We start from the raw sequence: 57,671 nt of genomic DNA, 5'->3' as shown, positions 1-57,671 counted from the left end.
GATATTCTGGACGTGCAGGACAATATGATTAAGCAGGTGAAGGTGATCCCGGTGAAACCGCTGCGGGAAAGCGTCGGGAAGTAGAACGTGTGGTCAGATGAATCAGAGAATCAGGCCGGGTCAGGCGTAAACCGTCACCCGGCACTGTCGCTATAGAGCTATAGATTAGCCTTTCGCTTTCGCCACAGTCACCATGGCAGCACGCAGGGTACGGCCATTCAGGGTGTAGCCTTTTTGCATCACGCCCAGCACATTACCCGCCGCAACCTCTTCGGACTCGACCATTGCAATCGCCTGATGCACGTTTGGATCCATCGGCACATCAGTATCGGCGACGACTTCCACACCATACTTACGCACTACATCCAGCATCGACTTCATGGTCAGCTCAATGCCTTCGACCATCGGAGCCAGATCCGGGTTGGATTTGTCGGCCACTTCCAGCGCGCGATCCAGGCTATCCACCACCGGCAGCAGATCGTTGATAAACTTCTCCAGCGCGAATTTATGCGCCTTCTCAACGTCGAGTTCAGTACGGCGACGCAGGTTTTCCATTTCCGCTTTGATGCGCAGAACACCATCACGCTCACGATTTTGCGCTTCGACTAACTGCGCTTCGAGGTTCGCAATCTGCTCATCGCGCGGATCCACCTGCTCAGCAGAAGCGTCAGACTCTACCGCCTCAACTTCTTCGTGCTGTTCCGTGATAATTTCTTCCGGGGCTTGCCCCTCAGGCGTTTTCTGTTCTTTACTACTCATGAATTTCTCCGCGTTTTTTTGCAATCATCTCGCTAACTTCGCTTATTATGGGGATCTGTTTCCGGGTTTCAAGGGAAGCGAAGAGATTGTCATCATCATTCGGCGCAAGGATCACCAGAAAATGAATAATCATTTCAAGTGTATTGGTATTGTTGGCCACCCGCGTCATCCTACCGCACTGACCACACATGAAATGCTCTATCGCTGGCTGTGCGACAACGGTTACAACGTCATCGTTGAACAACAAATTGCCCAGGAATTACGGCTAAATGATGTCAAAACCGGCACGCTGGCGGAAATTGGTCAGCAGGCCGATTTAGCGGTCGTCGTCGGCGGTGACGGCAATATGCTCGGCGCGGCGCGCACGCTGGCGCGTTACGACATCAGCGTGATTGGCATCAACCGCGGTAATCTCGGCTTTTTAACCGATCTCGATCCTGATAACGCGCAACAGCAACTGGCCGATGTGCTGGAAGGTCACTACATCGCGGAAAAACGCTTTTTGCTGGAAGCGCAGGTATGCCAGCAGGATTGCCAGAAGCGCATCAGCACCGCCATCAACGAGGTGGTACTGCACCCCGGCAAAGTGGCGCACATGATCGAATTTGAAGTCTATATTGATGAAGTCTTCGCCTTTTCCCAGCGTTCGGATGGCCTGATTATTTCGACGCCGACGGGTTCCACCGCCTATTCGCTTTCTGCGGGTGGCCCGATCCTGACGCCGCAACTGGATGCCATCACCCTGGTCCCCATGTTCCCGCACACCCTCTCCGCCCGCCCGCTGGTGATCAACAGCAGCAGCACGATCCGGCTGCGCTTTTCTCACCGCCGCAACGACCTGGAAATTAGCTGCGACAGCCAAATCGCGCTGCCGATCCAGGAGGGAGAAGATGTCCTGATCCGTCGTTGCGATTATCACCTGAATCTTATTCACCCTAAAGACTACAGCTATTTCAATACGTTAAGCTCGAAACTCGGCTGGTCAAAAAAATTATTTTAAAAGCGCCAACAGGGCTTTACTGTATATAAAACCAGTTTATACTGTATTAAAACACAGTTATGGTTTTTCATACAGGAAAGCGGCTATGCTGGCACAACTGACCATCAGCAATTTTGCAATCGTTCGTGAGCTTGAAATTGATTTTCACAATGGAATGACCGCCATCACCGGGGAAACCGGCGCGGGTAAATCCATTGCTATTGATGCGCTCGGGCTGTGCCTTGGCGGTCGTGCTGATGCTGATATGGTGCGCACCGACGCGTCACGCGCCGATCTCTGCGCCCGCTTTTCTCTGAAGGATACTCCTGCCGCACAGCGCTGGCTGGAAGCCAACCAGCTTGAAGACGGGCGTGAGTGTTTACTTCGCCGCGTCATCAGCAGCGACGGGCGCTCCCGTGGCTTTATCAACGGCACCGCCGTCCCGCTCTCTCAGCTACGTGAACTGGGGCAGTTGCTTATCCAGATCCATGGTCAACACGCCCATCAGCTTTTAACCAAATCTGAACATCAGAAGACCCTGCTCGACGGTTATGCCGGTGAGTTCGCGCTAAAGCAACTGATGGTTGAGCACTATCGCCTGTGGAACCAAAGCTGCCGCGAACTGGCACATCATCAACAACTGGCTCACGATCGCAGCGCTCGCGCAGAACTGCTCCATTACCAGCTTAAAGAGCTGAACGAGTTCAACCCGCAGCCGGGTGAATATGAGCAAATCGACGAAGAGTACAAACGCCTGGCGAACAGTGGTCAGTTGCTGAGTACCAGCCAGACGGCGTTAAACGTTCTGGCGGATGATGAAGACAGCAATCTGCAAAGCCAGCTTTATACCGCTCGTCAGATGGTGACCGAGCTTGCCGGAATGGACGCAAAACTGGGAAGCGTGCTGGATATGCTCGAAGAGGCCGCCATTCAAATTAGCGAAGCCAGTGATGAACTGCGCCACTACTGCGAGCGGCTTGATCTCGACCCAAACCGGTTATACGAACTGGAACAACGCCTCTCAAAACAGATTTCGCTGGCGCGTAAGCACCACGTCAGCCCGGAAGAGCTGCCGCAGTTTTATCAGGGTTTGCTGGATGAACAGCAACTGCTCGACGATCAGGCCGATTCGCAGGAAACCCTGTCGCTGGCGGTGAAAAAGCATCATCAACAGGCGCTGGAAACTGCACAGCAACTGCACGCAGGGCGCATGAAATATGCTGAAGAGCTCAGCGGGTTAATTACTGAAAGTATGCACACCCTCTCTATGCCGCACGGTGTGTTCACTATTGACGTGAGCTTTGATGAGCGCCATCTGACCGAAGAGGGTGCCGACCGCATTGAATTTCGTGTGACCACCAACCCTGGCCAGCCTTTGCAGGCGATCTCGAAAGTGGCCTCCGGCGGTGAACTCTCACGTATTGCGCTGGCGATTCAGGTGATCACCGCGCGTAAAATGGAAACCCCGGCGTTGATTTTCGATGAAGTGGATGTGGGTATCAGCGGTCCAACGGCGGCGGTAGTGGGTAAACTGCTGCGTCAGTTAGGCGAATCCACTCAGGTCATGTGCGTAACGCACCTTCCGCAGGTGGCAGGCTGTGGACATCATCACTTCTACGTCAGCAAAGAAACAGACGGCGCAATGACCGAAACGCACATGCAGCCGCTGGATAAACGCGCCCGTCTGCAGGAGCTGGCGCGCCTGCTCGGTGGCAGCGAAGTCACCCGAAATACGCTGGCAAACGCCAAAGAGCTACTGGCGGCCTAAACTTTTCGGAAAATTCAGAGTCATAGTGAAACATAAAATCGCCGTAAGACCGGAAACTTATACACAATAGCCTTCTGGTTGCATCGAGGCGGCAAGCGAGCGAATCCCCGGGAGCATAGATAACTCTGTGACTGGGGTGAATGAGCGTAGCCAACGACGAGGCAACCTGAAGGATGAAGTGTATAAGGGTTTCAAAGTGGGTAAAGGTCTATTATCATCGGCAAATTACATATTGAGCCGCGTACTGCTCGGGCCCGAAAAGGAATCAAATCACTATGCGCTGTAAAACGCTGACTGCTGCCGCAGCGGTTCTTCTGATGTTGACCGCAGGTTGTTCCACTCTGGAGCGAGTGGTATACCGTCCTGATATCAATCAGGGTAACTATCTGGCACCTAACGACGTATCTAAAATCCGTATCGGTATGACGCAACAGCAGGTTGCTTACGCGCTGGGTACGCCAATGATGAGCGACCCGTTCGGCACCAATACCTGGTTCTATATTTTCCGTCAGCAGCCTGGGCATGAAGGCGTGACGCAGCAGACCCTGACGCTGACGTTTAACAGCAGCGGTGTATTGACCAACATTGATAACAAACCTGCGCTCACCAAAGAGTAAGGTGTTCAGAAATGCAAAAAGGTGCCAGTGGCACCTTTTTTTATGGCTCTTTTCAGAAATCGCGCCGCAGATTACTTCTCTTTATCGGCGCTTTTTTCTGCACGCAGACGACGCAGTTCTTTTGGATCGGCAATCAGCGGACGGTAAATTTCCACCCGATCCCCATCCTGCAATGCATCGCCTAACTTCACCGGGCGGCTGAAAATGCCGACTTTGTTTTGCGCAAGCGAGATATCCGTACGCAGTTCCAGCAGACCGGAAGCGCGAATCGCCTCTTCTACCGTCGCACCTTCCGTCAGCGTCACCCGCTGCAAATACTGTTTCTCCGGCAGGGCATACGCCACTTCGACCACGATGTTACCCGGCACTGTAAACCTCTTTCGCACGGTGGGTAAACGCCTGCACCATGTTTACCGCCAGCTCTTTGAATATCCGGCCAAACGCCAGTTCAATCAGCTTATTGGTGAATTCAAAATCGAGCTGGAATTCGATGCGACAGGCGTCAGGGCTTAGCGGCGTAAACTTCCAGCCACCCATGAGGCGCTTAAAGGGGCCATCAACCAGGTGCATCAGGATGCTTTGATTGCTGGTCAATGTATTGCGCGTTGTAAACGTTTTGCTGATCCCGGCTTTGGAAACATCCACCGCCGCCGTCATCTGCGTCGGGCCGGATTCCAGCACCCGGCTCCCGGTACAGCCGGGAATAAACTCGGGATAGGACTTCACATCGTTCACTAACTGATACATCTGCTCGGCGCTGTAAGGTACCAGCGCGGTTCGGCTAATCTGAGGCATAGCGTTTTCCTGGGATCTACACCCTATAAATAATAACATTTCCCCTCCAGGAAAGGAAAACGGCTTGCCAAACTCATGCTAATATAACGCGTTACACCTCGCAGGACGGAATGGGGTGTTTTTATAACATCAGATTACCTATACTGAGCGGCATTATGACGAAGAAAAAAGCACACAAACCTGGCTCAGCCACCATTGCGCTGAACAAGCGCGCCCGCCATGAATATTTTATCGAAGAAGAATTTGAAGCGGGTCTTGCCCTTCAGGGATGGGAAGTCAAATCCCTGCGCGCAGGTAAAGCCAACATCAGCGACAGCTACGTTATCCTGATTGAAGGCGAAGCCTTCCTGTTTGGCGCAAACTTTACGCCGATGGCGGTGGCATCCACCCACGTCGTTTGCGACCCCACCCGCAGCCGTAAGCTGCTGCTTAACCAGCGCGAACTCGATTCCCTGTATGGCCGCGTGAACCGCGAAGGTTACACCGTCGTGGCGCTGTCACTGTACTGGAAGAACGCCTGGTGCAAAGTGAAGATCGGCGTGGCGAAAGGTAAGAAACAGCACGACAAGCGTAACGACCTGAAAGATAAAGAGTGGGCGGTTGATAAAGCGCGCATTATGAAACACGCCGGTCGGTAGACCGCAATCCCCGCACCCCTGCCCTCTCCCCATGGGAGAGGGAGAAAGACAAGTCCGCACTCAAGCTGTTCCTCTCCCGAAAAGAGAGGGAGAAAAGCAAGTCCGCGCGCGGCTTGCCCTCTCCCTGACAAGCCCGCAGATAATATCCCGTCCGCACTCGGGCGGTTCCCTCTCCCGTGGGGAGAGGGTTAGGGTGAGGGGTCTCATCACCGTTCCCTCAGCGCCTCATTCACCTTATTCAGCGGCTTAATCAAATAATCCATTACCGATTTCTGCCCGGTCTTGATCTCCACGTTCGCCACCATCCCCGGCAGTATCGGGAAACTTTTCCCGCTCTTGTTATGCAACTCCGCACTTTTCGTGCGCACATACACCCGGTAATAGAACTGGTCGCGCTTGACCTCATCCTGCAAGGTATCCAGCGACACCACTTCCACCTGCCCGGTCAAATCGCCATAAATCGACGAGTCATAGGCCGTCACTTTCACCGTCGCAGGCAGGCCTGGGCGGATATAGGCGATATCGCGCGGGTTAATCCGTGTCTCCACCAGCAATTGATCTTCCAGCGGTACGATCTCCATCAGTTTGCCGCCCGGCTGCAACACGCCGCCAACGGTTGTCACCTGGATATCTTTCACGATCCCGCGCACCGGGGAGAACATCGAGGCGCGATCCACCTGATCCGCCTTACCGGACATCACCTGGATCTGCGCATCCAGATCGGCGTTGTTTTTTACCTGCTCCTCGCGGGCGCGCACCGCAAACTGATTTCGCGCCTCGTCGATTTTCCCCTGCAACTCGGCGGCCTGGCGTTGCAGGCGGATCACCTCCACCTGGCTTGCCGCGCCTTTTGCCACCAGCGGCTGCGTCAGCCGCAGTTCCGACATCACCAGTTGATAGGTTTTTTGCAGATTCGCCACCGTCTCATTCAGATTGCGTCGGCGCGACTCATAAAGCTGCCGCTCGCGCGCCACCAGATCCGGTTCGCGCATCGACTCTGCGCTAAAGCGCAGCGGCTCGCCGGTGAGTTCTGAACGCAAACGCTCGCTGGAGGCCCGCAACGTGCGTACCCGTGATGCGGCCTCGCCGTAATTAGACTGAAAGCGCGTGGGATCGAGACGCGCCAGCAGTTGTCCGCGCTCGACAATATCGCCCTCTTTCACCAGCATCGCATTGACGATCCCCCCATCGAGGCTTTCGATCACCTGCGCATGGGTTGACGGCGTGATTTTGCCGGTGCCCACCGTCACTTCGTCGAGGATCGCCCACCAGGCCCAGGCGACGAAAAGCACCAGCCCAAGCAACGTCAGCCAGATCACCGAAGAGTAAAACCGCCCCTGGCGCGCCAGATCGTCCTGCATACTTAATTGACTCATGGCTTACTCCTCAGGCCACCGACGCCACATTACTGTTACGCGCCGCCTGCTTTAACAGCGTATCGCGCGGCCCGTCAGCAACAATCTTGCCGTTCTCCATCACCACAATCCTGTCCACCAGATTGAGCAGCGCCGGACGATGGGTCACCAGCACCAGCGTGCGCCCGGTTAACCATTGCTGAAGCTGGCGGATCACCCAGGCTTCGAGCTGTTCATCCATGGAGGCCGTCGGCTCATCCATCAGCACAATCTGCGGGTTACGCACGATCAGGCGACTGAGCAGCACCATCTGCTTCTGCCCGCCAGAGAGCCCGCGCCCGCCTTCGTTAATCAGCCGATCGAGACTTGCCGCATCCTGTTGCACCATGCCAATCGCCCCGCTGATGCGCAGCGCCTGGATCAGTTCCGCTTCCGTAGCGTGAGGATGACCGAGCATCAGGTTCTGGCGCAGCGTGCCGAAAAACAGGCGCGAATCCTGCGACAAATACCCCACCTGGCGGCGCACATCATTGGGATCGATATGCGCCATATCCACGCCGTCGATAATCACTTTGCCCTTGCTGGCCTGCGCCTGGCCGGAGAGCAGTTTCAGCAGCGTCGATTTACCAGCCCCGGTTTTACCGAGGATCGCCACCCGCTCGCCGGGTTTGATCTCCAGTTCCGGGATCTGTACCGCCTGATCGCCTTTCTCCACGTCATAGCTGTACTGAACCTGTGAAAGCTGAAAATGCCCCGCCAGCACCGGACAGTGGGCCATCTTCTCACCGGCAGTTTTATCCAGCGGTTTTTTCAGCAGATCGTTAAGCCCGCTCATCGCGGTTTTGGCGTGCTGCCAGCGTGAAAACACCATGGTGAGCTGCATCAGCGGCGCGATAGTGCGCGACGACAGCAGGCTACAGGCGACCAGCGTACCGGTGGTGATCGCCCCTTCCAGCACCAGATAGCAGCCGAACACCAGCATTCCGGCGTAGGTGATTTGCTGCACGGTCGAGGCCCAGCCGCTTAAACGTGCGCCCCAGACGCGCTGCTTCATACCCACACCCGCGCCGACCGCGTGGGTGTGCTCCCACTGGCGCTGAAAATAGGGTTCCGCCTGCAATGCTTTAATGTCCTCAATGCCTTCGATGGATTCCACCAGCACCGCGTTGCGGATCGCGCTCTCACGCATCCCCTCTTTCGCCAGCTTCGCCATCGGCCACTGCACAAGAATGCCGGGAATGACGATCAGCGGAATGGCGATTAGCGGGATGATCACCAGCGGGCCGCCGACCAGCGCCATGATGCCGAGGAACAGCAGCACAAAGGGGATATCCATCGCCGCGCCCACCGTGGTGGAAGTCAGCAGTTCGCGGACCTGGTCAATCTCACGCAGTTGCGAAATAAACGAGCCGGTGGATTTGGGCCGGGCATCGTTTTTGATCGCCAGCGCGCGGGCAAAAAACAGCGACGACACATTGAGATCGATGTGTTTACCCATAATGTCAGAGACGTGCGTTCGCGCGAGGCGAATGAAAAACTCCAGCATCGCCGCCATTAACACACCGATAAACAGCACCCACAGGGTCGGCATCGACTGGGCGGGGATCACCCGGTCATAGACCTGCATGGAAAATAAAATCCCGGCCAGCGCCAGTACGTTACCGAGCATCGACGCCAGTGCAATCTCAGACAGCTTGCGCCCGCTGTGGCGAAAATGCCGCCAGAACCAGTGCGCTTCCCAGGGGCGGGTGAAATCATCAATACGCGCGTCACGGCCGCGGGCGGCGATGCCGAGCATCACCACTTCCGGTTTAATGCGGGTAAGCAGGGTTTCCAGCGGCTCCTCGCGCACCAGATCGCCGCCCTCAGAGAGCCAGTAGGTCACCAGCCCGTCGCCGTCGATGGACTCCAGCAGCATCAGTTCGCCGGACTCCAGTTGCACAATCACCGGCAGGTTCTGCGCATTCCAGCGCATTTTATCCAGCATCACGGTGCGCACCTGTAATCCCATCAGGCCGCTTAATCTCTCCAGCCGCGCGTTCAGCGGCATACTCTCAAACCAGCGCATTTGCTGGCGAACCGCAGGCGCATCCGCAGGCAGGCCAAACCGCCCTGCCGCGCGCACCATCACGTTGATCCAGCTTTCGGTATCCGGCTCTTGCATGACGACTCCTTTGCCGTTAGCGCTTAAAGAGAAGGCAGGGTGTCGCCGATGGTGCGACTACGTTCTATGCCTAACATATCCAGCAGGTTGTCCGCTGCGGCGGCATAACGCACGGCGGCATCCCATGCGTCATAGCGGGCGGTAATAGAAGCCGTATCCGCCTGAAAAACATCCTGTTCAATACTGAGCAGATCGTTGAGGCTGCGCTTGCTCAGACGATACTCATCCCGGTAGACCTCGCGTGCGCGATCGGCGCTGAGATACTGCGCATCCCCCGCCTTCTGACGCAGTTGCGCACCCGTCAGATCGGCCCACGCGGTGGCCGCCCGCTGATTGATCTCCAGTTTGCTGGCTTCCACCTGCGCACGGGCGTTCGCGCGATCACCTTCGGCGGCGTCCACGCGGGCGCTGACCGCCCCACCCTGATAGAGCGGCGCATCCACCACCAGTTGCACCTGATCGTCCCAGTAGCTGTTTTGCTCATTCTGATAGCGGGTGCGGCCCGCCTGAACGGAGATGGTCGGCCAGTGCTGCGCCTGCACCTGGCGAATGCGCTGCTCGGCGGCAAGCTGCTTCGACTGCGCGCTGCGCACCGTATTGCTGCGCTCATAAGGGAGGGAGTTAAGGGTGATTTTTTGCTTCATCAGATCTTCAGGCAGATCCGGCAGCGAATCCGCTCTCACTCCGGTCAGCACGCTGAGTGCGGCCTGGGCGGAGCGGGTTTGCGCTTCATACTGGGCAAGCGTCGCATTCAGTCCGGCAATACGCGTCTGCGCCTGCAACACGTCCGACTGCGAACTTAAGCCCGCCCCTGCACGCAAATCCGCCATCTCCTGCACCGCCTGAAGCGAGGTGATATTTTTGCGGGCCGCATCCGTAAGCGCCTGGTAGCGCTTCACCTGCAAATAGGTTTGCAGCGTTTCCATGCCCACTTCATTGAGCGAATTGTAAAGATCAAAACGATAAGCATCCGACAGCTCATGCTGTTCATCGATGCTGCCGCCGGTTTTACCAAAATCGTAAATAAGCTGTTTTAAGCTGACTCCACCCGCCCCGTTGCTGTTCAGCGATCCCGCCGAATCGGTACGGTGGGAACGCCCCACATTTCCCTGCAGGGACACCTGCGGAAACCACGCGCTTTCCGCTTCCGACAGATTGGCCTTACCGACCTGGATTTGCGCCGCCGCCTGCGCGATTTTCGGATTACGGGCGAAGGCGCGTAAAATTGCTTCTTTGATCGTCAACTGCGCCTGAAGCTGCTCTCCGGGCGCGGCCTGCCAGCGATACGGATCGTCACCTCGTGCGGGCGACATTCCTGCCCCGAGCGTTGCCAGCAGTAACAGACTTAACGTCGTTAATTTCATCAATCCACCTCTGGCCCTGCCCCATAGTGCTGATATCTTCTCCCTCGCCTCATCCCTGAGGCCTCTGTCCTGAAAACGTCAGACCATATTGACGTGCAGCCCATGCTGGACCAGCACATCGCCTAACGTATTGACCTGCGAACTGTTGTGATACACATCGAACTGGAGGCCATCCACTTCCCGCTGACCGCTGACCGCCCAGATGTCGTTGCTGCCCTGCACCAGATTGACGCTGTCGCCGGTGCTCCCCTTGATGATCAAATCGTCTTCCGGTCTGTCGGTAATACTCAGCGCTTCGTGGGTATCCAGCGTCACGCTGTTGGTTCCCGATTTACCGAGGTCGATGATTTCAACGTTATGCACCCGGGTGGCGGCATCGATCAGGTTGAGCACCATCTCCACGCCATCCAGCACCAGCGTATCGGTCCCGGCTCCCCCGTCGATCTGCATAAAGCCCAGCGTGGAGAGATGGATAGTGTCGTTTCCGCTACTACCCTCAACGCTTTCACCGCTGGCCTGCGTGCCGTCTGCCAGCGTGATGCTGACGCCTCCAATAGTGTAGGCGTCATCGGCAGAATGTGCGGTTTCGCTGGTACTTTCTGTGGTCTGGGTACTGCGCGCCGCAGTGGTGGCCGGCGCGGTGTTCGACACCGTGGTATCGGTGCTGTCCGACAGCAGCGAGAAGCTCGACTCATCCACTGCCAGCGACATCGCCATTGCGGTCGCAGGCGGCGTGGTGGAGATGATGTTGCCGCCCAGCCCGACGTTAAGGTACCCGGTGTTACCCGCCGTATCGGTGGCGTACAGGTTCACCACGCTGCTCAGGGAGAGCAGTTCAAGCAGGTTCAGCCCCAGATTGAGCGTCGTCGACCAGTTACCGTTGGCATCGGTAATGGCGGTGGTGTTGACCGTGCCGTTAAGCAGCGAGAGATGCACCACCGAGTTCGCACCCAGATTGCGCGAACCACCGCTGAGCGTCAGCCCGCGCGTCAGCAACGTCACCAGGTTGAGGCTCGCCAGCGCATTCAGCGACAGCTCCGGCGTGGTGAGTTTGACCGTCACATCGGCGCTGGTGCTGTTGGTGTTACCGACTTTATCCGTGACGGCCACGCCCACTTTCAGCGCCCCGCTGGTCAGGCCCTTCAGCGTGGTGCTGCTGACCGGCAGCGACCAGGTGCCGTCGGCGTTCACCGTGGCGTTGTAGTTAGTGCCGCCCAGGGTCACCACGACGCGTGAACCGTCGGTAATACCGCCCGCGATACGCCCGGTAATTGTCTGGGTGCCCGCCGCTTCCGCCACGTTCAGGAAGCCGTCGTTACCAAACAGTGAGGTCAGCGAAACGCTCGGCAGACTGTGGGTGATGACGTTCAGAAGCCCGCTGGTGCTGGCGGAATTGCCCGCCGGGTTCACCACGCTGGCGTTGACCGTCAGGGTGCCGTCAAGCAGCGCGCTGAGATCGACCTTCGGCACCGAGACAGACCAGGTGCCGTCGCTGCCCACCAGCGTCTGATAGACTTTCCCGCCCAGCGTTACGTTCACCAGCGAACCGGTGGCGTTGGTGCTGGTCCCGGTGATCACCTGCGCGCTGAGGATATCCGCCGCGCTGAGGCCCCCGTCGCCGAACAGCGAATTGATAAGGATTGACGGGGCCTGCTGGATCGCCACCACCAGATTTTGCGTGGTGCTGGCGACGTTACCGGCCACGTCCCGTGCCGTCACGCCCACCGCCAGCGTACCGTCCAGCAACCCTTGCAGCGATACCGAAGGCACCGGTAAGCGCCAGCTTCCGTCGGCGTTCACCGTGGTGTTAAAGGTCAGCGCGCCCAGCGTTACTGTCAGCGCTGTGCCCGCCGCCAGATTGGTGGTGGTGCCGTTCAGCGCCAGCGTACCGAGCAGATCGGACAGGCTGAGGTTGCCGTCACCAAACGGTGTGTTCAGCGTCACCGTTGGCAGCGCGTTCACAATGGCGTTAACCAGTTGCGATCCGCTGCCCTGGTTGCCGACGTCATCGCGCACGCTGGCGCTGACCGTCACACCGCCATCCGTCAGGCCGCGCAGAACGGCAGGCGGAACGCTGACCGACCACTCCCCGTTCAGGATGGTGCCCGTCAGGGTGGCGGTGCCTACCCGTACCGTCACCGTTCCGCTGGCGAGACTGGTCACGCCGCTGATGGTTTGCGCGACATCCGCTTTCGCACGGCTCAGGTAGCCGTCACCGCCAAACAGCGAGTTAAGGTTAACCGCCACCGTCGGCAGGTTGGTGATGCCGACTTTAATGGCTGGCCCGGTGGTGGTGGAGGTGTTGCCGTCCGGCGTCACGATGGTGACACTGGTATTCAGCGTCCCGTCCGCCAGCCCCACCAGATCCGCCGGGTTAACGTTAATGGTAAAGGTGCCGTTGTTCGCCACCAGCCCGACAAAGTTTTTGCCGCCCACGGCGACGTTAACAGTAGAGCCGGTCGGCGCGGCCGCCACGCTGCCGGTAATGGTCTGGGTTAACAGCGCATCTGCGGCATTGAGCAGGCCATCGCCAAACAGGGTGACGGCATTCAGCACCGGACGCAGCAGATTCAGGGTGACATTCGTGCCCACCTGCGCCACGTTGCCATACACATCTGAGGCTTCAATGCTCACCGCCACATTGCCGGTACCGAGGTTCTGCAACGCCGTTTTCACTGCATCAGGCAGCGCAATCGACCACTTCCCGGTGTTATCCACGTTGGTGGTAAAGGCGGTGGTATCCCCGACTTTAATGCTCAGGGTGCGCCCTGCAAGCCCGGTCGCCGTGCCGCTGATCGCCCCGTTTAACAGTTCAGGAATGCTCAGAATACCGTCGCCAAACAGCGGATCGAGCACCACCGACGGCTGTGTTTGTACCGCCACGGTCAGGTTGGTGCTGTCCGAGATCACGTTACCGAATTTGTCAGTCACACGCACGCCGAGGGCGACTGTACCATCCGGCAGCGCGCCGAGCAGCGACGGTGGCAGCGTGGCGATCCAGTTACCTAGCGCATCCTGGGTCCCCTGGATCGTGCGCCCGGCGATGGTCACCGCCACGGCCGCCACGTTCTCGACATTACTCAGGCCGAGGGAAACGACCTGGCTGGTGGTACTGTCGAGCAGGTTAATGACTTTATCGGCACCCACCAGAATATCGCCGATCACCGGCAGATCGGTCAGCGCCAGGCCGACATCTACAATCTTATTGGTGGTGTTGCCGTTCACATCGGTCACATCCACGTTCAGGCGCAGCGTGTCCTGGATCAGCCCGGTCCACAGGTTTGGCGGCAGTTCAATGCTGAAGCGGCCGTCAGGGCCGACGACGGAGGCAGGGATATTGACGTTCACCCCCGCGATGGTCACTTTCACCGTCGCGCCGCGATAGTCCCCGCTGACCTGGCCGGTGAGCAGTTGAGTGACCAGCGATTCGGCGACGTTCAGCACCCCGTCGGTGCCAAACACATCGTTAACCAGCACGCCCAGGCCCTGGTTCAGCGCCACGTTCAGCGCCACGTTATTCGACGAGACGTTGCCCGCCGAATCGGTGGAGGTGATATTCACCACCTGCGCGCCGTCAGTGAGTGTGAGCAGATCCACTTCCGGGAAGGTGTGGCTCCATTTGCCGTTGTCATCCACGGTGGTGGTCCAGCTCAACGGACCAACCGTGATGCGCACGGTATTGCCCGGATCGCCCTGCCCCTGCACCAGCATCCCGGTGGTGGCTTCCACGGTGTTCAGTACCGCAGGCAGACTCAGCGCATTCACCTGCAACAGCGGTGCATCGCGATCGACACTGACCGGGCGCGTCGCCAGGCCTGCGTTCCCCGCCGCATCCGTCAGGGTCGCGTCGACCGGGACGCTGGTATTAGGCAGTGCCGCCACATCCGTTTGCGGTACCACGGTGGACCAGGTGCCGTCGGGGTTAACCGTGGCAAAGTAGACTTTGCCGTTCATGGTCACCGTCACACTGCGCCCGGCTTCCGAGGTGCTCGCCGTCCCGGAAAGCGTGAGCGGCCCATTGCTCTCGCTGGCGTTGATCACATCATCCCCGGCGATGGCATTGATTCGTACCGTCGGCGCGGTGGTATCAACCAGCAGCGAAACAGACGCTGCCGATCCCGGCGCGGTCTGGCTGGTGGCCGACACGGTGTACGTGGCGTCCGTCGGGAAGGTGCTGGACGGCACATTCAGTGTCCAGTTGCCTGCGCCATCCACCGTCGCATTACCCACTGCGGTGCCGTTGACGGTCACCGCCACCAGTGTCCCGCTGGCGTAGCCGGTCGAGGTGCCGTTGAGGGTAATGGTGCCCGCGTTCTTCTCGGTGCCGTTCAGCACGTTATCCCCGGCAATCGGGTAAATCGTCATGCTGTACGTTGGCGGCGTGGTATCAACGCTGATCGCCAGTGGTCCGGTGGTGGCGTTGTTGCCCGCGCGGTCGCTGACTTCCACAAGCAGCGTGCCGCTGCCGTTGGCGAGCGTTGCCATTTGCTGCGGCGTCAGTTGCAGCGCCCAGGTACCGTCCGGGTTAACGCTGGTGGTAAAGACCTGCCCCGCCAGCGTAACCCGGATAGCCTGACCCGCTTCGACGTTGCTGGTGCTGCCGGAAAGGGTCTGAAGCTGCTGGCTTTCGCTAAAATCAAGCACGCTGTTACCAAACGGCGCGTTGACGCTCACCGTTGGCTGGTTCAGCGCGATCACCACAGGCGCGGTGGTGCTGCCGGTGTTGGCGGCATCATCGGTGACCGAGACGATCACGTTCTGCGGTCCGCGCGCCACGCCTGTCCAGCTTGCGGCATCCAGATCCAGCGTCCATGTCCCGGCAGGATCGACGGTGGCAACAAAGGTTTTACCGCCAATGGTGACATTTACGGTGGTATCCGCCGGATCCCGCGAGGTGAAGGTGCCCGACAGGCTGGTCGCCCCGGTTGATTCCGTGATGTTGAGATAGCCGTCTGCAAACAGCGGCTGGGTGAGCGTCACGGTCGGTGCGGTGAACGCCACCTCAAACGGCACGGTAATGTCATTGGTGTTGCCGTACTGATCTTCCGCCACGACCACGATCGCATGGGGATCGTTCGGATTTAAGCCCTGCAACGAGCCCGCCGGTAGCGCGACTGACCACTGCCCGCCTGCGGTGACGTCGGCAATGTAAGTGACGCCGCCCACATCAATGGTCACGGTGACGTACTGATTATTGCCCGTCATCCCGGTAGATCCGGTGAGCGTCAGCGGCCCGGCGGCTTCGCTGATATTCAGGATCTCATCGCCGCCAAACAGATTGACCACGCTCGGCGTCGGCAGCGTCGTCTGCGGCACGAAGGTCTGAGTGGCCGAATCACTGTTGCCGAAGCTGTCAGTGACCGTCACCACCACGGTTTGCTGCTGGCCATTAGTCAGCCCGGCAAAGGCCGCAGGTGGCAGGGTTACGCTCCAGTCGCCGTTAGCACCGACCGTCGCCCCGGTATTGTAAGGCACGCCGTTGACGGTCACGGTGACAGTCTGCCCGGCTCCGGTCGCTCCGGAATTGCCGCTCAGCACCTGACCGGCGGCGGCTTCTGCGCTGTTGAGAACGCCGTCGCCAAACAGTTGCCCGAGGGTGAAGTCCGGCACGTTGTTGATGGCGGAGACAAAGCTGCCGTCGCCCGGCACGGTGTTGCCTGCGATATCGGTGACGATGATTTTCACCGGGATAGTGCCGTCCGGCAGCGTGCCGAGGGTGGTGCCCGTCACCGGCAGCGTCCACTCCCCGGTGGCGCTGATGTTCGCCGCCGGAATGGTGATTAACGGGCCGTTGTTAATGCTGACCTGAATGCTCTGAATATCGCCGCGATCGAGGCCGGTCGTACCGCTGATGGTCGTGTCAGCGACTTCGCTGGCAATCAGCACGCCATTGCCGAACGGCGGCGTGAGTACCGGAATCGGCAGATCGTCGGCGCGCACGCTGAAGTCTACCGGCGGGCTGGTGGTGCTGTTACTGGCTTTATCGGTGACCGTCACCGCGAGGGTGTAATCGCCGTCGTCGAGGCCTTGCAGCACGCCAGACGGCAGTTGCACCGTCCAGTTACCGTTGTTATCCACCGTACCGTTCACGGCGATCGGCGTACCCAGCCCCCCTCCGGCAATGGTGAGCGACACTGTCTGACCGCCGCCGGTGACCCCGGTGCTGCCGGTGAGCGTCTGCCCGGTACTGGCTTCAGCCTGGTTAACAATGCCATCAGTGAACGGCGTGGCAGGCAGCGCCGCGGTGGGCAGCGTGCGCAGCACTTCCACGTTTACGCTGCCGCTGGCCGGGTTCGCGTAGGCATCGCTGGCCTGCGCCGTGATGATGTACTGCCCGTCGGCAAACTGGGTGAAGATTTGACTGTCAATATTTGACGTCCAGTTTCCGTCCGGGCCGACCAGGGCCGTGCCAATACTCCGGTTGCCGATGTAGAGCGTAATGGTCTGGTTTTCAAGACCGGTGGCAGTACCGGTGATTTGCCCCGGGGCCTGCGCTTCGGCGTAATTGATGGTCCCGTCGGCCAGCAGCAGCGTCTGGCTGATAGTGATGGTCGGTAGCGTCTGGTTGCCCACGTTAATGGCGACCGGCGCGCTGGTGGTGTTGCCGTCCGGATCGGTGGCGGTCACATCGAGCGTTGATGTCCCCTGCGGCAGCGCCTTGAGTTCCGTCGCCGGAATGCTCAGGCTCCACTCCCCCAGCTGGTTGGCAATCGCCGTAATGGTGGTGTTGTTGATGGTCAGCACCACGGTAGACCCCGCGTCGGCGGTGCCGCTCAGGGTCTGGGCGACGCTGGATTCCCCGACGTTAATCAGGCCATCCGCCAGGAAGCCGGTCGTGGTGTCCACAGCAAGAAGCGGCCCGCTGGTGTCCACTTCGATCACCTGCGTATCGGTGGCGGGGTTATTCGCCACATCGCGGGCGGTGACTTCTACCGTCCAGTTCTGATCAGCAAGCTGCCCGACGTCTGCCGCCGGAACCAGCACGCTCCATTTGCCGTCGGCCCCGATGCGCCCGGTATAAGTGCCCGTACCGAGCGTCACCGTCACCAGCGTGCCCTGCACCAGATTGGTGGAGATACCGGTGATGGTCAGATCCTGGCCGCTTTCCGTGTCGTTGATCAGGTTATCCCCGGCCACGCTGTCAATGCTCAGCGTCGGCTGACTGCCCGGACGGGCGATAAAGGTGACGTTTTGCGTGGCGTCGTCCACGTTACCGGAACTGTCGGTGACGGTGACGACAATGGCCTGCGCACCGTCCGGCACATTCGCCAGCGCGGTGGCCGGGATCGGCACGCTCCAGGTCCCGTCCGGCAGAACGTTCCCGGTGTAATTAATGCCGTTCAGCGTCACCGTGACCGTATTGCCCGGCTCCACGTTAGTGGTCGAGCCGGACACCACCAGCGGCACGCCGGTTTCGCCTGCGCCGACATAGTTATCGCCGGAGATGGAATTGACCGTCACCTGCGGCGCATTCATCGGGGAGGCATCGAGAATAAAGGTGGATTTGAACGGCGTGGCGTTGCCCGCGTTATCGGTGGCGATCACCGTCATGCTGACCGGGCCATCCGGCAAACCACTCAGCGCCCCGGCAGGCAGCGTCACACTCCAGTTGCCGCCGTCCTGGATCAGCGCGTTATAGGTCTGACCGTTGATTTGCACTACCACGGTCTGTGGAAGCGCCGGATCGTAAGGCGTGGCGGTGCCGGTAAGCACAATGGCGTTCGCCGCTTCAGCGCTGTTAACGATATTGTTGCCTGCCATCTGATCGACGGTCAGCACCGGCGGCGTGACATCCACCAGCAGCGAACTGTTGAGTACGGTCTGGTTCCCGGCGATGTCCGTTGCGGTCACCACGACCGGCACGGTTGTCTCCGGCAAACCTGTGAGCAGCGTCGGCGGCACGGTGACCGTCCAGATCCCACTGGCATCCACCGTTGCGGTCAGCGTCTGGGTGCCGATTTGCACCGTTACCACCTGCCCTGCTCCGTTAATGCCGGTGGTGCCGCTAAGCGTACCGCCCGTCTGCACTTCGCTGGCGTTGACGATGCCGTCGGTGAACGGCGTGTTCATCACCACCGCAGGCAGAGCGTGGGTGATGATGGTGAACTGATGATGAGAAACGACGTTATCGCCGCCGCTGTCCTGCGCGGAGGCGGTCAGGGTGACGTTACCGTCGGCAATCGCGCGGGCATCTTCCTGCGGAACGAGGACGCTCCAGCCGCCGCCCGCCACGACCTGTGCCGGATAGAGTTTGCCGTTGAGGGTGACGAGAATGGTTGCGCCCGCATCCAGCCCTACGGACGTCCCGCTGATGGTCAGTCCGCCGGTCACGTCGTTAACGCCGATGGTGTCGTCCCCGCCGAGCGGCGCAATGGAAATCGCGCTGACGGTGGTGTCCACGGTAAACGGACGACTGATCGTACCGGGGTTACCCGCCGCATCGGAGACATTCACCGTCACGGTGTAGTTCCCGTCAACCAGGGCCGAGAGATCGCCCTGCGGAATGGTCACCTGCCATTTGCCGTCGGCTCCCACGGTGCCGGTCCAGGTATCGCTGCCCACGGCGACCGTCACCGTCTGGCCCGGTTCGACGTTGAGCGCGGTCCCGGTCAGGGTTAACGGTTCGCCGCGCTCGGCGGCGTCAATAACGTTATCTCCGGCGACAGGATTGACGGTCAGCAGCGGCTGTTTAAGCGGATCGATATGAACGTCGATGGTGTGCGTGGTGGTGGTGCTGTTCTGCGCCGGGTCGGTCACGGTGACCGTAAAGGTCGCCTGTCCGTCCGGCAGCGCCTGAAGTGCGGCCGCCGGGATCGACACCGACCACGCGCCGCCTGCGATGGTGGTCGTGTTATAGGTGGTGCCGTTCAGCACGACGGTGACCGGCTGGTTTGCCCCGGCACCGCTGGCGATACCGGAGAAGGTTTGATCGCTGGCGGCTTCCAGCAGATTCAGGCTGTCGTTGGTGGCAAACGGGTTGAAGGTCAGCACCGGCGCATCGGTATCGATAGTCACGTTGGTGACCGGGCTGGTGGACTGGTTCCCCGCGATATCGCTCACCGTAACGGTCACCGGCAGCGGCGAATCCGCGCTGGTGAAGTCATCGAGTGCGCCGGAAGGAATGGTCACGCTCCAGTTACCGTTCTGATCCACCACCCCGGTGTAGGTGTTGCCACCCAGATTGACGCTCACCGTCTGGCCCGGTCCGGTCACCCCGGTTCCGCCGGTAATCACCTGATCCTGTAACTGTTCGGTGTTGTTCAGCACGCCGTCGCCAAAGATCGGATTGATGGCGACCTGTGGCAGATCGTTGATGATCAGATTCAGCGTGTGGGTGTCGGTGACCGTGCCGCCGTTGGCAGGCGCGGTGGCGGTAATGGCTAACGGGCCATCCGGCAGGCCTGTCAGCGCCCCCGCCGGGATCACGATGCTCCAGCTACCGTCGGCCGCCACCGGACTGGTGTAAATGACATTGTTGACGTCAACGCTAACGGTCGTCCCCACCGGCAGCCCGGCGCTGGTGCCGTTGATCGTCACATCCGCGTCGGCTTCCAGATCGTTAAGGTAGTCGTTCCCGGAGACGATGCTGATCGCCACCGCCGACGTGCTGTTATCGACGTTAACGGGATAAGTGCTGTTGGTGGTTTGCCCGTAGATATCGGTGACGCTGATCTGCACGGTATTTGCGCCCGTGGCAAGCTGATGCAGCGTACCGGACGGGATCAGCACCGACCAGGTGCCGTCGCTGCCGACCATCGCCTGTAAGGTATTGCCGCCAATCGACACCACGACGCGGCTGCCCGGTTCGGCATTGGTGGTTGTTCCATGGAGGATTTGATCGGTCTGGATTTCTGCTGCGTCCAGCCCGTTATTGCCCGCGAAGGCGGTGACGGTGGCGGCTGGCGACGTGGTTTTAACATCGACCGTCTGCTGCACCACGCGTTCGTTTCCGGCAGCGTCCACCAGCGTGACGGTCGCCACGCTGACGCCAGCCGGCAGCCCCTGCAAATCGGCAGGCGGCAGCGAGATCTGCCAGTTGCCGTCGCTGCCAACGGTGGTGGTGTAGGTTTTGTTATTCAGCACCACGGTCACCGGCTGGCCCGCTTCATTCACCGACGAGATGCCACTGAGCACCTGCGCGGTGTTGAGATCGGCGGCGCTCAGGCGACCATCGCCGGAGACCGGCAGCACCGCCAGATCCGGCGGCAGGGTATCCACCAGAGTAGTGCCTGGCAGCGTGGCGCTGTTCCCGGCGGCATCGACGACGTTGACCACCAGCGGCACCGTGCCCTGCGGCAGCAGTTGCAGATCGGCGGCGGGCACCGTAATCGCCCAGTTCCCGTCGTTATCCACCAGCCCGGTATAGGTTTTACTGCCCAACTGGACGGAGACTTTTTGCCCGCCGCCGCTGACACCGGTGTTGCCGCTCACCACCTGCTCCTGCGTGCGCTCCTGCGCGTTCAGTACGCCATCGACAAACGGAGTGGTAATGACCGGCAGCGGGACGTGGTTGAAGGCGACGTTCAGAATGTGCTCATCGGAGGCAGTTTGCGTGCCGAGGGTCACCGTCGCGGTGATTGCCCGTGGGCCATCGCGCAGCTCCGCCAGATCGGAAGGAGGAATGATCGCACTCCAGTTCCCGGTGCTGTCGATCACCGCCGTGTAGGTTTTACCGTTCAGTTCCACGATGACCGAGACGCCCGGGCCAAAAACGGTGGTCACACCGCGCACTTCCAGCGGCTGCGTGACCTCTGCGGCGTTGAGATAGTCATCCGACGAGACGATAGCGATGGCGATGCCCGTCTGGGTGTTATCAACCGCGATAGGCAGCGTACTGCTGACCGGATTGCCGTTGCGATCAATTCCGCTGACCGTGACCGTCTGGCTGCCGTTGGTCAGGGCCAGCAGATCGCCGCTCGGCAGGATCACGCTCCAGCTCCCGTCACCCTGCACGATCGCATACCAGGTCTGATTGCCTAACGTGATGGTGAGCGTCTGACCGGGGGCGATGTTTTCGGTATCGCCGGAAAGGGTCTGGTCGAGCTGCAATTCCGCGCCGTTAAGCACGCTGTCGCTGGTCAGCGGGTTAATGGTGATCAGCGGTGCGACCAGGTTAACGCTAAAGGATGTGCTGGCGGAGTTGGTGTTCCCCGCCAGATCGGTGATGGTGTAGTTGATGGTGTAGGTTTCGCCGTTGGCGAGCGCCTGCAAATCGGCCTGCGGGATCGTGGTTTGCCAGCGTCCGTTTTCATCAACGAAAGCCGTGTAGGTTTTGCCATTCAGGACGATTTCACAGTGCTGCCCTGGTCTGCCGAACTGGAATAGCCACGCACCAGTTTATCGCCGCTCAGTTGCGAACTGTCGAAGACCTGGTTCGGCACAAATTCGGTGGTTTCGATATCAGGCGGAACGGTATCCACCATCACCCGCAGCGAAGTGGTAACGAAACGTCCTCTGAAGTCCACCATGCGCAGAGAGAAAGTGTTTATCCCCTCCGGCAGCGCCTGCAGTTCAGACGGCGAGAAATTTAATGACCATGAACCGTCACTGTTCACCACCGTCGTCCAGACCCGGTCGCCCATAGTAATGGTGATAACGCTGCCTGCGTTTGAGGCCTGGGTTCTGCCGCTCAACACCTGGGCTAAGGAGACGGCCTCCAGGTTGAGCATGTTATCGTCGCCGATGGGGGCGACCGTCAGCGTCGAGACGCCGGGGACACCGGGGTTGCCGGGTTCACCAGGATTGCCAGGCTCGCCGGGATTTCCGGGCTCACTGGGGTTACCGGGTTCGCCGGGATTTCCAGGTTCGCTGGGGTTGCCGGGTTCACCGGGGTTTCCAGGATTGCCGGGATTTTCACCACCAGGCGGGTTTGTGCCACCGCCGTTATTGTCATCATTATTACCGCCGCCACCTCCGCCACCACCGGACGCCGCTGCCACACCGACAATCCCACCGACTGCCGCCAGGCCGCCCAGAACCGCCAGCCCGGAGATGCCGCCCGCGCCAATGAGCGAGTCCACCGCCACTTCCGATATGGCAGGCACAATAGGTTCTGCCGCCAGCGGCCCGGCTTCAGCCGCAAAGGGGAACACAGCGTGGTGCGCACCCAGATTGTCTTCAAAAATCAGTTCGCTGTGCAGGCCATTTTCATCAAGCACAAAGAAACTCTGATAGCGTACTGTCGTCCCGTCTTTCATATGGACGATCAGGTCATTTCCTTCACGTTCATAGAAATTAACGGATTCGGGAGAAGCATTTACCCGAACGATGCTTGTCTGCGAGAGATTAACGACCCGGTCCGCACTTTGTCTATATTGCGTCACTACATCGCCAGTTTTCTGATTTATAATATCCACGGATCCCGGAAGGCCATTTAACGGAGCCATATAATATTCCTCTTGCAGTTTGGGCATATTCCCACGTGCCTGACAGATATATCGCAGATAAAACAATAGCGACCAAAATTAACTGGCAGGATTGATATTTGATGCTATAAGCTATCGGAGATTAAAATTAATATATTGATTTTAAAGGATTTTATTTTCCATCCGTTGCAGGCAGGCAAATTTATCTTGTTAAAATATATAATCAAAAATTACAAATTAGGCAAATTCTTACTTCACAAAAAAACATAATTTTTGGTGATACAGAATATATTCTGAATATTTACAAAGAAAATTAAGCACTGCTTAAATGTATTTACGGGGAATTACATGTAATTTTAATAGTCCGGGTAAAGTCGTAATTATTTGCTTTCGATATATTGTATATCCTCTTATTTTGGCAATTGTTTAATTATGTCTTTCTTTATTAATTCAGGCGCGAAATTAGTTAAGCTCCGCTTAAATACTCATAGCAGCGGATTGCTCATACTTTAAGCAGTGGATTCGTATGCAAAAGTTGTAACCTTATGGACTGGTGTGCCGCGTCATAAATCTGTTATACTGTCTCTAACACATTGGGGCTGATTCTGGATTCGACGGGATTTGCGAAACCCAAGGTGCATGCCGAGGGGAGGTTTGCCTCGTTAAAAGCCTCAAAAAAATAGTCGCAAACGACGAAAACTACGCTTTAGCAGCTTAATAACCTGCTGAGAGCCCTCTCTCCCTAGCCTCCGCTCTTAGGACGGGGATCAAGAGAGGTCAAACCAAAAAGAGATCGCGTGGATGCCCTGCCTGGGGTTGAAGCGTTAAAACTAATCAGGCTAGTTTGTTAGTGGCGTGTCTGTCCGCAGCTGGCAAGCGAATGTAAAGACTGACTAAGCATGTAGTGCCGAGGATGTAGGAATTTCGGACGCGGGTTCAACTCCCGCCAGCTCCACCAAATAAAACAAGGGGTTACGTGAAAACGTAGCTCCTTTTTTTATGCCAGTGGCGGCAAAATGGCGACAGCGTTTTGGTTGTGGCGACGGCAGGCATAAAAAAACCCGCCTTAGCGGGTTAGTATGCAAATTGTTCCTGCATGCCTTTTGGGTGAGGTGGGGCTGCGCTGATTTTTTGAGGGCGGCACACTGAGCGAACAAATGTTTCATGCGTTACGAATGTATGGCCGCACTCGATATTAGTGCACTGGTTATAGCGTTCCTTAGTTTCGCTGGACACCTGAAAACTGCTGCGGGTATGTGCTGCTAGTCCGCATAATGGGCAGTTCATCATTATAGTTTCCCCCTCACCTTTGCTGATATCGCAATAATGATACACCATTATTCAATAATGAGAACCAATCATTCCATTTCGAGATCATCTATTTTCACTTCAAGCTCAAGGCTGGTAACAAAGCCGTTATCCGGGCCGATAGTGTGGGTCAGCGTGGTTATGGTCCATTCCGCATCATCTATTAGCTGTTTAAAGCCGCTGACCTTTACCGGCATTTCCGTATAGAGATCGGCCCGGCCCTCTGCGAGCTGCAGCGAGAATGACGCCACCCCGCGCTGCAGTCGTTCCCACTGCATCTTTGCCGCCCGTTCAGCATTAGCCCTGTTTGCGTAGGTCCGGTTAAGTACCAGCACGTTTTCATCCGTCCCCACCAGGTAGTCCCCCTGTTTTGCCTCCGGCTCCTTTGGTTTTGTGGTTTTCTTCCGGCGCCGGCGCTTAACTTTCGTCACTTCTTTTTTCTTTGGCTCCCGGGTGTGCAGCCAGCTGGCAATAACCCCGGTATAAGCGCCACGGTCTGCCAGAGTAAAGCGGTGCCCGTCACCGTCCTTTCGGGTGATGGTCACTACCGGCAACGGCTTGCCGCTTGCCGTTCGCCCCTGGCCCTGCCGGATAAACAGCAGGTTGCCATCTTTGACAGATGCTATGGCCCCGTACTGCCGCGCCAGTTTCATCAGAAAACTCGCGTCACTTTCATTTGTCTGGTCCAGGTGATCCAGCGGCCGGTCAGCCAGGTCCTGCCCGATAGCCATTTTCAGGTTATGGCGGGCCGCGATTTCCCTGACAACCTCCCCCACGGTTGTCTGATGCCAGGACTTCTCACGGCGGATATTCAGGGTTGCCCGGAAATCAGCACTGCGGGCACGGATGGTGAGGCGATCAGGTGCGCCGCTGTGTTCAATTTCATCCACTGTAAACGAGCCTTTAGGGAAAAGCGGCTGCCCTTCCCACCCCAGCGCAAACTGAATGACCGCACCGCGACGCGGCAGGACAATCTGCCCGTCCGCGTCGTCCAGTTCCAGATCAAGCTGGTCCGCTTCAAAGCCCCGGTTGTCAGTGAGCGTGACACCCATCAGGCGGTTATCCAGCACGGTTGTAACGTCCTTGCCTTCGATCACAATACTGAAGCCCGGACTTCTGCCGTACAGGCTCAGGAGTTCAGAACTAAAATTCACTGCAGTAGCCCTCCAACCGTATTCTGAATATCCCCTATCGCAGACGTTGCGGTGTCTTTCAGGTTGCTGAGCTGGTCACTCAGGCTGCCAAACATATCAGACAGCGATTCATCCACCCGCTTGAGCGTCAGCGTGAACTCAATCCGCCGCGGCATCCCGCTTTCGAAAAACTCCGTCTTTGTCTGGCCCAGGCTCTCGATCACAAACATGCCGTAAATCGTCCCGCTGCCCTCAATCAGGGGCCAAGCCTTGCCCTGCTCTGCCATCTGCTCCAGCGCCAGCAGGGACAGCCTGCCGCCGGTGATTTCCGGCAGCAGCACGCCGGAAAGCGTCAGCGAGTCGTTGTCCGGGCCAAGAAACTGCGTTGACGGGCGGCGATTAACGCGGCTGTTAACCGCGTGCCGCCAGCTGCGCTGATACTGCAGCTCCTGATACGGTACCGTGCGCAGCATGAAAACGTATAACCCCAGCACCATCATCATGCGTCATATCCCCCCTGGTCACTGTAGTTGCTGCGCGCCTTCGCGCGGGTGCGGCGTTCGCGCTCGTCGAGCTGGCGGGCAACTTCACGCGCAATATCCTGCGGGTTCTGCCCTGGCTGCGCATAAATCGTGATCGGCGCGTGCGTCTCAAAGCGCATCACTGCAGGTGCGCGGTCCGCCTTCGCGGGCTGGCTCTGTTGATACGCCATGGCGGGAAGGCTGAACGGATGCAGGGGTGCAGCTTCTGCAGGTGCCGCCGCCATGCCCAGGGTTCCGGCCACAACCGAAGCCAGCGCCGCCGTGCGCCGTCTGCTGGTCACGTTTGCCGGGCCGTTCACGATTTCGGGGCCATTCTCTCCGACTATGCCAAACTGGCCGCGCGGGATGGCGCCGCCGTCGTCATACATGCCAGCAAACCCCATCATGGGGAAGCCGCCGGGCGGCAGCACCACTTTCCCGTCGCTGTTCACCGTGGGAGGCTGCTGCTTCACCACCTGCTCCGGCAGCTTCGCCTTTGCCGCTTCTTTGCTGACGATGCCGAGTTTTTCAAGCAGCCACGACACGCCAGATTTAAGCGACTCCAGCGGGTGCATGACCATGTTCAGGCCTTCGGCCAGTGCCTCACCGAACCGCCGCCCCATTGAGGCCGCGTTGTTCAGTTCGGCGGTCGTGGATTTGACCGGCGTCAGCAGGTCGCCGAACCATCCCCAGAGTGCCCTGACCTTATCGCCAATCCACTCGAACACCGGGCGCAGGGGCTCAAACGCTTCACTGATTGGTCCTGCGGCGGCCTTAAACCCCTCCACCACGCCACCCAGAAATGCGCTGATAGGCTGCCAGTATTTCCAGACAACCAGCGCCACACCAGCCAGCGCAGCCACAACCAGCCCTATCGGGCTTAGCAGCGCGCCCAGCAAGCCAGAAATTCCATAAAGCGCAACGCGAAGTAATGCCAGCGGGCCGGACACCAGGAAGCGCAGCACGCCACCGGCGGCGGATAATCCGCCCCGTAATGCTGCCAGGGGGTTCATTACCATACCGACAACATTACGAATACCCGCCATTCCGGCGCGTAACAGGTTAAGCGGGGCACCGGCTAAGGTCTTCAGCGCATTGCCCGCCACCCCGGCCGAGCGCCGCAGCTCATTCAGCGGAGCAGTCAGCAGACTTGCGCCACCGCCAGCTGAAGCCATCCCGCGACGTAGCACGGAAAGCGGTGCATTTGCCAGCCAGGACAGCGCGCTGCCGGTGCGCGTAACTGCGGTGAACACGGACGGAAGCGTTTTTACGCCCAGCATGGAAAAACCAAACCGGATCACGGCAATCGGCCCCAGCACCGCTGCCACCGCAACAGCCAGCGTGCCCAGCGCCAGCGTGATTGCGGCGGTGGCGGCGGCAACTTTCATCAGCGTGCCTGCCAGCTCCGGGTTGGTTTCTATCCAGCGCCGCAGCCCACCCGTTACGCTTTTGAGGTAATCCATGATATCCATCAGCGGCTGGCGCAGCGTTTCGCCCAGGCTGCTGAAGGCGTTCTGCGCACCCGCTTTTACCAGCATCCACTGCGCAGAAAGCGAATCCTTGTTAATGTCGGACTCTTTCTGCATCGAGCCGTTTGCACTATTTCCGGCTGTGAGCTGCAGCTGGCGGCGCAGTTCCGGCAGGTTGTTAGCCAACTTTGCGGCATCGTCGCCAAACTCCTTGCCGAAAAGCATCGTCATGGCGGACAGGCGCTTGTCCTGCGGCAGCTTCTGCACCTTCTCCATTACCCGCAGAATGGTGCCCATGGCATCCTTCGCCATCTGCTTTTCAAGCTCTCTGGGCTTGAGCTTCAGCATATCCATGCCATCCATAAAGCGGTCACTTTGCATGGTGGCAATGGACAGCTCGCGCACCATGGCGTTTGATGCACTGGCGGCAATTTCCGGCGCCGCACCTAATGACAGGAATGTGGAGCCAAGCGCCGCCGCCTTACGAAAGTCCAGGCGGTCAGCCACGCCACCCATACGCTGCAGCACGTCAATAATGTCCGCGCCCTTAGACATAGCGTTATCGTCCAGGTAGTTCAGCGCATCGCCCAGCTGCTCGATATTGCGGGTCGGCACCTTGTAAAGGCTGGCGATTTTACCCAGCCCTTCAGCCAGTTCATCGGCGGGCAGTTCAAACGCCGTGGCCGCTTTGGCCGCCGTACTGGCAAAGGCCAGCAGGTCACGTTTCTGGTCTTCGTAGGGATCGTCCTGATTGGTCACGCCCATGCGCGCGCCGCCTTCTACCAGTGCGGCATAGTCGATAGCGCCATTCTCCATGGGGAGCTGTTCGCTGGCAGCCTTGATAGCGGCCTGCATGTCATAAAACTGCTTAGTACGGTTGCCGCTATCATCCCGCAGACCGTTAACCTGCTTTGCCACGCCTTTCATGGCGTCTTCCATACTGGCATAGCTTTTCACTGCTGCCGCGACCGGCGCCCCCATTGCCAGCCCTGCCGCTGAGGTTGTGGCCCCAGCCCCGGCGATGCGATCCCGCACTTCAAGGCTCCGGGAATACCGCTCCCTGACAGCATTTACCCTGGCCTGCTGCTCACCGAGCCGTTTAAGGGATTTCTGCTGACGGTCCAGCGCCTGCCGGGTTTCGTCGGCGTTCTGGCGCAGCTCGCGCTGGGCGCTGCTGAGCTTACGGGTATCAAGTCCGGCCTCATTCAGCGCAAGGCGTTGCTTCTGGACCGACTGCCGCAGGCCGTTGTATTTGGACTGAAGTTCCGAAACGCGGTTTTTCGCCTGCTCAAGCAGACGGGCCTGCGCCGCCGTCGGGCGGTTTGTACTGGTAAACTGCGTGGCGAGCCTGGCCGCTTCTTCGCGCGCGGCTTTGAGGTTATTACCGGTGATTGCCAGCTGCGCGCTGGATTTACGAAAGCCATCAATTTTGCCCGCCTGAGCGTCTAACTCTTTCAGCCTGGCGCGGCTCTGTTGAATGGCGGTAGCCAGCTCCTTTGAGCTGGCCTGCGCAGAACGGAATGGGCGGGTGAGCTTATCAACCGCATTTAGAATCACCTGCAGGCGCAGGTTAGTGTCACTCATCGCTGGCCCCGCTTCTCTGAATCGCTTTATGCCGCCACTCCAGCACTTCGGTCAGCGGCATAACGTCAGTGACGGACGGCGGCCAGTGAAAAATGGTGGCGATATCTGCCACCAGATCGTCAACCGTCAGGCTGTCGGTAAACCGGCAAGCACCGACTTCTTCAACAAAAAAGTTACCACCTCAACGGACAGCGCGGTGAGATCGGCAGGGTCCAGCTCTGCCATTTCCTGCGCCGTCAGGGTCGGCGTGGAGATACGCGGAATGACGGTCATCATTGCGCCCACGTCCATATCCATAATGGCCTGCAGGCGGGTGCCACGCAGCGCGCCGGACTGCGGTTTGCGCAGTACAATCTCTGTGATTTCGGTTTTACCGCGCTTGATAGGGGTGTCCAGCTGTACGGTCTTTTCAGTCAGGTTATCGCTCATGTTCTTTTCCTGTTAAGAGGTTACTGGCGCGGAAGCCCGCGCCGTTAAGGTTAATCAGAGGCCCAGGGCGTTACGGTGCGCTTCCATCAGGTCCGTACCGTCAACGATTTCAATCATGTTGACCAGATCGACCTCATAGAGCACTTCGCCGTTAATGGTCAGCTTCGCGTAGCTGTTGGTGCTGCTGACTTTAGTGGTGTTGCTTTCGCCGGTCTTCCACTCGCCGGAATCCACTTCCTTATGGCGTCCGCGCACAACCAACTCCACCGCCTGCACTTCCCCGGTGTCATCCCGCTGAATGGAGCCGGTGAAACGCAGCTGGATGCCGTCAACCGTGGTTTTACCCATCTGCTTAAAGAGCAGCAGTTCAGTACCGCCAATGGAAAATTCGGTGTCCAGCGCGCCGTCATCCAGCCCCATGTCCACATCAACCGCGCCGGGCATACCACCACCGCGATATTTCTCATATTTGCGCGTAAATTTCGGCAGGGTCATGGACTCGATGATCCCCTGCCAGTTGTTCCCGTCGTTGAACAGGTTCAGGTGTTTTAACTTGCGTGGTAAAGCCATGCTGCCTCCTTATGCGCTGACCTGGCTGGCAAAGTTCATCAGGTACTGATCGGTGATGCGCTGGCGCAGCATCAGGTTTTCCAGCGGTGGCACCGGCGTGTAGTCGTAGTCGATAGTGAGCTTCCCGGCCTTCAGGGAGTCTTTATCGTTCACGGATTCATCCAGCCAGCAGTCCGCACCAATGAGATAGCCCTGGCTCACCAGACTGCGCATTTTGGCGCGGATACCTTCGATAATGTCGCGGGCCAGCGAGGGGTTAAGCGGCTTATCCACCGCCCACATATGCGCCTCAGCGATGGTGTCAGCCAGCACCTGCGCCGTGCGGGTGTAGTTTTCAAAGGCAAACAGAGGATCGTCACTGAGGCAGCGGGAGCCCCAGTAGCGAAAGCCGTCTTTGCGGATCAGGGTGGTCACGTCGTTCTGGTTCAGCAGGCCCGCATCAGTGGCCGGGTCCTGCAGGTCCCAGAACACATCTGCAGAAATGCCGGTGACGCCATTCACGCCCACGTTGGACAGGGTTTTGTGCCAGCCTGTCTGCTCGTCAATTTTGGCGCGCAGGCCGAGCGCACGGGCGGTAGCGTAAGCCGTTGCGTCCGCATTCAGCACGGTGTCAAAGTTGATGAAGTCAGGCCAGATCAGCATCCCTTCGCGCTGGCTGAAGTTGTCGCGGTAGGCAATAGTCTCCTCCACCGTTTTACAGCCGTAGGCGGACACGTAGGCAAACCCGCGCAGGCTCTGCGCCACGCTGAGCAGTTCAGTGGCAACCGCCTGCGTATCATGCCCGGGCACACCGAGAATGCGCGGCTTAACGCCGAGCTGCGACTGAGCAGAAAGCAGAGCCTTAATGCCCGTCTTTTTCCCTTCAGCCGTTACGCCGCCGATAATGTTGGAGGTGGTTTCTTCTTCGGTTTCGCCCTGTGCCACGCGCACGACAACGGTCACAGGTTTTGCCTGGTCGGCAATCGCATCCAGCGAGCGGGCCAGCGTGCCGGACTCCCCAGCTTTGCCGCTGGCGGTCAGTACGTCAGTCAGCAGGACAGGCTTATTGAGGGGAAACATGGACGCATCGGCATCATCGCCGGTGCAGACCATGCCCACGATAGCAGTGCTCACCGTGGAAATGGATCGGGTGCCGTCGTTGACTTCAACAACGCGCACCCCGTGGTGGTAATCCTGAGCCATAAGGCAGTCTCCGGTTTAAGTGGGAGCACCTATCATCTGGATGATTAGTCTGTACTGCACGTTCCGGGCATTGTGCAATGCTTTACACAATGCCCGGATTGCTGAGCCAGGAGATAATATTTTTCAGTTACCCGGCGCGGCTCGTATCCGCTCCCGTCCGGGTTTCGCTGCAGCCTGATATTCTGCTGCTGACTGCGACGCAATTCCTGCGCCAGCTGACGCATCATGCGGCTGCGTGCGGCAGGCTCCAGATTCGCCAGCAATGCTGCCAGCCAGTCATCCACTCTCTGCAGATCACCCATGCTTCACCGTCCACATTTCTTCCGGTACGTTCGGTTCCGGCACAGCTTCAACGCTCGACACGCCCCCGTCAGTGCTGACCAGCACGCGCTCCGTCAGCTGCAGGTTCAGGCTGATATCGCACACATCATTGCGCAGAATATCCACGTCAAAGGTAAACAGCTTTTCGCGCAGCTCAGGGTTATTAATGGCATCCGGCTGATTGTCCGTGAGCCAGAGCAGAACGGGAGCCATCAGCAGATTCTGGTCCCCGCTGAAATCCTCGATCACCACGTTCAGGGTGTAGCGATACTCCCATGACATGGAGCTGGCCCCGGTTGCCACCAGTGAGCCGTTATCCACAAACAGGTGCAGTTTGTCCGGGTTACTGCGGACATACGGCACCGCCTTATTCAGGGCGCTGCGTAAAGACTGCGGCTTGTTCACTGTCTCGCTCCTGACACGCAATTATCGTGTCCACTTTGTCAGCACACGCCGCCCAGGCGGCCTCCGTTTCATCCAGCACCGCATTCAGAGCGCCGTTACTGCGCGGCGCTGACCTTTCCAGGCGGCACTGCGTCACTCTGGGACAGCCACTCACGGTAAGCTGCACCTCCGGCGAGGGCCGGACGTTCCCGCAGCCGGATAATGTCAGCAGGCAAAGGAGTGTCAGCCCAGCGGCGCAAATCCTCATTTTCACGTTTCAGTTCCTCTATCCGGTGCTGACGGTTGCGCAGCAGCGCGGAGGTCTGCTCCGCCGCCGCATAAAGCCGCATCTGCTCCCGGCTGTTGGTTTCAGTCAGAATGGACAGGCCGATCAGCTGGCTGTTTTTCTTCGTCAGTTCCTGCGCTTTGTTTTTCAGCGCCACGCCCTGCGTCTCGATGGTGTGGCTGGCAGTGTTAAGCCGCCAGGACTGCCAGCCCAGCGCCGCAACAGTCAGCGCCAGCACTACTACTAATGCACGTGTCATACGCCAGCGCCTTTAAGGCACCATGCCAGCTCCCGCGCGCGGCGGTTCTCCAGCCCTTTATTTTTCTTACCGTTGACGTAAACCCAGCGCGGCAGCTCGTTACATGCCTGCCACCACTGCTGGCGGTTGATGTAGGACACCATGGTGGATCGGCATATTGCGCCGGTGCCCACGTTGAATCCGATGCTTACCAGCGCATCGTAAACATGCTGCGGGGGCTTGACCTTCAGGCACGCATCCAGCCTTTTTTCCGTCAGCAACACATTGCTGATTAACCCCTGCGCCGCCTGCCGTTCCGTGATGGTTTTACCTGGCACCACGCCTGACGTGTTGCCGATCCCGTCAGTCCAGACACCCGCGCTGCACTGGTAAGGCTGCAGGCGGCACCCCTCAAAATCAGCTAACAGCTTCAGTCCCTCGACGGAGGTATTCAGCGACTGGAAACCGGGCAGCGTGGCGGCGATAGCCAGCACCCCCCCGACAAGGCAGCGTTTAACGATTGAAGGATTCATATTCCCCCCGCGTGATTTGCCCGTCGCGCAGCAGCTGGTAGGTTTTGTGCTTGTAGTACCAGTTGATAGCCAGCATCAGCACACCAATCAGCACGCCGCCAACCGTTGAAGCATCCTTAAGCGACAGATCGCCCAGCCATGCCAGCAAAACAGCGATGCAGTACGTGATAAAGGCGCTGATTCGTTCAAGCGTCATAATTCAGTCCCATAGCTGGACGGTCTGCGCCGTGGTTGTCGCCGGAATATCCGGCAGCTCCACCTGCAGCCCGTGCGGTAAAAAAGGGCCATACTCTGCCAGCCCCGGATTTGCCTGCAGAACCTGCTCGGTGACACCCTGCGTGCGCCCGTAATGACGCCAGCAAAGCGCGTCCACCGTGTCATACTGGTGCGCACGCACTTTCATCAGATAAGCTCCACCGTGCAGTGCGGTGCATCCTGCACCCGGCTGATAGCCCAGCGGGCATCACGCCACAGATCGCCGCTGGCCTCCGCCAGTTCCTCCCCTCGCTTTACCCCGGACGCCGTGGCGTCATAATCCTGGTAACGCTCATTGAGCACGGCGCGCGCCCAGCAATACACGGCGTTCAGGTAGTGCTGGATGCGCTCGCTTTTGCCGTCCAGCATTTCCGCCGGCACGTCAGCCAGATCCCGGTAGCCCAGCATCTGCTGGCGGTTGCGGAAGTCGTACAGCTCAGCGTTAACTTCGGAAATGGCTGTCAGCGCAACCTGCCTCAGACGGGGCTGCGTCACCGTGCCGTCAGTGCGCATCACGCTGCGAAATTCCGACAGGTTTACATCAGGCCAGAATGGCGTATTTTTAATAACGTCCGCCTGTTCCGGTGCCTGTTCTGGCGCAATAAACTGCATGCGGCTTTCTCCTGAAATAGTGGGCGGTGGACGGGGTTTTGATGTGGCTGTGCCTTTCGCCACCCCGTGCCGCCCGTGCGCGGGGCACGTTCGTTAGCGGCTGTCACTGCGCAATCTGCGCTCCAGCTGCTGCTTTTCTTTTTTCACGCCGCAGCGGGGATCGAGCTGCAGCGCATGGGTAAGGTGATTAAGGGCTGAAGCCGGGTTGCTTTCGGTCAGTACCGCGCCGATGGCTTTGTGCAGGCGTGCCCGGGACTGGTCCGGCATATCCAGATCGGTAGTCAGTTCCAGCGTCTGCAGGAGCAGATCGGCATCAAAACCGGCGGCGGCCAGCAGGGCGCTTTGTGCGGCGTCCGCCATTTCTTCCGCCAGAACGGTCTGCACGTTGCGGTTGCCCAGCGGCATCACCCAGCCATGGCGCAGCGCATGGCGCCCGATTTCCAGCGCACCGGCATAATCACCGGCATCGATACGCCACAGCATCACGTACATCAGCACGTCATCCTGCTGCGCACCTCCGGCAGCCAGCACGCCCTCCGCCCATGCGGCATACTTCGGCAGAAGCTCCACCTTGATTGCCGCCTTTTTCACGGTGGACTGAATACCCTTAAGGCGGCGGCGGTCTTCTGCCAGCTGCAGCAGCATCAGGTCATAGCCGGACGCATGGCGAACACTGCCGCCCTCCCGGGCGGCCTGTTCGGCCTGAATGCGCAGGCGGTGCTGCCGTGCGGGACTCAGGCTCATGCGTTACTCCCCACCTTCCGGCGCAGCTGGCGCGCTGAAATCACCGATTTCGATATTTTCGACCAGGGCCGCGCAGCGGTAGTCTTCAATCACGTACGCTTCGTTGACGGATTCGAAGTTTTCAATCCGGTCACGTTTCGGGTTGTCGATAACAGAACGGCGGCGGGTGTCCTCCTGCCAGTAGATGGACACGTTATCCAGACGGGTGATCAGCAGGGCATTGGCCGGGAAGAACGGCGCACGCACCGCCTGCAGGCCGCCCATGCGTTTCTGGCTGATAATCAGATCGGCGGCGATTTTCTCGCTGTTTTCCTGCTCTTTGTTAACCAGCGGGAAATACTTGTCAGACAGCAGCTCGCGGCCGCAGATGACAACCAGCTCGTCATCATCCTGGTAAACCACGTCGATCAGCTCGTTAACCGCATCCATCACCACGGCGTCCAGGTTGGCATAGTCGCCGCCCTTGCCCACCTTCACCGCGCCTGCCGTGGTGGTGCCGTCCTGGGTGGTGCTGCCCATAACGTGGTCCGGCGCGTCTTCGCGGATTTTCTGCAGCCAGCCCTTATTCACGTCCTGCAGCAGCGGGTTTTCAGCGCGGTTAGAGGTTTTGGCGCGCTTCACGCCATTGAAGCCGATCATGATGCGGTCCAGCGCCTGGCGCTTGATGATGGCGTTACGGATACGCACCTGGAAGTCCTGGAATTTCGCCCACAGGTCCAGCTTTGCGTAGGTCAGCACCGTGTCAAAGTTGGTCTGTTCGCATTTATATTCCACGTCTTCCATCAGCATCGGATCGGTAGGTTCGCGCTCTTTGGTCGTGGTGTCGGTAGTTCCGGCAATGGTGGAGCCAACGCCCAGGCCAAGCAGCTGGCCGGACTGCTCCGCAACCGGCGTGATGTTAATCAGCGTCAGAAAAGCGGCGGACTGCTGGATCTGGTCTTCCAGCGTCTGCTGCACGGACGGGTCCACGGTGAACTTGCTGGAAAGCTCTTCAACTTCCACCTGGTTCAGGCGCGCCAGCTGCTGCAGATAGGCGTTAAAGGCAAAGCGGGTATTCTTTTTCATCGGGTTTTATGCTCCATCAGCAATTGGTCAGGGTGCCTGCCGGTGCGTCACCGCCCGGCGCGCGCTGGCGGTAATCTTTACGGCTGTCTTCACGGCTCAGCTGCTGCTGAAGCTCGGCAAAGGCGGCCTGCTGCTCCTGCAGCGAGGATTCAAGCTCAGAAATGCGCGCGTCCTGGTCGGACAGGGATTTATCAGTGCGCTCGCTCAGGTTCTGCTGCTCGGTGGCGACCAGCTCGACGGCTTTGTGCACGTCTGAAAAACGCGCATCATCGGTCTGCTCTTTTTTGGTGAACAGCGCGGTGACGCGGGCAAAGAGGGACGGCTTTTCGTCCTGGGTTTCTTCCAGTTCGATCAGCGTTTCTTCGGCGGCGGTAAACAGGTTTTCAGGGCTTAGCTTGCGGTTAGCCAGCGGGTTCTGTTTGGCGGTGGCACTGAAAGCCAGCATCTCGGTGCCCAGGCTCGCCGGATCGTCAGTGGCGGCCAGCCCCACAAGGTAGGCTTTGCCGGTGTCGGCAAACTTCGGGCTGACTTCCATGGAGGTGAATTGCTTTTGCCACTGCTTAATCAGGCTAATCAGATCAGGCGACGGGTTAATTTCGGCGTATAGCGCCATTTTCCCTTTTAATGGCCCTTCCGTGATTTCTTCGGCGGTTAAGCCGGTGACATGCCCATAACGCTTAAACGTGCCATCCGGCGAATAGCCTTTAATGTGCTCAAGGTTAATTTGCGCCGTATAAACCGCAGGGTTGTAGCTGGCAGCCATTTGTACCAGCCATTCACGCTGGATTTCGCGTCCGTCGGTGGTGGCACCTTCCACCCCGATGCGGAAACGCTTTGCTTTCACTGTCATGAGCCATGCTCCGTTAGAAATTACTTACTGGAGCCTTATGTTTGCGGTGATGGGGGGAGTGAAACAACGCGCGGCACTTGTACGGTCCGCCACACAAACCGCAGCCGGGGAAAGCCGCCGGGCAAGGCCGTATGTTTGGGCCATGAACACGACAATGACCCCCGCAGACCTCGATCCCCGTCGGCAGGCCATGCTGCTGTACTTTCAGGGATACCGCGTAGCCCGCATTGCTGAAATGCTGGGCGAGAAAGTTGCAACCGTTCACAGCTGGAAGAAGCGCGATAAGTGGGGAGAGTATGGGCCGCTGGATCAGATGCAGCTCACCACCGCCGCGCGCTACTGCCAGCTCATTATGAAGGAGCAGAAAGAAGGGAAAGACTTCAAGGAAATTGACCTGCTGGCGCGCCAGTCAGAGCGCCACGCGCGGATCGGTAAATTTAACGATGGCGGCAATGAGGCTGATTTAAATCCGAAGGTTGCCAACCGCAACAAAGGCCCGCGCCGCCAGCCCGAAAAGAACGTTTTCACCGACGAACAGATCGAGAAGCTGCAGGAAGTTTTCCACGGCTCAATGTTCGCCTACCAGCGCCACTGGTACGAGGCAGGCAACCGCCACCGTATCCGCAACCTGCTTAAATCGCGCCAGATCGGGGCGACCTTCTTTTTTGCCAGGGAGGCACTGATTGACGCCATCACCACCGGCCGCAACCAGATTTTTCTTTCTGCCAGCAAGGCACAGGCGCACGTCTTCAAGCAGTACATCATCGACTTTGCAAAAGAGGTGGATGTGGAGCTGAAGGGCGACCCGATGACGCTCAGCAACGGCGCGTGCCTGTACTTCCTCGGCACCAACGCCCGCACGGCGCAGAGCTACCACGGCAACCTGTACCTGGATGAATATTTCTGGATACCGAAATTCCAGGAGCTGCGCAAGGTGGCCTCCGGCATGGCCATTCACAAGAAATGGCGGCAGACCTACTTCTCCACGCCGTCCAGCCTGACCCACAGCGCCTATCCGTTCTGGTCCGGCGCGCTGTTCAACCGGGGCCGCGCCAAATCGGACAAGGTGGATATTGACCTGACCCACGGCAATCTGGCCCCGGGCCTGCTTTGCCCGGACGGTCAGTACCGCCAGATCGTCACCGTGGAGGATGCGGTGCGCGGCGGCTGTAACCTGTTCGACCTGGACCAGCTGCGGATGGAGTACAGCCCTGACGAATACCAGAACCTGCTGATGTGCGAATTCATTGACGATCTGGCGTCAGTGTTCCCGCTGAGCGAGCTGCAGGCGTGCATGGTGGACAGCTGGGAAGTCTGGTCTGACTTTCAGGCGCTGGCGCTGCGCCCGTTTGGCTGGCGCGAAGTCTGGATCGGCTATGACCCGGCGAAGGGTACGCAGAACGGCGACAGCGCCGGGTGCGTGGTGGTAGCACCACCCACGGTGCCGGGCGGCAAATTCCGCATTCTGGAGCGGCACCAGTGGCGGGGGATGGACTTCCGCACCCAGGCTGACGCCATTAAAAAGCTGACCCAGCAGTATAACGTGACCTATATCGGCATCGACTCGACTGGCGTCGGCCACGGCGTCTATGAGAACGTTAAGGCGTTCTTCCCGGCGGTCCGGGAGTTTGTCTATAACCCCAACGTCAAAAACGCCCTGGTGCTCAAGGCCTACGACATTATCAGCCACCGGCGCCTGGAGTTTGACGCCGGGCACACCGACATTGCGCAGTCCTTTATGGCTATCCGCCGCGCCACCACCGCCAGCGGGAACCGCCCAACCTACGAAGCCAGCCGCAGCGAAGAAGCCAGCCACGCAGACCTGGCCTGGGCAACGATGCACGCACTGTTTAACGAACCGCTGCAGGGCGAAGCCGCCAATACCAGCAATATTGTGGAGATTTTTTAATGGGCAAAATGAATAAAAACCGCGCTGCAGCTAAACAGAGCGTTCAGCAGAGCAGCGGCGTATCTGCAGAAGCATTCAGCTTTGGCGACCCGATCCCGGTACTGGACCGCCGGGAACTGCTGGATTATGTAGAGTGCGTACAGATGGATCGCTGGTATGAGCCGCCGGTGAGTTTTGACGGGTTGGCGCGCACCTATCGCGCCGCCGTGCATCACAGCTCACCGATTTCAGTGAAGCGCAACATTCTGACCAGCACTTTTATCCCTCACCCGTTGCTGAGCCAGCAGGCATTCAGCCGGTTTGTGCAGGACTATCTGGTATTCGGTAACGCCTATCTGGAAAAGCGTACTAACCGCCTCGGCGGTATTCTGTCTCTTGAGCCATCGCTGGCGAAATATACTCGCCGTGGCGTGGATCTGGATACTTACTGGTTTGTGCAATACGGCATGACCACGCAACCTTATGAGTTCACTAAAGGCAGCATTTTTCACCTGATGGAGCCGGATTTAAACCAGGAAATTTACGGCCTGCCGGAATACTTGTCCGCCATCCCTTCCGCCCTGCTTAACGAGTCAGCCACGCTTTTCCGTCGGAAGTATTATATCAATGGCAGCCATGCAGGATTCATCATGTATATGACCGACGCCGCGCAGAATCAGGAGGACGTGAACAATATCCGCCAAGCCATGAAAAGCGCCAAAGGGCCGGGCAACTTCCGCAACCTGTTTATGTACTCGCCTAACGGTAAAAAGGACGGAATTCAGATCATCCCACTGTCAGAGGTGGCGGCAAAGGATGAGTTTCTGAACATCAAGAACGTAAGCCGCGATGACATGATGGCAGCGCATCGCGTTCCGCCTCAAATGATGGGGATCATGCCTAACAATGTTGGTGGGTTTGGAGATGTCGAGAAGGCAAGCATGGTTTTCGTGAGAAACGAGCTAATGCCTCTTCAGAAGAGATTAGGAGAACTCAATATATGGTTAGGCGAGGATGTGATAAATTTTCACCCTTATAATTTTGATTAATGGACAAGGCCGAGTTCACTCGGCCTAAAATTAAAAACATTAACGTTTACAGAACTCCTAAAGCTCTTTTTATTACATCATCAAGATCCTCGCCACTTGGCAAATTTGGACCCGTTGTAAAGCGTTTAGAAAACTCATCAAGGTCAAATATTATCTTTCTATTTTGTTCTAACGACCGTTGTTGGCCATTTGGTACATTCGAACCAAGTCCATACGTGTAGACTGTAATTGTTTTATTATTTTGATAATCTAAAAGTGGAATATCGCTACCGATAACATCTTCAAACTTCCTATAGACAATATCTGGCAGTATAAAATACAACCCTTTTTTCACATAATTTGAGCGAGAATAAACCACACCTTTCCTAATTATCTGTGGAATTAATCGCTTATGAACATTAGCCCAGTTCAAACCGTGCTGAGAAGTAGGCAATTCATTGCGCACATCGGTAGGTTTGAGATTTTTATAAGCATGCCACGCATCGCGATAATTACCAGTAATATCAATACTTTGTATTTCTATCCCTACATATTCATTTATTTGTCCATCGGTCATTCTCACCAATACCCAATCCATTGATAATGCTCTACCTACTTGTACTTCTTTACCTGAATTTTTACCAAGAGCAATTATACAATCCTTATGATTAGCCCTTTGTTCAATATATTGGCCATACGTTAAGAAAGGAATATCAGTCCCAAATGCATCATGACTGACCTTTAGTAGCGTTTCATAATTATTCGCATACAATCTATTTGGGCAAATAATAACATCCCCATATGGGGATGTTACACTACATGTACCATAAATTATGGTCTGGTCATGATTTATCTTTACACATTCTTTGTTCAAAAACGGGCAAGCCCCTAAAGCCCATAAAGATCTAACTTCCGGAGTAAGATCTACTGGACTATATCCGAATATTTCAACCAAATCTCTTCTGTTGCTCATGTCCATATCCAATCATATTAATGATTTCTTCCCCAATCGCTTTGGCCATTAATGGTGGCACTGCGTTTCCAACTTGCTCGTATTGTTGGGTAAGATTACCTTTGAAAATATAATGGTCAGGGAACGACTGAATGCGAGCTGCTTCCCTAACGGAAATTACGCGATCTTGAGTTGGGTGGAAAAAACTACCCCAATGAGGATCACATTTCGTGAGTATAGTTGAGCACAAACCATCGGGGTGTAAGCGCCCGTAGCGTTTAGTATGGTCGCTTCTTCTCGCTCTCTTCAAACCGGCAGGCAGTAATTCACAAGGGATATCTCTCCAACTTCCACCTTGCGGGATATGTTTCAAACGTTCTAGATTAATAGCTCCAAGATTAGCAGCAACGTGATTCATGGCTAGTTCTGATTTGCCACGTAGAATTTTTTGATAGTCGCTAGCAGGTTCAGATGCATATCCGAGCCCATTATTATTCTTTCCACCAATAATCATAGGTAAATCTGAAATTGCATCCCAAACAGTAGTATGAGGTTTCAATTCATTTGAAAACAATGGAGAAATTGGGAGGCAAAGCTCTTTAGCACCAGCGAAATTAGCGACTGCCTTCGCATTATATTTTGGCTCAGGAAAGTTGATTTTTTTATTTTTACCATAGATAGCGATGAAAACGGTTCTAAATCTCATTTGCGGGACGCCATAATGACCAGCAAACAAAATACGATGATCTACGCTGTAACCTAATGATTCCAGTTCTTTGTAGATTTGCTCTACAACAGTTCCCTTACCCAATGAAACAATACCAGGGACATTTTCAATTAAAATTGCCTTAGGTTTTAGCGCCGCAGCTATCCTAAGAAAATCCTTAAACAAATGATTTCGTTCATCATCCAAAGATCTAATAGGTGCGTTGATTGAAAATCCTTGGCATGGCGGACCACCCGCCAATAAATCTAATTCACCGGGTTTTAATGATAATTGCTTCATCAAATTGCTCTCAGCAATAGCTCTTACATCATCAACCACAACCTCAGTCTGTGGATGATTAAATGCATAGGTCTCCGCATGAGCAGGAACTAACTCATTAGCAAGAACAGGCTGAAAACCAGCCATATCTAAACCACAGGTAAGGCCACCTGCCCCAGCGAATAAATCCAAAGAAATCAATTTACTATTCATATATGGCCTATTAATCAAACTTGCTCTTGGGCATTTAAGTAACGCATGATACCCACCATCGCCTGCGAAATCTATCAACCTTAACGAGCATACTTAGCGCGCGCTCGTAACCCCGCCACGCCTGCCCGCTTTGTGTAGCGGTTTTCATGCATGTGCATGACAGGCCGGAAAGCGCGCCAGTTCTGGCGGCCCCGCCCCGTTGCGATCCTTTTTGGATCATGCGAATCCATGCACCATAGACATGCACTGCGTTCTCAAACCGCAGGATGCCATATGGGAGGGAGTTTCCCATGGTGCGGAATCACTAATGCGTACTCTCATTCTGCCCTATTCCATATTCATTCAGCCTGGTAACCAGATCGCTTGTCAGCTCCGATAGCCACGAAATAGCAACCTCCTTGTCGTCATCGCTACAATCTGAGCTGGCAACCAGCCGGGCCATAAGTTCTATCCGCTGCAGTGCAAGTGACTCCATGAACAAATCGTTCACAACTCCCTCCCAATGTTACTGTTTATATATACAGTACATCATATGATTTTAAAGCTGAAATAGTTTTTTACTCAGCTAACTCTTTGATTAATAGATATGCCCTTTCTCTGAGCCTTCAGTACCACTGACGCCATTTGTCATCCTCCTGTAGGCGCTGGTTCCGGTAGAACAGGCGCAGCCCGGCTCCAGATGGCAGGCTGCCGCCGCGCAGAAGCAGATCCACTTCCGTTTCGCTGGCGTCAAAACCTCTGGACATCAACTCCGCATCGAGCTGTAGCCGTTGGTGCTCCGTAATTTCCTGTTTGTAGCCTTTTCGGCGCTTCGGTTTAACCAGCCGCAGCCTTGCCGTCAGCTCGCGCAGTTCCATTTTGCTCATGTTTTCGAAGTCTGGCAGCGCTGCAGGTTCTTCATTGCCCGGTAGTTCGTCCCCTGTCTGGTACGTTTTTTCAACAAAGGGACAGTTATTGCCACGAGTCCAAGGGGCGCTAGCGCCCTGGTCGGCTGTCGCCTCCTGAAGGTCAACGGCTTTACGAACCATTTTCCACTTCACTGCATGAGTGCAGATCCGGCCCTCAATGATCGGGGACCAGATGCCATAGATACGGACACCATGATCACCGTAGGCGCTCGGCTCCTCGTTAAGCTCGTAGGCAGTCCTGACAAGGTGATGTTTACGGGGAACCAGGACGCCGCCCTGCTTCATGATGTAGGTGGCAAAACAGCCAGCATCAGCTGCGGCCAGCACAGCATCCAGTCGCGGGTTTTCCAGTACAGGCGCGCCTGCCTTCTGGTCACCCTGCACCCTGGCAGCCTGTCCGGCCAGAAGGCGCAGCTCGCGGTACGCCTGGCGGCCAGGGATACCAAAGAAGCGGAATTGCTGGACACGGTGCAGCGAAGCCCAGGCGTTTACGTTCTCAGCGTTATCGCGCAGTGATCTGCCCGTTTCTTTACTGATTTCCTGCGCCAGCCCGCGCCCGTCGATGTTTTTACTGATGTATTTGGCGATATAGCTGGTCGGGGTGCCCTTGCGCGGGTTGATAAGCTCAGACTTGAAACGCGGCCCGGTATTGGCGCCCAGCTCCTCCCGATCCTCACGAATGGCGAATTTACGCAGCAGCGCGGTGATGGATTTGCGGTCTTTTTTGCGCATGAAGCACAGCAGGTGCCAGTGCACGGTGCCGTCATGGTGTGGTTCAGCAACGCGGACGCCATACCAGCGCAGCCCGGCTTTGTGCATCGCCTTACGGAAGGCGGCGAACATATTCACCAGGTAATCACTGCTCTGACGGACCGTGGCACTGGTCCATTTCGGGTTTGGCCTACCATTGTTAAGCGTTGCGTGAAAGCGTGACGGGCAGGTGATGGTATAGAACACGGCGCATTCACCACGCATTTCTGCGATCAGCTCCAGCCCCTTAACGCAGGCCATCATTTCGTTGCGCCGGTGCGCCGGATTGCTGCTGCTGGCGTTTACCACTTCTTCCATATCCAGCGTGTCACCTTCAGCGTTAACCAGCTCATGCGAGCGGAAAAACTCCAAGGATTTGCGGCGCTGTTCGCGTTTGTGGATCACGGCCTCATAGCTGACATATGGGGAGGCCTTTTTGTTAACCAGGCAGACAGCGCGCAGCTGTTCTTCCCGCCATTCACAGCGCATCTGCCACAGCTTGCGATACCACCAGTCCGCGCAAAGCATACGGGCAAGCGAGCCCGGAATAAGCTCGTAGGGGACCGGGTTACGGCGGTGCTTTTTACGGCGCAGTTGCTCGAAAGCAGGCGGGATAACATCGAGGCGCATGGCCTCAGCGGCCACCCTTTCCCATGACCGGCGGATCTCTTCCGGCGTAACGTCTTCATCCGTAAACAGCTCACCGCAGGCAGCATCCAGACACATGCTCATGTGCGCCGCCACCAGGGTAGATAACCTCTTAACCTGCTCCTGGTTCATTTCGGGCAGAACCAATAAGCCCTCCAGCCCGTCATGGCTCGCCATGAAACGGAATGAAGCAGAAATCTGGCTGGTACGCACGCGCTCCAGGCGTTCAAGGCACGGCCTGATGGTTTCACACAGATAGCGGGAATATGCCTTCGGCTTGCCCAGGCCCTCGAAATATTTAATCCGTTCAAGCAGCGGCTTACTGATATGCGCCGGCTGGGCGCTCACGTCTGCAATGATGACCAGATCGGGGTTGAATTGCTGCTGCTCGCGGGCCATTTTGGCGCGGCTTATCAGCTGATCCTGCTCCATTTCTCGCTGAACAGGATCACGGGATTCATTGTAGAAATAGCGTTCCCAGACCTCATTACTCAGGGCCTCGCGGCGCAGCTGCTCCTGCTCGTTATCCGCAGCATAGAGAGTAATCAGGTTTGAAAGCGTAGAAACCGGCGCTACTTCCGCCGGGTCCATGTAGGGGTTAATCGCCTTTTTAGGTACATTCCAGGCAAAAGCAGCGGCGGAATCTTCTGCACCGCCGTGCTTTTCAACTTCGTGATGACTCACGCGCGCACCTCATGCACGACAGAGCAATCAGGCCCGCCGGCTGGATCAAAGCCAGCCCATACTTCCGGCTTGAGTACAGCAATAAGTTCGTCAGCCCTTATTCCTTCGCCCGCGGCAACGCCGATGCTGCGCTTTACGTTAATGCGGTCATGGGTGAAATTTCGATACAGGGAACGAGTCAGAAAAGTGTCGCTGTTCGAAACAATGACCGGATGGCCTTCTGATGCCCGGCGCTCAAGAATAGAGGCCAGCTGATACTGATCGTCTTCAGTAAAACCGGCAGTGTGATAGGCACTGAAAGTACCGTCATAAGGCGGATCGCAATAAATAACATCCCCAGGCACCAATAACGCCAATGTTTCGTCATAGCTGGCACAAATGAACGTTGCACGCTGGGCCTTTTCCGCAAAAGTGCGAATTTCTGCTTCTGGAAAATAGGGAGCTTTATAGTTGCCGTAAGGTACGTTGAAATGCCCTGCACGGTTATAACGGCACAACCCACGGTAACAATGGCGATTTAGAAAAAGGAAATAAGCAGCCTTCCAGATTAAGTCTAAGGAATGCAAATGATTAAACTCTTCACGAATAACATAATACTGTTCAGAAAAGTTGTTGCAGGCAAAGAGAGCCTTTGAGATAGCAATAAAGTGTTCTACTTCATCTTTAATTACCTGATACATATTAATCAGGTCAGCATTAATATCCGCGACAAGATAATGAGGATAGTCTGTCGCCATCATCACAGCACAGGAACCTGCAAAAGGTTCAACCAGTCGCGGGCCAGCTGTGAGGTGCTTTTTCAGTTCGGACATGATGGCGGTTTTATTGCCCGCCCATTTCAGGATGGTGCTCATACAGCACCTCCGTTGTAGTGTTTACCTTTAAGCTCTGCGATTTCCTGACAGGTGACGCAGCACTGCACCCCCGGAATGGCACGGCGGCGCGCTGGAGGGATCGGTGCATCGCATTCGATGCAAAGCACACGGGAAACGCCCGGCGCTCTGTTGCGGGCATTGTGGATGTGGCGCTGCAGCTGTTCTTCAACGCGCTGCTGTACGAGGTCCATAGAGTCAGCCATTAGTGCAGCTCCTGTGATTCGTTTTCGTAGCGGGTTGCTTCACGGCGCAGCAGTTCAGCCGCTTCAATACCGTTTAACCCTTTGTTGGTGATATGTGTTGCCAGCGCCTCAAGACGGATTGAAACTGCGAGTGCGCGTCCTTTGCGCTCCTCACGTTTGGCTATATCGATCACCGCCATGAGTTGGTCAGTTTCTGGTACAAACATTTTTGGTAATTCGTTCTGCATTTCTCTTTCTCCTGAATTTGGGCAAAAGAATGCCCGGCGGGTTTACGCCATTAATTTCTGTTGTGGGTTAATTCGGCATGGTTAGCCGTTTGGGAAATAAGCTCACCACTGCACGAAAATGATTCATTGCTTTAACCAGTTCCCGCTTTTCGTCAGTAGTCAGATCACTAATATTGACGCCGTGACGTTCTGCCGGAATTTTTGCCATAAAGAATATGGCTGCCAGTGCCCGCTCATTTTGTTTAAGGTTTATATCGCGGCGGTCGCGCATATCTTTAATAAACCTTTCAAGCTCTGGCTCAATATTCAGACCAAACACATTTGCCCTTAATTCCGCTATTCGGTTCAGCCCTTCCATACGTTGACCCGGGCTTAATGGAACAGTCGCCGCAGCGCCTTCAATAGCCATGGTTTCCCCCGTTTGGTAGTGGTCAGCCCTGCTAGCAGTTCATCCTGAGAGCGGGACGGGTGCCAGCGCTTGCCATCTTTCCCGATAATCCAGCCATGGCCGCAGTGCATAGCTGGACTTTGTTTTTTCAATAATGATGCAAAACTTGGTTCTTCCATAACCCCTCCAATATGTGCTGGGATGTTTAACCACGCCCGGCCCGTGGTATTCTGGTGTTTCCACACAGCCAGAAAGGAAAAGACATGAAAAATAACGAACAACAGAACGAAGCTCTTAAACAGTTAACTAACGTCCTTACTGAGGCAGGCAATCAAACCAGAGTCGATGTCCTCGCCCACTCAATCCTGCTGCAAGCTATTTTTTCTGTTCTTTCCGAAGAACAAAAAAATCAAATTATTAAAATCCTTCAGACCGCTACCGTTAATCAACATGCTGCGACCGCAGGCGTTGAAGCAGAAGTAAAAATGTCTCTCGCTCAGCTTTTAAGCGGTTTTTTAACGCCTCAGAAGCTGAATTAAGGACCTGATCACACTTTTCACATGCACATAGGCAGCAGGAGTTATTAGCGTGTTTGCTGCCTTTATTTTTCTCTTCCATGTTCACCTCAGATAATGCCGAACGAAGCGCCAAGGCCCGTTACGGTGTCCACCGCACTTGCCATAGCGGGGTTGGCCTGCAGGCGGGCCTGCATGGAAACGGCGGCCAGTGCCATCAGGCGAGTTACTGAGTTAATGCTGCTGATCACATCACGGCGTCCGGCAGTGGTTTTCACATCGCCAGTAACGGCACCGGCGGCAACGCGCCCGATCTCAGCGGTGGCGCTCATGACGTAGTGCGGCAATTTCTCTTTTGCCACTTCGTTCATCGGCACACATGGCAGGCAATGAATCTGTGCAAGGAAGCCATCAACCAGGGTGGAGTCCTCAGTGAGATCGGTAAGCAGCCAGATTTCAGGCGGCGTGAGCTGATGCGGCTGGTCCGGGTTCAGCTTATTGCGCAGCGTCTGGACATTCATTCCCGCGCGTTCTGCCAGCTTCGCCATGTTGTGACGCAGCGCGAAAGCCCGGCAAGCCTCTTCAAAGTGTGGATGTTTGGAAATCTTATAATCAAACATGTGAGCCCCTTAGAAAGTTCCCATAATTGAACTTATTGACCAACAACAACGCGGAAGTTGGAATGACCAAGGGACTCACGAACCTGATCGGTTTTGTACATCAAGTAACGCAGGCTTACACGACCCTTATTTTTTTCTTTCTTAACCATGTACTTAGCAAGCTGACCATGATGGATTTTTTGATAAACAGAGCCGCGGGAAATGCCTTCCCATTCCGCGAACTCTGCAGGTGTAGCCATCTCTTTTGGTACACGAATTGAAATATCAGTGCTCATAGTGCAGTATCTCTCAGTTAAGGTTTGGTTTATGTCGTTTTATCTTGTTTTATGTGATTCAACATTTGAACAATCGAGATACTACGATCCAATATTTGATACGTCAATAGGATTAAAAAATGATACAGGTGAAGGCTGGCGAGAATACAGGGGGTAGAGAGGCTATCCATAGGTTGATGGCAGCCTATGATTTCAAGTCCAGACAGCAGCTATGCGATCACCTTGGTGCATCTAAAAGCACCATGGCAAACAGATACTTAAGGGACAGCTTTCCTGCAGAATGGGTGATCCAATGCGCTCTTGAAACAGGAGTTTCTTTACTCTGGCTAACCACAGGACAAGGCGAACCAGGAACAAAAATTGATGATAAAAAAAGTATCAATTTCGTGAACTCCAGCAAGGTAAAACCTCTTTCTGAGCTTGTATCGCCAGAGATCGACAAAGCTAGCCTTATAGGAGGTTCGTTGGTTGAAACTGGGAAGGCCATCATTGATAGCAGCCTGCTTCCCCCTGACTCAAGCGAGCTGCTTCTCGTAAATACCAATGGCGATTCATATTTAGTTGACCGTAACCAGACACCACCAGTGAATGGGATGTGGTTAGTCGATATCGACGGGATAAAAAGCATTGTTAAGCTGACTCGCCTTCCGGGAAACAGATTAGTTGTGCATCAAGATGATTCTTCGTTTGAGTGCAGCCTGGATGATATCGAGGTTGTTGGCCGCGCATTGAAAATCATCAAGAGCCTTTGATATGACCATCAGAAAACAGCCGAACGGAAAATGGTTGTGCGAGTGTTACCCGAACGGGCGTGACGGCAAGCGCGTGCGCAAGCAATTTGCGACAAAGGGCGAGGCTGTAGCATTCGAAAACTTCACCATGGATGAAGTGAACAAAAAGCCGTGGCTGGGTGAAAAGGAAGATCGGCGGCGTTTGTCAGAATTGATTGAGCAGTGGCACTCCCTTTACGGCCAGACGCTCGCAGACCCCAAGCGCCTAATGGCGAAACTGAATATTATCTGCAATGGCCTGGGCGATCCCGTTGCCTCTGAGTTAACCGCCGGTGACTTTACAAAATATCGCGAAGCACGATTAAAAGGTGAAGTACGTAACGAAGACGGCGCGCTGATGTCACCAGTAAAGCCCCGCACGGTAAACCTGGAACAGCGTAACTTATCATCCGTTTTTGGCACCCTGAAAAAGCTGGGCCACTGGTCAGCGCCTAACCCGCTCGCCGGGCTACCAACATTCAAAATCGCAGAAGGTGAATTGGCGTTCTTGGCCTCGGACGAAATTAAACGCCTGCTTGATGCCTGCGCTGATTCTCAAAGCCCCAGCCTGTTAATGATCGCAAAGGTATGCCTGGCCACCGGCGCGCGGTGGAGTGAGGCCGAAAACCTGCAGGGCCATCAGTTATCTAAATACCGGATCACCTATACCAAAACCAAAGGCAAGAAAAACCGAACCGTACCGATATCTCAGGATCTGTATGACGAACTCCCCAAAAACAGAGGAAAGCTATTCACGCCATGCAGAAAAGCTTTTGAGCGAGCAGCAAAGCGGGCCGGTATCGACTTACCTGAAGGCCAATGCACACATGTGCTTCGCCATACGTTTGCCAGTCACTTTATGATGAACGGCGGAAACATACTGGTACTTCGCGATATTCTGGGTCACGCCGATATAAAAATGACGATGATTTACTCTCATTTTGCACCAGAACATCTCGAAGATGCAGTTACAAAAAATCCACTAACAAACTTGTACAAATAAAATGACCGAAATAAAATTAGCCAGTAAATCATTAACAGAGTTATTAGAGAAGTTATTCTCTGACGAATCTTTAAACCCTCCATTTGAATTAAAAAAAGATATTGTTTCGGACTTCAATGAGCGATGCAATAAATTCATACAACTAATTAAAGAGTACTCAAGCAGTAACAAAACAAAACTCAAAATAGAATTACTTTTAAATAGAGTTCATGAGTTAAAAGACGGTATAGAAACATGTCTTCAAAAATTTTTATCCGGTGATATTAAAGCTGCTTATGAATGTTTTGAATCAATGCTTGAACCAGATAGAATCAACAAGCACATTCTATATGTTACAGTTCCATTAAAGTCTATTTGCAACGACAAACAACCGTTATATCGCGTGAGAAAATCAGATACTCCACTATCAACAAGAAATGATATTTTTCATATCCCATTTTCAAAGCGCCATTTAGTTAGTGCTCAGAGATATTCAGTTGCGGGACTACCATGCCTCTACTTAGGAACATCTTTGTACGTTTGCTGGCAAGAAATGAAGAAACCGGATTTTGATAAATTATATATTTCGGCTTTCACAACAGAGGATTCAAACTCCAGAATCCTAAATTTTGCTCCGAGCCTACTAAATAATATTTATAAAGATGATGAATCAGCAATATCTCTCGTTCAAAGAAAGGCTTCCTATCTCACACTTTGGCCGTTAATAATCGCCTGTAGTTTCATTAAAAAGCATGACAATTCACACTTCATGCAAGAATACATAATCCCAAACTTACTAATGCAATGGATAAGCCAGCGTATCCAATCCCCTATTGTAGGAATATCCTATTTCTCAACTAGAATGAAAAAAAGTAAAGATTCATTAAGATCGATAAACGTTGTGTTTCCGCCCAAAGCTACTTATAAGCAAACTGAAGAAAATGATTTTAGCCCCCGCCTTTCTTCTTTGTTTGATTTTACACCTCCGGTTTCTTGGCAAGTACTTAAAACATTAGATTACCAGAATTTCGGTGATAAAACGGAAGAGCAAATTGAAGCAATGGAGCACTTAAAATTTCGAGAGAAACGGTTTGGAATTACAGACTTCGATGAGGACCTTGTGAAACTGTACCCCTTGACAGATTTTTATAAACTTGAAGTATGCATCGATAGCATTTTCGATTACGACAAAATCGACGCGCTGACCTAGACTCAATGGCGACAATTTGGCGGCAGAGAGATAAAAACTCATAAAACTGATAAACACCGGAAAACACTAACCAACTGTTTTTAAACGCAAATACCTGTTTTCATTATAGTAAAGATGGTATTTAGGAATTTCGGACGCGGGTTCAACTCCCGCCAGCCCACCAAAATTCTCCATCGGTGATTACCAGAGTCATCCGATGAAGTCCTAAGAGCCCGCACGGCGCAAGCCCTGCGGGCTTTTTTGTGCCTGCAATTTGTCCCGCAAAGTCCGAAGAGAACTAATTAAATCCGAACTTTTTAGGCTCATTGATAGGCCCAACGAAAAGCTCTATTGTTTTCGTTGGGTCTAAACGCGTGGAGACTCGCCATGGCAAGAAAAACCAAGCCGTTAACCGATACGGAAATCAAAGCCGCCAAACCTAAAGATGCCGATTACCAGCAGTATGACGGTGATGGGCTTACTCTGTTAATCAAGTCCAGTGGCAGTAAGCTCTGGTAATTCCGTTACTATCGGCCTCTCACCAAGCAGCGAACCAAACAGAGCTTCGGTGCCTACCCTGCCGTCTCGCTTTCTGATGCGCGTAAACTCAGAGCTGAATCTCGAGTTTTATTAGCAAAAGATATCGACCCTCAAGAACATCAAAAGGAGCAGTCAAGAAGCACTCAGGAGGCAAAAACCAATACGTTCATGTTGATTGCCGAGCGTTGGTGGAACCTCAAGAAAACCAGCGTCACAGAGGACTACGCTCATAATATTTGGCGCTCACTTGAAAGAGACGTTTTCCCCGCAATTGGCAAGATCAATATTACGGACGTTAAAGCTCATACATTGGTTCAGGCTGTCCAACCAGTTCAAGCCAGAGGTGCGTTAGAAACAGTCCGTCGCCTTTGCCAACGTATCAATGAAATCATGATTTACGCCCAAAACACAGGCCTTATTGATGCAGTTCCCAGTGTCAATATTGGCAAAGCCTTTGAGAAACCTCAGAAAAAGAACATGCCGAGCATCCGCCCTGATCAGTTACCGCAAGTGATGCAGACAATGAGAAATGCCAACATTATTTTGCCTACTCGATGTTTGTTCATGTGGCAACTTCTGACCATCTCACGGCCCGCTGAAGCAGCAGAAGCTCGGTGGGATGAGATCGATTTTGATGCTAAAGAATGGAAAATCCCAGCAGCTCGAATGAAGATGAACCGAGATCATACGGTTCCATTATCGGATGAGGCGCTTTCTATTCTTGAAATGATGAAGCCTTTGAGTAGTGGCCGAGAATTCATTTTTCTAAGCCGTATCAAGCCGAACCAGTCTATGAATAGCCAAACAGTAAACGCTGCACTTAAACGTTCTGGCTTTGGTGGTGTGCTCGTCTCTCATGGCTTGCGATCTATTGCTAGTACTGCCCTTAACGAGCAGGGTTTTCTAGCTGACGTTATTGAAGCGGTATTAGCCCATGTGGATAAGAATGAGGTTCGCCGTGCTTATAACCGTACAGATTATCTTGAGCAGAGACGCCCAATGATGCAGTGGTGGGCTGATTTTGTGATGGCTGCGGATCGTGGGAGCATGATTGAAGGAGGGATGAAAGGAATGAGGCTTGTGGGATGATTCGTTAGTACTAAAAACAGAGCTATTCATTAACCTATGTTGTAATTAGGAATGTTTATAATCAATATTGAAATTGATAAAAGATTAATTCATTACAAAAGGTGTAATAAACATGAAAAAATTAGTTAAAAAACCTAATTGTTGTAGCGATGCAGAAATCGCAATATTTGAAGCACTTGTTAACGAGGGTGGAGAAGTAGAATCAGCAGGACTTCAAGAACGGATTTTGTGCGCGGAACTGCTTATTTTTATCTACGACAATAACGACCAAACTGTTGCAGTAGGAGCTATCAAAAACCCAAGTAAAGCATATAAATCCAAGACCTTTGAAAGGTCTGGTGTTTCCGGACAAGGCAATTACGACTTTGAGCTAGGCTGGCTATATGTTGCAGAAACAGCACGAAATAAAGGCTACGGGCACATCTTAATGGAATTAATTTGCAAACAACTAACTGACAAATCATGCTTTTCTACGACGCGTGAAAATAATACAGCAATGCAGTATTTATTTAACAAATTTGGCTTTTCCAAAGTTGGCAAACCTTACAAAAGTAAGAGAGGAAACCATTCCCTTATTCTTTACATCAAGGAATAACCAAGTAGCTAGAGGCAAGACATCCCTCATGCTCAATTTAGCATTCAATATAATTTAGAAATATTAAATTCTGTAAAAACATCAGTACATTAGAATTTTTAGCGGAACATAAAAACATCCGCTCAACACTCCTCAATTGCTGCGAGATTTCAATTTCATTATTTTACTCGCTGATAACGGTAGTGAATCGCTACGGGTTTAACAGACACCTCAGAGTCATATATGGACTGACCCCACCCCGGTAGACGATCCTGCCCTATAGTTTGAGCATAGGAGGAGCGTATGGGCACACACGATTTACACCTGAATTTAAGGAAGAAGCCGTCCGTCAGATAACGGAACGCGGTTATTCCGTTGCCGAAGTATCTGACCGTCTGGGCGTTTCCGCACACAGTCTCTATAAGTGGTTACGGGCTATTAAACCCCATAACAGCGAACAGCATGCCCGGGATTTACTGGAAGCCAAAAGCGAGATCCTGAAACTACGGGCGCAGCTAAAACGTACCGAAGAAGAGCGGGATATCCTGAAAAAGGCCGCGCGGTACTTTGCAAGGGAGCTCGACTGAAGTACCGCTTTATCAATGAACACCGCACTGTATGGAGTGTGATGACGATGTGTCGGGTACTGAATGTCGCCCGGGCCGGGTTCTACGCGCGGCTGCACAACCCGGTCTCGGCGCGTGATCAAGATAACCAGCGTCTGCTGATGCTTATCCGTGACTCATATTCACTGAGCGGAGGATTACCTGGTGTTTGGTAATGCCTATCTTGAGAAACGGACGAACCGGCTGGGCGGCATTTTGTCGCTGGAGCCATCACTGGCGAAATACACCCGCCTCGGGATCGACCTCGATACTTACTGGTTTGTGCAGTACGGCATGACCACCCAGCCCTACGAGTTCACCAAAGGCAGCATCTTCCACCTGATGGAGCCGGATTTGAATCAGGAGATTTACGGCCTGCCGGAATACCTGTCCGCCATCCCTTCCGCCCTGCTCAACGAGTCCGCCACGCTGTTCCGCCGGAAGTATTACATCAACGGCAGCCACGCGGGCTTCGTCATGTACATGACAGACGCCGCGCAAAACCAGGAAGACGTGAACAACATCCGCCAGGCCATGAAAAGCGCCAAGGGGCCGGGCAATTTCCGTAACCTGTTTATGTACTCACCCAATGGCAAAAAGGATGGTATTCAGATCCTCCCCCTGTCAGAGGTGGTGGCAAAGGATGAGTTTCTGAACATCAAGAACGTGAGCCGGGATGATATGATGGCGGCGCACCGCGTTCCGCCGCAGATGATGGGGATCATGCCTAGCACTGTTGAGGGGTTTGGGGATGTGGAGAAGGCATCGACAGTTTTTGTGCGTAATGAATTAAATCCACTTCAGCAACGAATTCGAGAAGTAAACATTTGAATAGGTGATCAAAGTAATAAAATTCCAAGTTTATTCCTTATAGTTAAAGTATCTCCTTGAGACATATCATCTCAAGGAGAGGCTATTATCACCTGTCATTTATAAAATGCGAAATCAATCTCAACTCCTTTATCAATAACAAGCATAGAAGAACCAACAGAGTTAATAAAATCCAGCTCACGTTCTTCAAAGCTAGTCATTGAGATAACATGAACTGGAATAAATAAATCTAGCCCTCGTAGTTTTTCCTTTAACAATAAGCCATCAACATAATCACCTATCACAAGTATATCGATGTCATTAGCGCTGTTAAAATTATTTAATGCTGATCCAAACACATACACATCAACAACACATAAACTATGATAAATAATAACATCACAGATAGATTCAATAGCTTTTTGAAAATTCACTACCGTGAGATTCTTCGTAACAAATCACTCAGTTTGTAAAGTTCAACCCCAATGCTTTCAGCAGCCTCTTTTGCCTGAGTTGTCAATCGTCCATTTGGATTTGAAGCAAAAACAATATCACAATTACCATGCAGTCCAACAGCATCTCTTACAGAACCCGCCGTCATATCATAGTCATTCACTGCCACAATAACCAGATCTGCCATCCCGCGTCTTTTTAATCTATATTTTTTGTTGGTTTCTCGCTCTACAGAACTAACATGTGAATGTTGTTTAAAAACTCGATTGATAAACAAATGTTCTTTATCAAGATGCTCGTGTGGATTGCTAGTTATTAAAGCTGATGCAATATACCCGAATGAATCCACTCCTATTTTTTTTTGCTCAAGCAAATTCATTGCATCCCCGGAGATAAATTCAACGCCGCCCTTAACTGATAAAAAATCAATTTCCTTATCCTCTAAATATTCATTTAGTTCAGGGCATGTTATACGGCCAGTACTGATCGCTCCAATCGAATAGGTTTCTCCCTCTTTGGTATTAATCACTAAAGCCCCATTACCTTTTACTTCAGCACTTTCAATACCTTTGGTTTCTTGTAATTTCCCAGCCATCCATGAAATATAACCTTCACTTGCATTTATACTCATTGTCTCATCCTATAAATAACTCTGAAGCAGCCTCAGGAAACCTACTACCATTAGCATCAGTTAAACCAAGATGCTTTGATTCAAAATCATCTATATGAACGCAAAGCTTTGAAAAAGTATTTTTTTCATCTTCACTCATGAGATGATAATTTTGTTCCACTAATCGCTGTATTTTTCTATTGTTGGGTAAGATGTGAGATTGAATTTTTCTCAACCAAATTTCTGCATTTGGATTTTCGGGATCAACACTATTCTCTTGAGTTGGCCCATATGTTACAAAAATCGCATTATTTTCTCTAAAGTATTTTTCTAACTCCTGTCTAACAGACTCTCTGTTATCGTATGTTTTAACACCAAAAGTTGCATTAATTTTATCGATATGGTCATTTTTCCAAGAGCGAATAACTTCATCAGTAAAATATTCCTCTGCCTTGTCAATTGTTGTATGGCAATTAGCACATAGAAGAATAATGTTATCAAAATGACCTCGCTGCTCATCAGTTAGATCAGCATTGGTTCGTGGGCCATTATCAATAGCGCTGAAAATGTGAGCAAGCTCCCCAATTGTTATATTTTTGTCACCAGCATCAACAAACAAAGGTTGCAAACATTTTGGATTTTGGCAAAAACCGCCTGAACTGGCAAAAAGCCGTCTAATTGTATTTGCGTTGGGAGAAGCTTTTCCCCTACTACAAGCCATGAACTAACCTTACAAGTTTCGAAATTAGAATCTAAATTTATTACTGAACAAACCAATAATCAAGCTTACTTATTAGGGTGAGCGCGCGCTCGTATCCCCGCCACGCCTGCCCGCTTTGTGTAGCGCTTTTCATGCACCCGCATGACATAAGCAAAGGCCCGCCAGGAATGACGGGCCTTTGCTTAACGATCCTTTAACGATCATGCGGATTCATGCGGCATAGTCATGCAGTTGCATTTTGCTCTGCTTTCTCTGCTACTGAATAGCTATCAAACGACACGTAGGTATCTGTATTAAACAATGAAATGGCCTCAGTATTACATGGCGGAAATGTTGCAGATTCAGCCCTCGCTCATGTTGATCAGCCGCAATTCCCTTATCAAGATACAGTTCATAGTATCGGTGCTGTTCGTAGTACCGACATTAATAACTGATGGTTGTGTCTAATACTGGGGGCAGGTCAAGCTGATTGAAATCATGTCCTTCGCAAGCCTGAAATAAATATTGGAATATTACGATACATTAGCTTCGGGAAGGAGATGAAATTCTCACCATGTTTTCATACTCATTACGCGTTACAACTGAGGATAAGTTTCAACGATTGAAGTGATGAAAAACATCGTATAAAGAAGACATTAGATGAAAAGCGTTTTGAGCCGGATAGATATAAGCACTATCACAAACATGTTTAGCTTTATTCTACTATTTAGATGATTATTAGAGATTGCTATAATAGTCCTTTATTACATCTTTATAGGGCGTAGACAACCGCCCTCAAGAAAGGCGATTGTTTTACTTCTCTTTGAGCAATCGATTACTTTCGTTTAATTTTATGATCACATTACCTTTCATTGACTCAGGGTATTTATTCTCACCGGTAGATAATATTACTTGATAGTCAGCATTGTTAGGATTGTCAAGTAAATCCAAACAGGAGATCATCCGATTTAAATTAATGTTATCAATACCAATATTCTCTGGGGTATCAATTAATAGCAAACGAGGAAAAGGTATATCATCCAAGAGTGAAAGCTGAAGTAGCGTCAAATAATACAAAAATCTTTTATGAACGGCTGCGCTGGCCTCTTTATAATCGCCATTATTTATGAGAGGCATATAGTCATCAGAGTTAATTTCTGCAACTCTGCAATCCAACAATGACGCTTTCATAAAATGATTATAATATTTGTTGAACTTATCGACTTTTTCGATAAGCTCAGCTTCAGATGATGCTTCTAATTTTTCGACTGCAATTTTTGCAAACTCCATCTCTCTTTTTGCAGAGTCTTTCACACCTTGATAGGACTGGAGATTTTTCTCAAGCAAAAGAGCTTGCTTTAGATTGCTAATTTTCTCTTTATTTGTAAGCAATAGATCTTCTATATTATCCAGCTCATCGAAGTCAGTTATATATTCAATTTCGCTTAAGGCAAATGAAAGCTCATTCTTTAAATTTAGATTTTCAACATTTGATTCTTCCAGCTCATTTTCAAGATTTTTTAATTCATCCTTAGCTGATTTAAGAGCAACTTCCATTGTCTCAAGAGATTTAACTTTACTTTTAAGTAAAGTATAATACTCACTTGGATCGTAAAAGTATCTTCGGTAATCATTTTCATCAATTTCATGACCACAAACGCACTTGTCGCTTGGTCTATCAACATTTTTCAAGCAATATGGACATGTATCTGGTGTAAATATCTCCAACTGTCTATGAGTATGGATAATCTTTTGAAGTCGAAATGCGTCCTCTCGAGTTTGTCTTATTACACGATGAAGAGAATCTATATCTTTATACTTAAGTTCAATATTTTTCTGTAACTCAATGAGGTTTAACTCAGTTCGACCATACGCTTCTTTTAACTTTTGAGTGTGGGCAAG

At 54.2% G+C, this 57,671-nt stretch carries 52 protein-coding genes, 1 other RNA gene and 4 pseudogenes (2 of these 57 cut by a window edge); 16 read left to right on the top strand and 41 right to left on the bottom strand.

Annotated elements, in window-relative coordinates:
• Window positions 1-84 carry the end of an HlyC/CorC family transporter gene (locus tag BM373_RS18975; RefSeq protein WP_090465019.1) on the top strand. The gene continues 1,203 nt to the left of window position 1, outside the view, so the window shows 84 of its 1,287 coding nt (coding positions 1,204-1,287); the start codon falls outside the window, past its left edge; the stop codon is at window positions 82-84.
• Window positions 85-165: 81 nt separating this feature from the next.
• On the opposite strand, the gene grpE is transcribed toward BM373_RS18975, so the two are convergent.
• On the bottom strand, window positions 166-759 hold the full coding sequence (grpE, locus tag BM373_RS18970) for a nucleotide exchange factor GrpE (protein WP_143102685.1): 594 nt from the start codon (window positions 757-759) through the stop codon (window positions 166-168).
• Between the two features lie 121 nt (window positions 760-880).
• Between grpE and nadK the strand changes: the two genes are divergently transcribed.
• The 3 genes from nadK (at window position 881) to bamE (ending at window position 4,123) form a co-directional block, all read left to right on the top strand.
• Window positions 881-1,759 carry an NAD(+) kinase gene (gene nadK / locus BM373_RS18960; protein ID WP_090465013.1) on the top strand — a complete coding sequence of 293 codons (879 nt, stop codon included), beginning with the start codon at window positions 881-883 and terminating at the stop codon, window positions 1,757-1,759.
• An 85-nt stretch (window positions 1,760-1,844) separates the two neighbouring features.
• Window positions 1,845-3,506, top strand: coding sequence for a DNA repair protein RecN (gene recN, locus BM373_RS18955; RefSeq protein ID WP_090465010.1), 1,662 nt, complete (start codon window positions 1,845-1,847; stop codon window positions 3,504-3,506).
• Window positions 3,507-3,781: 275 nt separating this feature from the next.
• A complete protein-coding gene (gene bamE, locus BM373_RS18945) occupies window positions 3,782-4,123 on the top strand; it encodes an outer membrane protein assembly factor BamE (protein ID WP_090465005.1) in 342 nt (113 codons plus the stop codon).
• Window positions 4,124-4,194: 71 nt separating this feature from the next.
• Here the strand turns inward: bamE and BM373_RS18940 are convergent, their stop codons facing one another.
• Together BM373_RS18940 and BM373_RS18935 are read right to left on the bottom strand one after the other, a co-directional pair.
• Entirely contained in the window at window positions 4,195-4,491 is a 297-nt protein-coding gene (locus tag BM373_RS18940) for an RnfH family protein (protein ID WP_090465002.1), read from the bottom strand.
• On the bottom strand, window positions 4,481-4,918 hold the full coding sequence (locus BM373_RS18935) for a type II toxin-antitoxin system RatA family toxin (RefSeq protein WP_218159478.1): 438 nt from the start codon (window positions 4,916-4,918) through the stop codon (window positions 4,481-4,483). The genes BM373_RS18940 and BM373_RS18935 overlap by 11 nt, the downstream gene beginning before the upstream one ends.
• Before the next feature lie 155 nt (window positions 4,919-5,073).
• Here BM373_RS18935 and smpB point away from each other — a divergent pair, with 155 nt between their 5' ends.
• The gene (gene smpB / locus BM373_RS18930) at window positions 5,074-5,556 is read left to right on the top strand and encodes an SsrA-binding protein SmpB (RefSeq protein WP_090464996.1); all 483 of its coding nucleotides are present in this window, start codon (window positions 5,074-5,076) and stop codon (window positions 5,554-5,556) included.
• 206 nt (window positions 5,557-5,762) lie between these two features.
• Here smpB and BM373_RS18925 read toward each other — a convergent pair whose 3' ends face one another.
• From BM373_RS18925 to BM373_RS21880, 5 genes are all read right to left on the bottom strand, one after another.
• Window positions 5,763-6,932, bottom strand: coding sequence for a beta-barrel domain-containing protein (locus BM373_RS18925; protein ID WP_090464994.1), 1,170 nt, complete (start codon window positions 6,930-6,932; stop codon window positions 5,763-5,765).
• A 10-nt stretch (window positions 6,933-6,942) separates the two neighbouring features.
• Window positions 6,943-9,075, bottom strand: a complete 2,133-nt coding sequence (locus BM373_RS18920; RefSeq protein ID WP_090464991.1) for a type I secretion system permease/ATPase — start codon at window positions 9,073-9,075, stop codon at window positions 6,943-6,945.
• 23 nt (window positions 9,076-9,098) lie between these two features.
• Window positions 9,099-10,439, bottom strand: coding sequence for a TolC family outer membrane protein (locus tag BM373_RS18915; protein WP_090464987.1), 1,341 nt, complete (start codon window positions 10,437-10,439; stop codon window positions 9,099-9,101).
• A 78-nt stretch (window positions 10,440-10,517) separates the two neighbouring features.
• Window positions 10,518-21,722 carry an Ig-like domain-containing protein gene (locus BM373_RS18910; protein WP_256214696.1) on the bottom strand — a complete coding sequence of 3,735 codons (11,205 nt, stop codon included), beginning with the start codon at window positions 21,720-21,722 and terminating at the stop codon, window positions 10,518-10,520.
• Window positions 21,719-22,825, bottom strand: coding sequence for a BapA prefix-like domain-containing protein (locus BM373_RS21880; protein ID WP_256214694.1), 1,107 nt, complete (start codon window positions 22,823-22,825; stop codon window positions 21,719-21,721). The genes BM373_RS18910 and BM373_RS21880 overlap by 4 nt, the downstream gene beginning before the upstream one ends.
• Before the next feature lie 574 nt (window positions 22,826-23,399).
• On the opposite strand from BM373_RS21880, the gene ssrA reads away from it, so the two are divergent.
• Window positions 23,400-23,762: a transfer-messenger RNA gene (gene ssrA / locus BM373_RS18895) on the top strand.
• Between the two features lie 116 nt (window positions 23,763-23,878).
• Here the strand turns inward: ssrA and BM373_RS18890 are convergent.
• From BM373_RS18890 to BM373_RS18800, 19 genes and pseudogenes are all read right to left on the bottom strand, one after another.
• A complete protein-coding gene (locus BM373_RS18890) occupies window positions 23,879-24,094 on the bottom strand; it encodes an ogr/Delta-like zinc finger family protein (protein WP_072015918.1) in 216 nt (71 codons plus the stop codon).
• A 68-nt stretch (window positions 24,095-24,162) separates the two neighbouring features.
• Entirely contained in the window at window positions 24,163-25,266 is a 1,104-nt protein-coding gene (locus tag BM373_RS18885; RefSeq protein ID WP_090464975.1) for a phage late control D family protein, read from the bottom strand.
• Entirely contained in the window at window positions 25,263-25,748 is a 486-nt protein-coding gene (locus BM373_RS18880) for a phage tail protein (RefSeq protein WP_076738259.1), read from the bottom strand. The genes BM373_RS18885 and BM373_RS18880 overlap by 4 nt, the downstream gene beginning before the upstream one ends.
• Window positions 25,745-28,819 carry a phage tail tape measure protein gene (locus tag BM373_RS18875; protein WP_090464971.1) on the bottom strand — a complete coding sequence of 1,025 codons (3,075 nt, stop codon included), beginning with the start codon at window positions 28,817-28,819 and terminating at the stop codon, window positions 25,745-25,747. Before BM373_RS18875 ends, BM373_RS18880 begins: the two co-directional genes overlap by 4 nt.
• Window positions 28,812-28,931 (bottom strand): GpE family phage tail protein, encoded by a 120-nt coding sequence (locus BM373_RS18870; RefSeq protein WP_007848878.1) that lies wholly within the window; start codon window positions 28,929-28,931, stop codon window positions 28,812-28,814. The genes BM373_RS18875 and BM373_RS18870 overlap by 8 nt, the downstream gene beginning before the upstream one ends.
• 14 nt (window positions 28,932-28,945) lie before the next feature.
• A complete protein-coding gene (locus tag BM373_RS18865; RefSeq protein WP_045325513.1) occupies window positions 28,946-29,248 on the bottom strand; it encodes a phage tail assembly protein in 303 nt (100 codons plus the stop codon).
• Window positions 29,249-29,302: 54 nt separating this feature from the next.
• Entirely contained in the window at window positions 29,303-29,818 is a 516-nt protein-coding gene (locus tag BM373_RS18860) for a phage major tail tube protein (protein WP_090464968.1), read from the bottom strand.
• A gap of 9 nt (window positions 29,819-29,827) precedes the next feature.
• Complete coding sequence (locus tag BM373_RS18855; protein ID WP_090464964.1) at window positions 29,828-31,000, bottom strand: phage tail sheath protein; 1,173 nt, start codon at window positions 30,998-31,000, stop codon at window positions 29,828-29,830.
• Window positions 31,001-31,119: 119 nt separating this feature from the next.
• Window positions 31,120-31,302 (bottom strand): annotated as a pseudogene (locus BM373_RS18850) (phage virion morphogenesis protein); the annotation flags it as partial.
• Complete coding sequence (locus BM373_RS18845; protein WP_090464961.1) at window positions 31,295-31,726, bottom strand: phage tail protein; 432 nt, start codon at window positions 31,724-31,726, stop codon at window positions 31,295-31,297. The pseudogene BM373_RS18850 and the gene BM373_RS18845, both read right to left, overlap by 8 nt.
• Window positions 31,689-31,934: an Rz1-like lysis system protein LysC gene (lysC, locus tag BM373_RS21750; RefSeq protein WP_256214695.1), complete on the bottom strand. Its 246-nt coding sequence runs from the start codon at window positions 31,932-31,934 to the stop codon at window positions 31,689-31,691. Before lysC ends, BM373_RS18845 begins: the two co-directional genes overlap by 38 nt.
• Window positions 31,822-32,250, bottom strand: coding sequence for an Rz-like lysis system protein LysB (lysB, locus tag BM373_RS21875; protein WP_090464955.1), 429 nt, complete (start codon window positions 32,248-32,250; stop codon window positions 31,822-31,824). Before lysB ends, lysC begins: the two co-directional genes overlap by 113 nt.
• Complete coding sequence (locus BM373_RS18830) at window positions 32,247-32,762, bottom strand: lysozyme (protein ID WP_090464953.1); 516 nt, start codon at window positions 32,760-32,762, stop codon at window positions 32,247-32,249. The genes lysB and BM373_RS18830 overlap by 4 nt, the downstream gene beginning before the upstream one ends.
• Complete coding sequence (locus tag BM373_RS18825; protein WP_039029573.1) at window positions 32,743-32,958, bottom strand: HP1 family phage holin; 216 nt, start codon at window positions 32,956-32,958, stop codon at window positions 32,743-32,745. Before BM373_RS18825 ends, BM373_RS18830 begins: the two co-directional genes overlap by 20 nt.
• Window positions 32,959-32,961: 3 nt before the next feature.
• On the bottom strand, window positions 32,962-33,165 hold the full coding sequence (locus BM373_RS18820; protein ID WP_039029574.1) for a tail protein X: 204 nt from the start codon (window positions 33,163-33,165) through the stop codon (window positions 32,962-32,964).
• Complete coding sequence (locus BM373_RS18815) at window positions 33,165-33,629, bottom strand: head completion/stabilization protein (protein WP_090464951.1); 465 nt, start codon at window positions 33,627-33,629, stop codon at window positions 33,165-33,167. The genes BM373_RS18820 and BM373_RS18815 overlap by 1 nt, the downstream gene beginning before the upstream one ends.
• A gap of 93 nt (window positions 33,630-33,722) precedes the next feature.
• Complete coding sequence (gene gpM, locus BM373_RS18810; RefSeq protein WP_029740065.1) at window positions 33,723-34,373, bottom strand: phage terminase small subunit; 651 nt, start codon at window positions 34,371-34,373, stop codon at window positions 33,723-33,725.
• A 3-nt stretch (window positions 34,374-34,376) separates the two neighbouring features.
• A complete protein-coding gene (locus tag BM373_RS18805; RefSeq protein WP_090464948.1) occupies window positions 34,377-35,438 on the bottom strand; it encodes a phage major capsid protein, P2 family in 1,062 nt (353 codons plus the stop codon).
• A gap of 16 nt (window positions 35,439-35,454) precedes the next feature.
• The gene (locus tag BM373_RS18800; RefSeq protein ID WP_090464946.1) at window positions 35,455-36,288 is read right to left on the bottom strand and encodes a GPO family capsid scaffolding protein; all 834 of its coding nucleotides are present in this window, start codon (window positions 36,286-36,288) and stop codon (window positions 35,455-35,457) included.
• A 142-nt stretch (window positions 36,289-36,430) separates the two neighbouring features.
• On the opposite strand from BM373_RS18800, the gene BM373_RS18795 reads away from it, so the two are divergent.
• Window positions 36,431-38,197 (top strand): terminase ATPase subunit family protein, encoded by a 1,767-nt coding sequence (locus BM373_RS18795; RefSeq protein WP_090464943.1) that lies wholly within the window; start codon window positions 36,431-36,433, stop codon window positions 38,195-38,197.
• On the top strand, window positions 38,197-39,225 hold the full coding sequence (locus tag BM373_RS18790; protein ID WP_090464940.1) for a phage portal protein: 1,029 nt from the start codon (window positions 38,197-38,199) through the stop codon (window positions 39,223-39,225). The genes BM373_RS18795 and BM373_RS18790 overlap by 1 nt, the downstream gene beginning before the upstream one ends.
• A 46-nt stretch (window positions 39,226-39,271) precedes the next feature.
• On the opposite strand, the gene BM373_RS18785 is transcribed toward BM373_RS18790, so the two are convergent.
• From BM373_RS18785 to BM373_RS18745, 8 genes are all read right to left on the bottom strand, one after another.
• A complete protein-coding gene (locus BM373_RS18785) occupies window positions 39,272-40,177 on the bottom strand; it encodes a NotI family restriction endonuclease (protein ID WP_256214693.1) in 906 nt (301 codons plus the stop codon).
• Window positions 40,152-41,354, bottom strand: coding sequence for a DNA cytosine methyltransferase (locus BM373_RS18780; protein WP_090464932.1), 1,203 nt, complete (start codon window positions 41,352-41,354; stop codon window positions 40,152-40,154). The genes BM373_RS18785 and BM373_RS18780 overlap by 26 nt, the downstream gene beginning before the upstream one ends.
• A 605-nt stretch (window positions 41,355-41,959) precedes the next feature.
• A complete protein-coding gene (locus BM373_RS18770; RefSeq protein WP_090464927.1) occupies window positions 41,960-44,344 on the bottom strand; it encodes a replication endonuclease in 2,385 nt (794 codons plus the stop codon).
• Window positions 44,341-45,198: a DNA adenine methylase gene (locus BM373_RS18765; RefSeq protein WP_090464924.1), complete on the bottom strand. Its 858-nt coding sequence runs from the start codon at window positions 45,196-45,198 to the stop codon at window positions 44,341-44,343. Before BM373_RS18765 ends, BM373_RS18770 begins: the two co-directional genes overlap by 4 nt.
• Window positions 45,195-45,422, bottom strand: coding sequence for a TraR/DksA family transcriptional regulator (locus BM373_RS18760; protein WP_076738166.1), 228 nt, complete (start codon window positions 45,420-45,422; stop codon window positions 45,195-45,197). Before BM373_RS18760 ends, BM373_RS18765 begins: the two co-directional genes overlap by 4 nt.
• Window positions 45,422-45,649: a DUF2732 family protein gene (locus tag BM373_RS18755; RefSeq protein WP_029740052.1), complete on the bottom strand. Its 228-nt coding sequence runs from the start codon at window positions 45,647-45,649 to the stop codon at window positions 45,422-45,424. Before BM373_RS18755 ends, BM373_RS18760 begins: the two co-directional genes overlap by 1 nt.
• A 67-nt stretch (window positions 45,650-45,716) precedes the next feature.
• A complete protein-coding gene (locus tag BM373_RS18750; protein WP_090464921.1) occupies window positions 45,717-46,058 on the bottom strand; it encodes a DUF5347 family protein in 342 nt (113 codons plus the stop codon).
• The gene (locus BM373_RS18745; RefSeq protein WP_001528723.1) at window positions 46,022-46,216 is read right to left on the bottom strand and encodes a phage filamentation protein Fil family protein; all 195 of its coding nucleotides are present in this window, start codon (window positions 46,214-46,216) and stop codon (window positions 46,022-46,024) included. The genes BM373_RS18750 and BM373_RS18745 overlap by 37 nt, the downstream gene beginning before the upstream one ends.
• Window positions 46,217-46,300: 84 nt before the next feature.
• On the opposite strand from BM373_RS18745, the gene BM373_RS18740 reads away from it, so the two are divergent.
• Window positions 46,301-46,576 (top strand): hypothetical protein, encoded by a 276-nt coding sequence (locus BM373_RS18740; protein ID WP_000794278.1) that lies wholly within the window; start codon window positions 46,301-46,303, stop codon window positions 46,574-46,576.
• Between the two features lie 86 nt (window positions 46,577-46,662).
• On the opposite strand, the gene BM373_RS18735 is transcribed toward BM373_RS18740, so the two are convergent.
• Both BM373_RS18735 and BM373_RS18730 read right to left on the bottom strand, forming a co-directional pair.
• Window positions 46,663-47,172, bottom strand: coding sequence for a phage regulatory CII family protein (locus tag BM373_RS18735; protein ID WP_000460863.1), 510 nt, complete (start codon window positions 47,170-47,172; stop codon window positions 46,663-46,665).
• 32 nt (window positions 47,173-47,204) lie between these two features.
• The gene (locus BM373_RS18730) at window positions 47,205-47,447 is read right to left on the bottom strand and encodes a Rha family transcriptional regulator (RefSeq protein WP_032636666.1); all 243 of its coding nucleotides are present in this window, start codon (window positions 47,445-47,447) and stop codon (window positions 47,205-47,207) included.
• A gap of 119 nt (window positions 47,448-47,566) precedes the next feature.
• Between BM373_RS18730 and BM373_RS18725 the strand changes: the two genes are divergently transcribed.
• From BM373_RS18725 to BM373_RS18695, 7 genes and pseudogenes are all read left to right on the top strand, one after another.
• Window positions 47,567-48,199, top strand: a complete 633-nt coding sequence (locus tag BM373_RS18725) for a phage repressor protein CI (RefSeq protein ID WP_090464918.1) — start codon at window positions 47,567-47,569, stop codon at window positions 48,197-48,199.
• Between the two features lies 1 nt (window position 48,200).
• Window positions 48,201-49,220 (top strand): site-specific integrase, encoded by a 1,020-nt coding sequence (locus BM373_RS18720; RefSeq protein WP_090464916.1) that lies wholly within the window; start codon window positions 48,201-48,203, stop codon window positions 49,218-49,220.
• A gap of 1 nt (window position 49,221) precedes the next feature.
• Entirely contained in the window at window positions 49,222-50,409 is a 1,188-nt protein-coding gene (locus tag BM373_RS18715) for a hypothetical protein (RefSeq protein WP_090464913.1), read from the top strand.
• A 366-nt stretch (window positions 50,410-50,775) separates the two neighbouring features.
• Window positions 50,776-52,017 (top strand): annotated as a pseudogene (locus tag BM373_RS18710) (integrase).
• A gap of 112 nt (window positions 52,018-52,129) precedes the next feature.
• Window positions 52,130-52,612: a GNAT family N-acetyltransferase gene (locus tag BM373_RS18705; RefSeq protein WP_090464910.1), complete on the top strand. Its 483-nt coding sequence runs from the start codon at window positions 52,130-52,132 to the stop codon at window positions 52,610-52,612.
• Window positions 52,613-52,881: 269 nt separating this feature from the next.
• Window positions 52,882-53,363 (top strand): annotated as a pseudogene (locus tag BM373_RS18700) (transposase); the annotation flags it as partial.
• A pseudogene (locus tag BM373_RS18695) lies at window positions 53,350-54,027 on the top strand (phage portal protein); the annotation flags it as partial. The pseudogenes BM373_RS18700 and BM373_RS18695, both read left to right, overlap by 14 nt.
• 95 nt (window positions 54,028-54,122) lie before the next feature.
• Here BM373_RS18695 and BM373_RS21535 read toward each other — a convergent pair.
• The 4 genes from BM373_RS21535 to BM373_RS18680 all read right to left on the bottom strand — a co-directional run.
• Window positions 54,123-54,440 (bottom strand): nucleotidyltransferase domain-containing protein, encoded by a 318-nt coding sequence (locus tag BM373_RS21535; RefSeq protein WP_143102684.1) that lies wholly within the window; start codon window positions 54,438-54,440, stop codon window positions 54,123-54,125.
• Window positions 54,440-55,090 (bottom strand): hypothetical protein, encoded by a 651-nt coding sequence (locus BM373_RS18690; protein ID WP_143102683.1) that lies wholly within the window; start codon window positions 55,088-55,090, stop codon window positions 54,440-54,442. The genes BM373_RS21535 and BM373_RS18690 overlap by 1 nt, the downstream gene beginning before the upstream one ends.
• 4 nt (window positions 55,091-55,094) lie before the next feature.
• Entirely contained in the window at window positions 55,095-55,790 is a 696-nt protein-coding gene (locus BM373_RS18685; protein ID WP_090464904.1) for a hypothetical protein, read from the bottom strand.
• A gap of 792 nt (window positions 55,791-56,582) precedes the next feature.
• A protein-coding gene (locus BM373_RS18680; protein ID WP_090464902.1) for an AAA family ATPase crosses the window boundary here: on the bottom strand, window positions 56,583-57,671 show its 3' portion. The gene runs 852 nt beyond the window's last position; 1,089 of the gene's 1,941 nt are visible here — the last part of the coding sequence; its start codon lies off the right edge, out of view — the gene reads right to left on this strand; it ends in the stop codon at window positions 56,583-56,585.

Source organism: Enterobacter sp. kpr-6 (assembly GCF_900116015.1).
GTDB lineage: Bacteria > Pseudomonadota > Gammaproteobacteria > Enterobacterales > Enterobacteriaceae > Enterobacter_D.
The sequence above is the reverse complement of the archived record's forward strand: the minus strand, read 5'-3'. Positions and strand labels throughout refer to the sequence as shown.

Excerpts from the sequence above, each read along its gene's own strand:
- grpE (WP_143102685.1), bottom strand. The coding sequence starts at position 759 with ATGAGTAGTAAAGAACAGAAAACGCCTGAGGGGCAAGCCCCGGAAGAA.
- nadK (WP_090465013.1), top strand. The coding sequence starts at position 881 with ATGAATAATCATTTCAAGTGTATTGGTATTGTTGGCCACCCGCGTCAT.
- recN (WP_090465010.1), top strand. The coding sequence starts at position 1,845 with ATGCTGGCACAACTGACCATCAGCAATTTTGCAATCGTTCGTGAGCTT.
- bamE (WP_090465005.1), top strand. The coding sequence starts at position 3,782 with ATGCGCTGTAAAACGCTGACTGCTGCCGCAGCGGTTCTTCTGATGTTG.
- BM373_RS18935 (WP_218159478.1), bottom strand. The coding sequence starts at position 4,918 with ATGCCTCAGATTAGCCGAACCGCGCTGGTACCTTACAGCGCCGAGCAG.
- smpB (WP_090464996.1), top strand. The coding sequence starts at position 5,074 with ATGACGAAGAAAAAAGCACACAAACCTGGCTCAGCCACCATTGCGCTG.
- BM373_RS18925 (WP_090464994.1), bottom strand. The coding sequence starts at position 6,932 with ATGAGTCAATTAAGTATGCAGGACGATCTGGCGCGCCAGGGGCGGTTT.
- BM373_RS18920 (WP_090464991.1), bottom strand. The coding sequence starts at position 9,075 with ATGCAAGAGCCGGATACCGAAAGCTGGATCAACGTGATGGTGCGCGCG.
- BM373_RS18915 (WP_090464987.1), bottom strand. The coding sequence starts at position 10,439 with ATGAAATTAACGACGTTAAGTCTGTTACTGCTGGCAACGCTCGGGGCA.
- BM373_RS21880 (WP_256214694.1), bottom strand. The coding sequence starts at position 22,825 with ATGGCTCCGTTAAATGGCCTTCCGGGATCCGTGGATATTATAAATCAG.
- BM373_RS18890 (WP_072015918.1), bottom strand. The coding sequence starts at position 24,094 with ATGATGAACTGCCCATTATGCGGACTAGCAGCACATACCCGCAGCAGT.
- BM373_RS18880 (WP_076738259.1), bottom strand. The coding sequence starts at position 25,748 with ATGATGATGGTGCTGGGGTTATACGTTTTCATGCTGCGCACGGTACCG.
- BM373_RS18875 (WP_090464971.1), bottom strand. The coding sequence starts at position 28,819 with ATGAGTGACACTAACCTGCGCCTGCAGGTGATTCTAAATGCGGTTGAT.
- BM373_RS18865 (WP_045325513.1), bottom strand. The coding sequence starts at position 29,248 with ATGAGCGATAACCTGACTGAAAAGACCGTACAGCTGGACACCCCTATC.
- BM373_RS18860 (WP_090464968.1), bottom strand. The coding sequence starts at position 29,818 with ATGGCTTTACCACGCAAGTTAAAACACCTGAACCTGTTCAACGACGGG.
- BM373_RS18855 (WP_090464964.1), bottom strand. The coding sequence starts at position 31,000 with ATGGCTCAGGATTACCACCACGGGGTGCGCGTTGTTGAAGTCAACGAC.
- lysB (WP_090464955.1), bottom strand. The coding sequence starts at position 32,250 with ATGACACGTGCATTAGTAGTAGTGCTGGCGCTGACTGTTGCGGCGCTG.
- BM373_RS18830 (WP_090464953.1), bottom strand. The coding sequence starts at position 32,762 with ATGAATCCTTCAATCGTTAAACGCTGCCTTGTCGGGGGGGTGCTGGCT.
- BM373_RS18825 (WP_039029573.1), bottom strand. The coding sequence starts at position 32,958 with ATGACGCTTGAACGAATCAGCGCCTTTATCACGTACTGCATCGCTGTT.
- BM373_RS18820 (WP_039029574.1), bottom strand. The coding sequence starts at position 33,165 with ATGAAAGTGCGTGCGCACCAGTATGACACGGTGGACGCGCTTTGCTGG.
- BM373_RS18815 (WP_090464951.1), bottom strand. The coding sequence starts at position 33,629 with ATGCAGTTTATTGCGCCAGAACAGGCACCGGAACAGGCGGACGTTATT.
- gpM (WP_029740065.1), bottom strand. The coding sequence starts at position 34,373 with ATGAGCCTGAGTCCCGCACGGCAGCACCGCCTGCGCATTCAGGCCGAA.
- BM373_RS18805 (WP_090464948.1), bottom strand. The coding sequence starts at position 35,438 with ATGAAAAAGAATACCCGCTTTGCCTTTAACGCCTATCTGCAGCAGCTG.
- BM373_RS18800 (WP_090464946.1), bottom strand. The coding sequence starts at position 36,288 with ATGACAGTGAAAGCAAAGCGTTTCCGCATCGGGGTGGAAGGTGCCACC.
- BM373_RS18795 (WP_090464943.1), top strand. The coding sequence starts at position 36,431 with ATGAACACGACAATGACCCCCGCAGACCTCGATCCCCGTCGGCAGGCC.
- BM373_RS18790 (WP_090464940.1), top strand. The coding sequence starts at position 38,197 with ATGGGCAAAATGAATAAAAACCGCGCTGCAGCTAAACAGAGCGTTCAG.
- BM373_RS18785 (WP_256214693.1), bottom strand. The coding sequence starts at position 40,177 with ATGAGCAACAGAAGAGATTTGGTTGAAATATTCGGATATAGTCCAGTA.
- BM373_RS18780 (WP_090464932.1), bottom strand. The coding sequence starts at position 41,354 with ATGAATAGTAAATTGATTTCTTTGGATTTATTCGCTGGGGCAGGTGGC.
- BM373_RS18765 (WP_090464924.1), bottom strand. The coding sequence starts at position 45,198 with ATGAGCACCATCCTGAAATGGGCGGGCAATAAAACCGCCATCATGTCC.
- BM373_RS18760 (WP_076738166.1), bottom strand. The coding sequence starts at position 45,422 with ATGGCTGACTCTATGGACCTCGTACAGCAGCGCGTTGAAGAACAGCTG.
- BM373_RS18755 (WP_029740052.1), bottom strand. The coding sequence starts at position 45,649 with ATGCAGAACGAATTACCAAAAATGTTTGTACCAGAAACTGACCAACTC.
- BM373_RS18750 (WP_090464921.1), bottom strand. The coding sequence starts at position 46,058 with ATGGCTATTGAAGGCGCTGCGGCGACTGTTCCATTAAGCCCGGGTCAA.
- BM373_RS18745 (WP_001528723.1), bottom strand. The coding sequence starts at position 46,216 with ATGGAAGAACCAAGTTTTGCATCATTATTGAAAAAACAAAGTCCAGCT.
- BM373_RS18740 (WP_000794278.1), top strand. The coding sequence starts at position 46,301 with ATGAAAAATAACGAACAACAGAACGAAGCTCTTAAACAGTTAACTAAC.
- BM373_RS18735 (WP_000460863.1), bottom strand. The coding sequence starts at position 47,172 with ATGTTTGATTATAAGATTTCCAAACATCCACACTTTGAAGAGGCTTGC.
- BM373_RS18730 (WP_032636666.1), bottom strand. The coding sequence starts at position 47,447 with ATGAGCACTGATATTTCAATTCGTGTACCAAAAGAGATGGCTACACCT.
- BM373_RS18725 (WP_090464918.1), top strand. The coding sequence starts at position 47,567 with ATGATACAGGTGAAGGCTGGCGAGAATACAGGGGGTAGAGAGGCTATC.
- BM373_RS18720 (WP_090464916.1), top strand. The coding sequence starts at position 48,201 with ATGACCATCAGAAAACAGCCGAACGGAAAATGGTTGTGCGAGTGTTAC.
- BM373_RS18715 (WP_090464913.1), top strand. The coding sequence starts at position 49,222 with ATGACCGAAATAAAATTAGCCAGTAAATCATTAACAGAGTTATTAGAG.
- BM373_RS18705 (WP_090464910.1), top strand. The coding sequence starts at position 52,130 with ATGAAAAAATTAGTTAAAAAACCTAATTGTTGTAGCGATGCAGAAATC.
- BM373_RS18690 (WP_143102683.1), bottom strand. The coding sequence starts at position 55,090 with ATGAGTATAAATGCAAGTGAAGGTTATATTTCATGGATGGCTGGGAAA.
- BM373_RS18685 (WP_090464904.1), bottom strand. The coding sequence starts at position 55,790 with ATGGCTTGTAGTAGGGGAAAAGCTTCTCCCAACGCAAATACAATTAGA.